Origin of the sequence: Brevibacterium sp. ZH18 (assembly GCF_022748595.1) — a bacterium.
In the GTDB taxonomy this organism is placed as follows: Bacteria; Actinomycetota; Actinomycetes; order Actinomycetales; family Brevibacteriaceae; genus Brevibacterium.
This window is the reverse complement of the sequence record NZ_JALDSX010000020.1, coordinates 1-57671: the sequence shown is the minus strand read 5'-3', so window position 1 is coordinate 57671 and position 57671 is coordinate 1. Positions and strand designations below refer to the sequence as shown.

Below are 57671 nucleotides of genomic sequence, written 5' to 3'. Positions count from 1 at the left end.
TCGCCAAATCACAAGTGCTCACGTTGTATTCAGCGAATACAACGGCCAAGCGGAACTGAATACTCCTGGATACGACAGAACCGCGCCCGGAATCATTCCGGGGCGCGGTTCTGGTGGTGGTCATGGTCGTCAGCTGACGATGTCAACTGCTCCCAGTGTCTTCTTGCCACGGCGGACCAGGATCACTCCCCCACCTGAGGTGGGAAGCACCTCGGCGGCGGTGAGGGTTTGGTCTTCACCGGTGACCTTGACGTTGTTGATGTACGCGCCGCCGTCCTTGATCGCACGACGAGCCTCGCCCTTGGACTTGACGATGCCTGCGGTCACGAACGCGTCGGCCACGGGAAGTCCCTCAGCGAGCTGTGCGGCACTGATTTCACCACGGGGCAGTTCATCGGTGGCTGCACCCAGGGTCGCCGGATCGAGACTCTGCAACTCGCCTCCGCCGAAGAGCGCCGAGGCTGCGGCGATCGCCTGATCGTAGCTGTCCTTGCCGTGGACCAGCGTAGTGACATCCTCGGCCAGCGCCTTCTGTGCCACGCGGGTGTGCGGTGCCGCGGTGAAATCGGCTTCGATCGCTTCGATCTCTTCGAGCGACCGCAGCGAGAACACCTTGAGGTACTTCACGACATCGCGGTCATCGGCATTGAGCCAGAACTGGCTGAATGCGTACGGGCTGGTCAGGCTCGGATCCAACCACACCGTGCCGGACTCGGTCTTGCCGAACTTCGTGCCGTCGGCCTTGGTGATCAGAGGTGTCGCCAATGCGTGCACGCTCTTCTGCTCGACGCGGCGGATGAGATCGACGCCGGAGGTCAGATTGCCCCACTGGTCGGAGCCGCCGGTCTGCAGAGAGCAGCCGTACCGACGGTTGAGTTCGAGGTAGTCGTTGCCCTGAAGCACCTGGTAGGAGAACTCAGTGAAGGAGATTCCGTTCTCGCTGTTGAGGCGCGCGGAAACGGATTCCTTGGCCAGCATCCGGTTGACCGGGAAGTGCTTGCCGACGTCACGGAGGAAGTCGATGGCCGACATCTCGGATGTCCACTCATAGTTGTTGACGATCTGCGCGGCGTTCGGGCCGGAGAAGTCGAGGAACTTCTCGACCTGTGCCCGGATCTTCTCGACCCACTCCTCGACGACCTCCTGCGGGTTGAGGGTGCGCTCCCCAGACATCCGGGGATCGCCGATGAGTCCGGTCGCTCCGCCGACCAGGGCCAGCGGATTGTGCCCGGTCTGCTGCAGACGCGACGCGGTGATGAGCTGGACCAGGTTGCCCATGTGCAGGCTGGGTGCGGTGGGATCGAAACCGACATAATAGGTCAGCGAATCCTCGTTCAGAGCCTTCTTGAGGGTAGCCTCGTCGGTCGAAACCGCGATGAGGCCACGGGCCTTGAGTTCGCTGAAGATGTCGGTCACTGTTGTCCTTTCGAGTCAGAATGACTGCGCCGACCTCGGGTCGAACGCGTCGATTCCTGATTGTGGGTGCCGATTCATGATCGACACCCACAATTCTACGGTCTTCGTTCTCCGGTCAGGAATCCATGTCAGACGCTGCGCGCCGAATCGGCGAACTCGCGCAGTCGGGCCACCTCGGCCTTGGCGTTGTCCAACTGAGCGGCCACAGCTGATCGTGCAGTCCCACCCTTGGAGTTGCGGGAGTCGATCGAGCCGAGGGTGGTGAGCACCTCGCGCACATCCGGAGTCAGATGCTCCGAGATTCCGGCGTAGTCCTCGTCGGTGAGACCCCACAGCTCGACGTCCTTCGACTCGGCCAGCTGCACGCAGGCGCCAGAGAGCTCGTGAGCGACGCGGAATGGCACGCCGTTGCGGACCAGCCATTCGGCGATGTCGGTGGCCAGGGCGAATCCGCGCGGAGCCAGGTACGCCATCCGCTCGGTGTCGAACTTCAGGGTGGCGACCATGCCGGTGAAGGCGGGCAGCAGGAGTTCAAGCGTGTCGGTCGCGTCGAAGACCGGTTCCTTGTCCTCCTGCAGGTCCCGGTTGTAGGCCAGCGGCAGAGCCTTGAGTGTCGAAAGCAGACCGGTCAGGTCACCGATGAGTCGGCCCGACTTGCCGCGGGTGAGCTCGGCGACGTCGGGGTTCTTCTTCTGCGGCATGATCGACGACCCGGTCGAGTAGGCGTCATGGAGGGTGACGAACGAGAACTCCTTCGTCGCCCAGGCGATGACCTCTTCGCTCAGACGCGAGAGGTTGATGCCGATCATCGTCGTCACGAACAGGTATTCGGCGAAGACGTCGCGTGAGGCGGTGCCGTCGATCGAGTTTTCTGCCGAATCGTTGAAGCCGAGGTCAGCGGCCACAGCCTGCGGGTCAAGCCCCAGCGAGGATCCGGCCAGTGCACCTGAGCCGTAGGCCGAGATGCCGGCGCGCTCATCGAAATCGACGAACCGCTGCACGTCGCGCAGCAGCGGCCAGGCGTGAGCCAGGAGATGATGGGCCAGCAGCACAGGCTGCGCGTGCTGGAGGTGTGTGCGCCCGGGCATCGGCGCATCGGGGTGCGCCTCTGCCTGCGCGATGAGAACCTCGACGGCGTCGAGGACGAGGCCGGCGATCTCACGAGCGTGGTCACGCAGGTACATCCGTCCCAGCGTGGCGATCTGGTCGTTGCGGGACCGGCCAGCGCGCAGCTTGCCGCCGAGTTCCGGTCCGGCGATCTCGATGAGTCCGCGCTCGAGTGACGAGTGCACGTCCTCGTCCGACTCGGCCGCGACGTACTCGCCTGTCTCGACACGACGACCAAGCTCGTCAAGCGAGTCGGTCATGCCCTTGAGCTCGTCGTCGTCGAGCAGTCCGGCGTGGTGCAGAACCTTTGCGTGCGCTTTCGAACCGGCGATGTCGTACTGGGCCAAACGCCAGTCGAAGTCCGTCGATTTGCTCAATGCTGCCAGTGCATCGGCCGGGCCGTCCGAGAATCGTCCGCCCCACAGGCTCAGTCGTTCGCTCACAAATCGTCCTTCCCCACCATCGTCGTTCTCACGTCGACGGCTCTCATCCGCCGGTCGGGTTTCGACCGTCGGTTCAGTCGTTCAGTTGTTCAGTTGTTCTGTCGTTCAGTTCTCGCCGGCGCTGCCCGCTGCGTATTCGAGGAACGTCTCGGCCAGGGCCGCTCCCCCGACAGCGGAGACAGCGATGACGAGAACAGTGTCGTCTCCTGCGATTGTGCCAAAGATTCCGGTCATCGAGGAGCGGTCGATCGCCGAGGCCAGATATTGGGCGGCGCCGGGTGGTGTCCGCAGAACCACCATGTTGTCCTGCGCGGACGCGGAGACGAGGAGCTCCTCGAGCAGTCGGGGCAGCTTCGCATCAAGGCTGTCACCGGTGGACTGCTGCAGGCTCCGGTCCCCGCCTTCGCCCGGAACGGCGTACACGGATCCCGAGGTTGATCGGATCTTCACGGCCCCCACCTCGGCGAGGTCACGCGACAGCGTCGCCTGGGTGACGGTGATCCCCATCGTCGCCAGGGCCTCGGCCAGGTCGATCTGGGAATGCACGGACTTGCGGGTGATGAGATCGATGATCTTCTGCTGCCGCGCGGTCTTCGTCAGCGGCGCAGAGTTCGCCGGTGACGTGGTCTTCTCGGTCATCATCGCTCCAGGAGGAATGCCAGCAGTGCCTTCTGCGCGTGCAGACGATTCTCTGCTTCGTCGAAGACCACCGAGGCGGGGCCGTCGATGACCTCGGCCGTGACCTCTTTGCCCCGGTATGCGGGCAGGCAGTGGAGGAAGATCGGGTCGTTGCCCAAGTCCATGAGTTCCTGTGTGACCTGGAACTTCACGAACGGTGACGACTCGTCGTCGCGGCCGTCCGCGTCCTGGCCCATGGACACCCAGGTGTCCGTGACGAGGACATCGGTGCCTTGGGCGGCGGCGACCGGGTCGTCAGTGACCGTGACGGATCCGCCGGTGACACCGGCGAGTTCGTTCGCCTCGGCGATGATCTCCGCGGCCGGCTGGTAGTCGGCCGGTGCTGCGATGCGCACGTGCATGCCGGCGTTGACCCCGCCGAGCACGTACGAGTTGGCCATGTTGTTCGCGCCGTCGCCGTAGTAGGTCATGGTCTGGCCGGCGACGTCGCCGCGGTGTTCGCGGATCGTGAGCAGGTCGGCCAGGATCTGGCAAGGGTGGAAGTCGTCGGAGAGCGAATTCACGACCGGGACGCTAGAGTACTCGGCCATCTCTTCGAGACCGGCCTGCGCGTAGGTGCGCCAGATGATCGCGGAGACCATGCGTGACATCACCTGCGCGGTGTCGGCGATCGACTCCTTGTGCCCGAGCTGCGACTCACCCGGGTTGATGATGAGCGGCTGGCCGCCGAGTGCTGCGATGCCCGCAGCGAAGGAGACCCTGGTGCGGGTCGAGGTCTTGTCGAAGATCACGGCCGCGGTCTGGGGTCCGGCCAGAGGGGTGCGCGAGTACGGTGCGGCCTTGAGTTCGATGGCGAGGTCGAGGACCTCGGCCTGCTCGGCCGGGGTGAGGTCCGTGTCCTTGAGGAAATGCCGTGTCATGGTTCGTCCTTGAGATCGGTATGGCGAGCGCCGGTGACGCTCAATGCTGTTCGGGATGTGGGCGGGGCGGCGTCTTCAGCCGGCGATGAGTGCGGGCAGGGCCGCGATGAAGGGCTTCAGATCCTCTTCCGTGATGATGAGGGGCGGTGCGAGGCGCAGTCGGCCAGGGGCGACCGGGTTGATGATGAACCCTGCTTCGAGTGCGCGTGCTGCCACGGCCTTCGAATCCGGAATCTCACCCGATGCGCCGGCGGTGAGCTCAATCCCCAGCAGCAGGCCCTTGCCCGTGACCGAGGCGACGCCGGGGATCTCGAGGAGTTCAGACTTCAGCCACTCGTGCATCTCGCGCACATGTTCCAGGATGCCCTCGGACTCGATCGTCTCGAACACGGCCAGGGCCGCAGCGCTGGCGATCGGGTTGCCGCCGAAGGTCGTTCCGTGCTGTCCGGCTTCGAGGAGCTTCGTATTCGCATCTCCCACGGTGATCGTGGCACCGATCGGCATGCCACCGCCCAGGCCCTTCGCCGAGGTGATGATGTCCGGGGTCACGCCCTCGCCGATTTCGTCTTCCTGGTGGGCGAACCAGTACCCGGTCCGTCCCATCCCGGACTGCACCTCGTCGAGGACGAGGAGTGCACCGGCGGCAGTGGTGAGTTCGCGTGCCCGACGCAGGTAGCCGGCCGGGTGCTGGCGCACACCCACTTCACCCTGGACGGGTTCAATGAACACGGCCGCACAGGTCTCGTCGATCGCGGCGGCGAGCGCCTCGACATCACCGTAGGGAACGTGGACGACTCCGGGGACTCCGGGAGCAAACGGTTCACGATAGGCCGCCTTGGCTGTCAGGGCGAGGGCTCCCATGGTCCTGCCGTGGAAAGCACCGTCAACGGCGACGATCGTGGGTCGACCGCCCCCGGCTGCGCGCCGGGCCATCTTGAAGGCCGCCTCGTTGGCTTCTGCACCTGAGTTCGACAGGAACACGGCCGAGCCGGTCGGCAGGTCGAGGACTTCGTGGATCTTCATCGCCAGGGCGATCTGGGCAGGAGAGGTGAAGAAGTTCGAGATATGACCCAGCTGCCCGGCCTGGTCGCTGATGGCCTTGACCCACGCCGGATGGCAGTGGCCCAAGGAGTTCACGGCAATGCCGGCGAGCAGGTCAAGGTACTCCTTGCCCGAGGCGTCCCACACGTGTACGCCCTGCCCGCGGACGAGGTCGAGCTGGGGTGAGCCGAAGACCGGTGAGAGGACGCGGGAGAAGTCATCGCGCCAGGTCTGAGCCTGGTCTGTGTTCGCGGTCGGTGTCTCACTCATCGTTCTTCTCCTCCTGTGTTGCCTCGTGCTGAGTTGCCTCGGACTGGGTTGCCTCGGGCTGGGTTGCCTCGTGTGCTTCGCCTTTGTGCCCGTCACCCAGGGGCGCGGGTTCGACGACGGTGTCTTCGACCATGGTGCCGATGCCCTCGGAGGTGAAGACCTCGAGCAGCAGGGAGTGCGCCATGCGGCCGTCGATGATGTGAGCCTGCTTGACCCCGTTCTCGATCGCTTCGAGTGCCGCCGTCATCTTCGGGATCATTCCCGCATCCAGGCTCGGCAGCAGCTCCTTGAGCTTCTTCGGTCCGATGCGGGAGATCAGCGACGAGGTGTCGGGCCAGTTGGCGTAGAGGCCGGGCACGTCGGTGAGCATGATGAGTTTGTGCGCTTTGAGTGCCTTCGCCACTGCGGAGGCGGCGAGGTCGGCGTTGATGTTGAGCGGTTTGCCCGCTTCTCCACCGATCTCCGAGGCGATCGAGCAGATGACGGGCACCCGCCCGGCGTCGAGGAGTTCGGTGAGCACGGTGGTGTTGACTTCGGCGATCTCGCCCACCCGGCCGAGGTCGATGACTTCACCGTCAACCTCGGCGTGGGTCTTATTCGCCAGCAGCAGGTCCGCGTCTTCACCGGAGAGACCGATCGCGGCATTGCCGTTGCGGTTGATGCGGGAGACGATGTCGCGGTTGACCTGACCGGAGAGGACCATGCGGATGACCTCGGCCGCTTCTTCACTCGTGACTCTCTGTCCGGCCTTGAACTCGCTTTGAATACCCAAGCGAGCCAGCATCGATGTGATCTGGGGTCCGCCGCCGTGGACGACGACGGGTCGGATGCCCGCGAAGCGCAGGAACGCGATGTCGTCAGCGAAGGACTGCTGGAGCTCCGGGGAGATCATCGCGTTGCCGCCGTACTTGATGACGATCGTGGCGCCGGCGAAGGTCTTGATCCACGGCAGCGCCTCGGTCAGGGCTTCGGCCTTGACCTGGGCGGCTGCGAGCCGGGCGGCCGTTGACTTCGTGGACATGTCGTGTGGGTTGCTCATGTGGAGTAGGCGCTGTTCTCTTCGACGTAATCGTGGGTGAGGTCCGAGGTCCAGACCGTGGCGGTGGCATCTCCTGCGTGGAGATCGATGACGACGTCGACGTTGCGCCCGAATTCGACCTTCTCCGGGTCCTCATAGGGACCAGAGGCCCGGCACACCTCGGTGCCGTTGATGCTCACGTCGATGGCGGTGGGGTCGAATTCCGCCGAGGTGGTTCCCACCTGCGCAACAACGCGACCCCAGTTCGGGTCCTGACCGAAAATCGCTGCCTTGAACAGGGCCGAACGTGACACGGAGCGGGAGACCTCGACGGCCTCGGCTTCACTGACCGCGCCCTGAGTGGTGATGGCGATGTCGTGGTGGGCGCCTTCGGCATCAACGTGGAGCTGGTGCATGAGGTCGAGGCAGAGTTCGCGCAGCAGGCTCGTGAACTCATCTGTATCGACGGCTGCCTCGTGGGCGCCGGAGGACATGAGGATGACGGTGTCGTTCGTCGACATGCACCCGTCGGTGTCGAGGCGGTCGAAGCTGTTACTTGTCGAGGCCCGCAGAGCCTGGTCGAGCACAGGCTGGTCGACTGTCGCGTCGGTGGTGATGACGACGAGCATGGTGGCCAGGCCCGGGGCGAGCATTCCTGCACCCTTGGCCATGCCGCCGATCGTGTACCCGCTGCTGCCCTCACGGGTGGCGGTCTTGGCCACGGTGTCGGTGGTCATGATCGCCTCGGCGGCGTGCTCGCCTCCGGTCACGGTGTCCTCGGCTGCGGCCACGAGCGGCGGGAGGTTGTCGATGATGGTGTCGCGGAAGTCCTGGCCGCCGACGCCGATGAGTCCGGTCGAGCAGACGAGAATGTCCTCGGGCGCTGTTGCGGTGCCGGCCTCGGTGAGGAGTTCGGCGGTGGTCTGTGCGGTCAGTGTGGTCGTCTCGTATCCGAATTCACCGGTGTAGCAGTTGGCTCCCCCGGAATTCAGCACAACGGCGCTGGCCGTACCCGTGGCCGAGACCTTCTGTGACCACAGGACCGGGTTGGCCTTGCACCGGTTTGAAGTGTAGACGGCGGCGACGGCATTGTCGGGGCCGGTGTTGACCACGAGCGAGAGGTCTTTCTTCCCGCTGGGTTTGAGGCCGGCGATGAGGCCGGCAGCGGTGAAGCCGAGTGGTGCGGTGACGCTCACGGGGCGACTCCTTCCATGGGTAGTGCGGTGGTCTCATCGAGGCCGAGGGCGAGGTGGATCGACTGCAGCGCCTGACCGGCGGTGCCGCGGACCAGGTTGTCCAGTGCCACGACGACGAGGACCTTCTCGGCTCGCTCGTCGATGGTGAACTGGATGTGGGCCATGTTCGAGCCCGTCGTCGACGAGGTCCTGGGCCACTGGCCTTCGGGGAGGACACGGACGAAGGGTTCATCGCCGTAAGCCTGGGCAAAGGCCTCGCCGAGGTGGTTCTTCAGCGCCGCGACGTCGATCGCACCGTCTGCGGTTCGTCGTGCGTTCTCCCCCAGGTCGGCCGTGATGGTCGCCAGGATTCCGCGGGCCATGGGTACGAGCGTCGGAGTGAAGGAGATCCGGGTGGGGCCCTCTGCTGCGTCGGTGCCGAGGATTCTGTTGAGGTTCTGTTCGATCTCGGGCACGTGCCGGTGCGTACCGCCCGTGCCGTACGGGCTCGCATCGCCGAGGACCTCGGCTGCGGTCAGGTGCGGCTTGAGCGCCTTGCCTGCACCGGAGACCCCATTGGCCAGGACTGCGTTAAGACCTTTGGGCGCGACGAGTCCTGCCTGGATGAGTGGTGCCAGACCCAAAGTCACGGCGGTGACGTTGCAGCCGGGGACGGCGATGCGCTTCGTGTCCTTGAGTGCCTCGCGCTGTTTGGTTCCATCGGCGGTGAGGAGTTCGGGCAGACCGTAGGTCCAGGTGCCCTGATGGGCCGAGCCGTAGAACTTCTCCCAGGCGGCCGCGCTGATAAGGCGGTGGTCGGCGGCGAGGTCGACGATGAGTGTCTCGGGGCTCGACTTCGCAAGTCCGGCGGCGATGGCACCGGATTGACCGTGCGGGAGTGCGAGGATGACGACATCGTGGCCGGCGAGCACCTCGGCGGTGGACTCCTTGACAACGAGATCGGAATATTGGGCAAGATGGGGTTGATGTCGGCCGAGCTTCTCACCCACGGAGGAATGTCCGCTCACCGTGGTGACGTTGAGATGAGGGTGAGTGCTCAGCAGCCGGAGGACCTCTCCCCCGGCGTATCCGGTGGCACCGGAGACGGCAACCGTAAGATCATTCATATGTATAACTATACCAGCACATTAAATTATATGCAGGAGGCGTGATGACCCAGGCTATTCAGGCGATGCGAGCAGGTGGACCCGAGGTTCTCGAGTTCAATGAGGTCGATACTCCTCAGCCCGGTCCTGGTGAGGTCCTGGTCAACGTCGAGGCCGCGGGCGTGAACTTCATCGACACGTACCGTCGTTCGGGCACGTACCCGATGAGCTACCCGCACATCGTCGGGTCTGAGGGCACCGGTCACATCGCCGAGGTGGGCGAAGGTGTCGAGAGCTTCTCCGTCGGCGACCGCGTCGCCTGGCACGAGGGCCCGGGCTCGTACGCAACGCAGGTCGTCGTCAAGACCGATAACCTGCTGCGTGTGCCCGAGGGCGTGAGCACCGAGGTCGCTGCCGCGATGCCGCTGCAGGGTCTGACCGCTCAGTACCTGGCCACGAGCTCGCATGAGATCAAGCCTGGCCATACTGCGCTCGTCCACGCTGGTGCCGGCGGCGTCGGCCTGCTGCTGACCCAGATCATCAAGCACCTGGGCGGCAACGTCATCTCGACCGTGAGCACCGAGGAGAAGGCCGAGCTGGCACGCAAGGCCGGGGCCGATGAGGTGTTCCTCTACGGCGAAGGCGTCGACATCACAGCGAAGGTCAAGGAGCTCACCGACGGTGAGGGCGTCGAGGTCACCTACGACGGAGTCGGCAAGACCACCTTCGATGCTTCGCTGGCATCACTCAAGCCGCTGGGCTCAATGGTGCTCTTCGGTGGGGCCTCGGGTCAGGTGCCGCCGTTCGACATTCAGCGCCTGAACTCCTCGGGAGGCATCTTCCTGTCCCGTCCGTCGCTGGCGTGGTTCGTGCGCTCGTCGGAGGAGTTGGCCAAGCGCTCGTCCATGCTCTTCAACGGCATCGAACACGGGTGGCTTAACTTCCGGGTGGGTGCCACGTTTGCGTTGGCTGATGCTGCGGATGCGCATCGCGCTCTTGAGGGGCGTGAGACGACGGGCAAGGTTGTGCTGACAGTGTGATTCATCGGCGGTAGTTGGGGCTCAGGGTTTCTATCAGAAGGTAGAATTCTGGGCCCCAATTTTTGTGCCGCCGGAAGCACATAAGCCGCCCTCTTCCGCACCTCAACTGTCACAGTATTGCTTGGTACCGCCCAGACGACACTGGTCGCTGATACCTTAAAGCCATGTATGAAGTTTCTGTTCGTGACACATTGCGCCAGTTCATGGCCGAACGAGATTGGCAACAGTTCCACACCCCCGAGAATCTCGCGAAGAGCGTTTCAATCGAAGCAGCAGAGCTGCTCGAATGTTTCCAATGGGGAGAAGCCGACCTCGATTCTGCGAAGGACGAGCTGGCAGATGTGCTGACATATTGCATGCTGCTCGCCGACAAATTGGACCTGGATCCCGACACCATCATTTTGGACAAGCTGGCGAAGACTCGCGAGAAGTACCCAGTGGAGAAGGCTCGAGGCACGAGCGTGAAATATGACCAGCTTTAAGGTCGAACGCTTCCCGTTCGACGCCGACCGAGTTAAGGCGTGGGGATCCGGCGATCCCCGTCATCGGAACTGGCCCGTCGTGTACGTCATGAACAATAAGAAGGAAGTCTACGTCGGTGAGTCTCTCAACGTCGAGGGACGGATGCGGCAGCACCTCGAGTCTGACTCAAAACGAAGACTCCAGTCGGTCAGAGTCGTGCTCGATGACACCTTCAACAAATCTGCATGCCTCGATCTTGAATCGTTCCTCATCCGAATGTTCCATGGTGACGGTAGCCGCCAAGTCCTTAACCTCAATGCCGGTATCACCGACGCGGAATACTACGACCGCGAAAATTACAACAAGACATTCCAACAGATCTTCGAGGAGCTCAAGACTCGCGAAGATCTCTTCCAACGATCAATTCCGGAGATCATCAACAGCGATCTCTTCAAGCTCTCTCCCTTCAAGGCGCTGAACCAAGATCAGGCAGCCGCCGTAAATGACATACTCGAGGGCTTCTTTGCCGACCTTGAGCGTGGCGTCGACAACACTGTTGTGGTCGAAGGCAATCCCGGTACCGGTAAGACCGTGATTGCAATCTATATGCTCAAGTTGCTCGAAGACATCCGGCGGCATGATTCGGAAGAACCCCTGGACATCGATTCAATCTTCAGCGACTACTTCACCCCTGGACATGCCGAGCTGCTCGAGACCCTCAGATTCGCAATCGTCGTGCCCCAGCAATCGTTGCGAGAATCAATCGCCAAGGTGTTCAAGCTGACACCCGGACTACACAAAGACATGGTGTTGACACCATTCCAGGTAGGCGAGAGCCCAGAACCGTTCGATCTTCTTGTAGTCGATGAAGCTCATAGGCTCAACCAGCGCGCGAATCAGGCAGCGGGGCCGCTCAATAAGAAGTTCACTGAGATCAACGAAAAGCTCTTCGGCTGGGACGATCCACAGAAGACGCAGTTGGATTGGATCAGGAAGCAGAGTCGACATTCGATCCTCATGCTTGACGTCAACCAGACAGTCCGACCTGCAGATCTACCAGCAACCAAGACGAAGGAAATCGCAGCGCAGGCCAGAACCGCGGGCCGACTCTATCCTCTCCAGACCCAGATGCGGATCTCAGCGGACAAAGATTACGTCGGCTACATCAGGCGTGTGCTCAGTGACAGCCCACCTGCGATTCGCGAAGACTTCGGTGACTACGACCTCCGGTTGTTTACTAATCTCGGGGAGATGAGACGAGAGCTCCAGAAACGCGAAGAGGAATGCGGGCTCGCGCGACTCGTCGCAGGATACGCCTGGCCGTGGAAGTCCAAGAAGGACAGGTCCGCGTTCGACATCGAGCTCGACGGCCAGCAGATGCGCTGGAATTCGACCACGACGGATTGGATCAACTCGCCCAAGTCAGTCGATGAGGTTGGATCGATTCACACTGTGCAAGGGTATGACCTCAACTACGTCGGAGTCATCGTCGGCAATGACCTCCGCTACGATGCGAGTACAGGCGAGCTCGTCTTTGACCGCGCGAACTATCACGATAAGAAAGGCCGCGAGAACAACCCGAAACTAGGGATTACATACTCCGACGAAGATCTGTTGGAGTACGTTAAAAATATCTACAGCGTACTGCTAACCCGCGGAATTCGTGGGACCTATATTTATGTCTGCCACTCGGCTCTGCGCGATCACCTCCAATCGTTCTTCTGACGCGGCATTTGGCTCGCTTCAACGGTAACTCCGCACAGGCGTAGGCCATTAATAACAACACACCCTTAACCCCCATTACAAATCACAACTCAGCCTGCAACCAGCCGGAAAGTGAAATAGCTAGCGCCGAAGCGTCAAACACCTTAGATATCAAAAGACATGCCCTGAAACGACTCTCTAAAACGTCTTGATTCGGAATCTTCGCCTGATTCTTAATTTCATTTCTGTAACTGGCCAAAAGAACCGACGCGACATCGTGGCCATAGGCAAAGGCACGCGGATCTTCGTCATCGCGTCTCGGGTAACTGTCCACCTCGTTTGCAACATCCGGGGAGACAGCCATTTTAATATCAAAGTCATTCGGATTCTTTGATCGACCAAATCCTTTATCAACGTCTGGGCGCGGAAGATCTCTATTAAAATATCGAACGGTAAACAGTTCATTCAAGACAGGCGATAGCTTGGCAACAATCTCCCGCCCCGGAGGCAGCCGATCTCCCAATTCCAGACGATTCAAAACGCCAAGTGCCGCTTCAGTGAAAATGTAACTCTCAAGGGCGGGGAAATCCGTCCACCAAAGATTTGGAAACTGAAAGTTATCTACATGATGCCCGCAGTCCCGATCAGCTATAAACCCAATATCCGCGGACCGAGATTTTGCCTTCTTCGCACCGAACATCACGTAGCTCCGGTTGCCAGGAGTCAAGTCATGAACTTCATTCCAAAATTCATCAAATTCAATAAAATCAGCGGATTCAATTGTTATATTCGTAGAATCGAACTTTCCAAACTTCTGATAAACCCATTCTCTATAAAAAGCCTTATCGGTAGCGCCTTCGACTATTAAGTATTTTCCACCGGTAAGTTCAGCCTCATTCAACAACTCACCGAGCTTGAGCAATGGTTTTTTGGACATCTCACCAAGCCTCTGTTGGACGCATGACGTCGTCCAGATCACCCATGATTTGAACCGAATGGGATGCCATCAAAAACCGCACACCGCTGCCTTCGGTGCATCGTAGCAGCTCGGAAAGCAATTTTCGCTGCCACCGAAGCCCGAGTGAGAGCTCAGGTTCATCGATAATTACGAGAGACCCCGCTTGACGCGCAAGAACAGAATGGCTGAGCAACAACAACAGGTGTTTCTCTCCGCTAGAAAGGCCGTCAGGATCAATTTCCTCCTGGTTGCGCCCCCGCAAACGGATACCTTCACTTATCGAAAAGCGAAGTTCTTTCCTTTCGAGAAATGAATTCACCGAGCTTACAAACGTGTCGATTAATTCTTGTGTATCGACTAACGTGTCTATTTTGTCTCTCATGCTAGACAAATAGGGCTCTATAATGCCATGCAGCGGCCGAAATGTTTGGTGGTTGACCCTAGTTTCGTCGATCATCTGCTTAATGCGACGAACCTGGTTGAATGAAACTAACCCATAAGTCTCATATATTGGAGCTTCTTCAAGTAGTGATTCCACCTGATCCAGCAACGACCTTCTGGCGTCGGCAGCTAGCAATTTTTGCGCATTTCCCTCTAGCACGCGCTTCGTAATTTCTACGTATACACCTTCACCAGCACGTGTAGAATCTTTAGAGACTGTTCTAATATACTGATTCATAAATTCGCGTCCAACCGCATCCAAAGAATCACGCAAACTTTGTCCCGGAATTTGGGGCTTGTCTACGGTCCAGTGCCGATTCTCATTGGGTGAACTTGAACGGTAGGGCGGTGACGACTCGGATGAAGAATGGATGAGACGGTCATCTCCAACAAATACTGCTGGATTAACAATCTCTTCAAGTGTATTCAAGTATTTGTATATGTCATGTCGTCGAGAAGCTCGACGAAATGCTCGCGAGTCAATATCTTCTTGCCTGACAGTTACTTCCACCAAGAGATCATCATCGAACTCCTGCGGAATTTGCAACTGGCAACTGAATAAAGCGTCCGCATCTGACGCTTCACTCAGACTGATCGTTGCACCACTTTCCAACGAAATTTTCATCTCGTCAACGTGTAGGTCTGCGAGCGCTTGCAGGCTTTCAAGTCTTGGCGACAATAGATGGTACACAGTCTTCAAAAAATTTGTCTTGCCCATGCCGTTCTCGGCATAGATCAGAAGCATCCTGTCCTTTAATGGGTGAGAGCCGTCAAACTGCAAACGATAGTTAAATTCACCAAGGACCGTATTGCTCTCAACTGAGACTACCGGCGATTTGATACTTCTGTTCGGCCGCTCTTTCTTCTGCTCCATATGTCAGAGTATATAGGTGACTGCGCTCAAATTCTGGATCATACCAATGCTGAATTCCGTAGTACCTATTGGGGCTCTCCACCATGAAACAGTTGATGACGCAGAATTCGCGATTGCAAACGTGGCGTCATCCGCGGGCACACTCCGAGACCTTCTTCGGAGCTTGAAGGGTGTTGGGCAGACAATAGTTCCACCAGTCAATCGCACAGTGATCTGTTACGGATTGGCACCAACTGTATTTCGCTAGAGTCACACGACTGTCAATTTTCCTCGCTCCTCCACCCGCTCAACCCGTCCAACCAGGAACACGTAAGAGAGCACACCCACGATGGTGATCGCAGCCATGTAAACGAATGCTGGCGCGAAGTCGATGTCGGTGACGAGGAGGCCGATGACGATCGGTGTGGCGATCGAGGAGAGGTTACCGATGAAGTTGAACATGCCTCCGGTCAGGCCAAGTAGCCGCTCCGGAGCCAACGCGGACACCAGCGACCAGGTGATCGAGGCGAACCCGTTGCCGAAGAATGCGATCGACATGAACACGATGACCAGCGCAGTCGAATCCGTGTAGTTCGCGCCGAGCATGAACACTGTCAGCGCCAGGCCTATGATGATCGGCAGCTTGCGGGCAGTGCCCAGCGTCAGCCCCTTCTTGACCATGAGGTCCGAGACCCACCCGGAAAGCAGTACGCCGACCAGGGCGGCGATGAACGGCAGGGACGCCATGAAGCCTGATTCGATATAGTCCATTCCGCGGTAATCAACGAGGTAGGTCGGGAACCAGGTGAGGAAGAACCACAGGGTCGAGGTCAGACAGAACTGGCCGAGGTAGATGCCCCACAGCTTGCGCCTGGAGAGCACCACCTTGACGTCGGACCACTTGAGCTTCGGCTTAGTCTCCTTCGTCGCACCGGATTCAATATCGACCAGTCCCCCACCGGAGGCGATGAGTTCAATCTCGGCCTGGTTGACTCCCGACTTGTCACGCGGCTCGCGATAGACGAACCACCAGATCGACGCCCAGATGATGCCGACGACACCGGTGAGGATGAACACCCAGTGCCATGTGAGCACGGTCTGCAGCCAAGACAGCACGGGGGTGAGCAGCGCCAGGCCAATGAATTGCCCCGAGGTGTAGAAGGCGATGACCCGTCCACGCTCACGCTCCGGGAACCATGCCGTGGCCACCTTATTGTTGATCGGGTATGCCGGAGCTTCGAACCCGCCAACCAAGAGCCGGAGGATGATGAGAGCGACGAACCCACCGGACATACCCATGAACAGTGTGGCCAGGGACCACAGCACGAGGCACGAGGCATAGAGCACCCGCGGCCTCACCCGGTCGACGAGCCACCCGCCGGGCAGCTGCATCGCGGCATAGGTCCACCCGAATGCAGAGAGCAGAAGTCCCTGCTGCCCTGTGGTGAGATCGAATTCCTGGGACAACGCCGGCATCGCGATGGACAGGTTGGCCCGGTCCATGTAGTTGATGACGACGGTGATGAAGAGCAGGAGTGCGATGATGTAGCGCATCCGTGTCGGCCGCGTGGCCGTGTGCTCAGCGAGTTTCGTCATGAGCTGGTGTCTCCGATCTCTGTGGCGGCGCTGTCGACCCGAATCGGGGCACGCAGCAGAAGCAGATAAGCGATCCCCGCGATCACCGCAACAACGGCGCCGACGATGAATGGAATGAGGTAGGAGCCCGTTGTCGTGACCAGCACCCCGGTGAGCCAGGGCGAGAGCGAGCCGGCGAAGTAACCGCCGAAGTTCTGGATGGACCCCAACGATGCGACACGACTTCCGGTCACGACATCAGCGGGAATCGACCAGCCCACGGCACTCAGTGCTCCGCAGAAGAACAGCGCCATGCTCATCGCCGCCAGCTGCAAAGCGAAGTGGCCGGTGGTGACTCCGACGAGAATCGAACAGATGGCGAGCGCCCCACCGTAGACTGCGGCGATCCGCCGTTTGCAGGCAAGAGGCGCCAGATGAGACCGCATCCTCGAGTACTTCGTGGTGAACCATCCGCCGAGGATTCCGCCGATGCCGCCGACTGCGAACGGGATCGCTGTGTACCACCCAAGCGCCTCGTCAGCGACGGAATAGATGTCGCCCAGCATCAGTGGGAGGAACGTCACGAAGATGTTGAGGGTCCACACCACGGCGACGAATCCCAGCACCATCGCCCAGGTCTGTGGCTTGGTGAAGAGTCGCAGCCAGGGGATGTGGCCTGTTGGAGCGTTGTTGTCTTCTTCTCTCGCCCGGATGTGTTCGAGTTCAGCCGCTGAGACCCTACGGTCGTGTTCCGGGGATCGATAGAAGACCCAGAACCCGATCGCCACGATGATGCCGAGCACGCCGAGGATGACGAACATGGCACGCCACCCGAACCCGAGGATGAGGAAGGTGAGAATCGGTGGTGCCACTGCCGGGCCCCATTTGCTTCCCGAGTCGTAGACTCCGACTGCCGCTCCACGTTCCCTTGGCGGGAACCCTTCGGAGACGATCTTCGCCGAGGTGGGTGAGACCGGTGCTTCAAAGACGCCGAGCAGGACGCGTGCGATCATGAAGTGCCATAGGTGGTGGCCGAATGCCATGACTGAGGTCGCCAGCGACCAGAAGCCCAGTGCGATGACGTAAACCGGTTTCACACCAAGGCGATCAGTCAGCCATCCGCCGGGCAGCTGGAAGAACGCGTACGTCAGGGAAAACGCCGTGCCCAGCAGCCCGATGTCGGCAGCGGTCAACCCCAGTTCGTCGATCATATGCGGGGCTGCGATCGACAGCGACGATCGATCCATGTAGTTGATCATCATCGCTGCCAGCAGCCAACCGAGGATCCACCACCGGGCTCGCCCCGGCGAGGCAACACGACGTTGCCTTTTCACTGCAGTCTGTGAGTTCATCCTTGAACGTCCTTCTCTCTTACCGAATCCGCCTGCTCACCATTCCGCGAAGGAGCCGTCGCTGTGACGCCAGATGGGGTTGCGCCAGCGGTGTCCTTCAGCGGCACGTTCGATGACGTACTCCTCATTGACCTCAATGCCCAGCCCAGGCCCGGACGGGATGTCGATCATGCCGTCTTCGTAGTTGAAGACCGTGGGGTCGGTGACATAGTCGAGCAGGTCGTTGCTCGTGTTGTAGTGGATGCCCAGGCTCTGTTCCTGGATGAACGCGTTGTAGCTGCCGGCATCGACCTGCAGGCAGGAGGCGAGCGCGATCGGGCCCAGAGGGCAGTGCAGCGCGAGCGCGACATCGTAGGCTTCGGCCATCATCGCGATCTTGCGCGTCTCTGTGATGCCGCCTGCGTGGGAGACGTCGGGCTGGATGATGTCGACGGCACCGGAGGCGATCACCTCGCGGAAGTCCCAGCGGGAGAACAGTCGCTCCCCCAGTGCTATCGGTGTCGGGGTGTTGGCCATGACGTCACGCAGCGAGCCGAAGTGTTCGGAGAGCACAGGTTCTTCGATGAAGAGGAGTCGGTAGGGTTCGAGTTCCTTGATGAGGACCTTTGCCATCGGCTTGTGCACGCGTCCATGGAAGTCGATGCCGATGCCGAAATCGTCGCCGGTGGCCTCACGTACCGCCTGCACGTTCTCGATAACCTGGTCGACCTTTGTATAGGAGTCGATGAACTGCAGCTCCTCGGTCGCATTCATCTTCACGGCGGTGAACCCGCGGTTCTTCGTCTCCAGTGCTGCCGCAGCTGTGTCGCCGGGACGGTCTCCGCCGATCCATGAGTACGTGCGGATCCGATCCCGGACCTTCCCGCCAAGCAACTGGTGCACCGGCTGTCCGAGTGCCTTGCCCTTGATGTCCCAAAGCGCCTGGTCAATGCCTGAGATGGCACTCATGAGGATCGGTCCACCGCGGTAGAAGCCACCGCGGTACATGATCGTCCACAGGTCCTCGATGTTTGCGGGATCCTTGCCGATGAGCAAATCAGAGAGTTCATCGACCGCGGCTGCCACTGTTGCGGCCCTGCCCTCGATGATCGGCTCGCCCCAGCCGACGATGCCTTCATCCGTTTCGATCTTGAGGAACAGCCACCGAGGCGCCACGGTGTACGTCGTCATCGACGTGATCTTCATTGTTCTGGCCTTTCGTCTGGTGTACGTCGTTCGCGTGTCGTTGTTGGGTTCAGTGGGCCTGGGCCCACGCCGAGGCGATGGCCTGTGCCCGGTCATGCACGTCTTCGGGGCGGTCGCCTCGGCGATAGAGCGAGGAACCGAGGCCCAGGCCGGCAGCACCGGCGTTGCGCCATTCGGCAGCGTTGTCGGCTCCCACTCCCCCGACAGGGAAGAGTTCGGTGCCGGCAGGAAGAACTTCTCTCCAAGCCTTGAGTCCGCTGATTCCGACTGCCGAGGATGGGAAGAGTTTGACCTTGGTGGCTCCTACCTTGATGGCAGCGAATGCCTCGGTCGGGGTCGCGGCTCCCGGGTACGGGGTGAGCCCCATCCCGAGCGCGGTCTGGATGACTTCGGTATCGGTATCGGGTGCGACGATGATGCGGGCACCGGCTCGCTTGCAGTCGCGGACCTGCCGGGCGGTCAGCACAGTGCCGGCGCCGATCTCCACCTCGTTCCCGAATCGACCGACCAACGCGGCGATCGAGGCCAAGGGGTCCGGTGAGTTGAGCGGGACTTCGATGGCGGAGAAGCCAGCAGCGACGATGCCCTCGGCGATGTCGAGGACCTCGTCAGAGCGGACCCCGCGGAGGATGGCGATGAGGCCGGTGGGGACGGTGTCAGTCATTGATGTTCTCCTTGGTCGGCACGAGGCCGGATTGTTCGGCGATGCGGAAGAGTCCGGTGGCCGCAGCCCGAGGGTCCGCACCGGCTGTCTGTCTCCCTTGTCGGCGGAGGGCACGTGAGTATCGCATCGTCAGGTCCGCGGTTCCACAGACGATGACGGGAGCAGAAGGGTCGGCTGTTGTCCTGAGCTGGCTGGCCACCTCGGCACCGATGAGCATTCCCGAAAGGTAGTCGTTGACTTCCTCGGCGCGCAATCGTCCATCGAGGGCCCAGGTACGAGCGGAGAAGATCGAGGAGGTGAGCGCGGCAGGGTCGTCCGCCCCGACGCTCAGTCCCCAATCGAAGACGGCGGGGTGGAAGTCATCGGTGGGTTCGGCCAGACGGCCGAGGATCGACGACGTGGACAGCAGACCGAACATCTCTCCGCTCATCGAGGTGGAGAAGTCAGTCACGTGCTGTCCCTGGCAGCTGACCCATTTGGTGTGCGTTCCGGGAAGGATCACCGTGGTCGCTTCGACCTGCTCTGCATCGAGGAGACCGAGCAGTTGGGTCTCCTCTCCGCGGATGACATCGGGGGCAGTCGCTTCGGTGGGTGTCTTCTGCAGTCCGGGGACGATGTGGAGATCACCGATGGTCAGTTCGACCGACGTCAGGTGCCTGCCCACGACGCTCAGGTCGGTGGGCAGGTCGAGGTATCCCGCTTCGGCGACTCCCTGAGTCGAACCGATCATTCCACACGCCAGGATCGGGAGGGGGCCATTCTCGCTGAGCCAGTCACCAACCGCGGCCTGCGCGATTCGGGAGAAATCGCCTCGGAGGTCGTCGGTATCTGGGCCGACGGCCATGATTCCGTCTGATCCGTTGCGTTCAGCGAGGACCGTCCCGTCGTTGCCGATGAGGAAGGCTCGAAGCGAGCTCGTCCCCCAGTCGAGGCCGATCATCTGCGGGGCCTCGGATGTTGCCAGTTTTGCCATAAGTGCCACTATGGGCAGGTGTTCCATAATACGCCACTGCTGTCCCTATATGTGGGATCAATGTCATACTGTTGTGATGAGTGAGGACGCCGATACCACTGCGAGCAATGCCATCCCCCAGGGCACTCAGACGTTGGCCAGAGGTCTGCAGATCGTCAGTGCCGTCGCCCATGGGTCCACCACGTTGAAGTCCGTCGTCGACGCCACGGGAATCGGTCGATCGAGTGCACATAGGATGATCCAGCTGCTGGTGCACATGGGCTATTTGAGGCATGGTTCACCGGGCAAGTTTCGGCTGGGTTCTACTCTCATCGAGTTCGGCTTCACTGCACTCAACCAGGATCCGCTGCCGGTGGTCGCCCGGGAGAGCCTTGATGCTCTTGCGGAGCGGACCCAGGACACGATTCATCTCTCGGTCGAGGATGGTGAGTCGGTGCTCTACCTCCACAAGATCCCCGGGACCCGCGGTGCTGAGATGCGCTCACGCATCGGCCACAGGATGCCGATGACGCGCACGGGTGTGGGGAAGGCACTGCTGCTGGGTCAGGAAGACCGGTGGGAACGGATGTTCACAGCCGAGAATCCGGGTGCAGACGCCTCGGCGGTGGAGGCGTTCGTTAAACGAATGCACGGGTACACACGCGATGGGGCATCTCTCGACCTGGAGGAGAACGAACCGGGGATCCGGTGTGTGGCGGCTCCTGTTCGAGATGGCAGCGGGGACATTGTCGCCGGCATCTCACTGTCGGCCACGCGACCTTACATGCCGAAGGAACGGATGCAGGCGCTGGTGCCGGTGATGAAGTCTGCGGCGCGGGAGATCTCGGTGAAGCTGGGGTACCGGCAGGGGTAGGAGCAGAGCTGGCCCAGCGCCAACGATTTCTGATCCGGCGGGTAGTGTGTGAGCACTTTCTGAATCAGGCCCGAATGCACTGCTGATTGCTGAGCGAGGTTCTCACCTGAGGTTTTGACAGCAGATAGGCTGTTTGAATGTCACTCGGTCGAGGTTTCTTCGTGCTCTGGAGTGCGAACGCGCTGTCAAATTTGGCCGATGGTCTTGCCTTTGTATCAATGCCACTGCTGGCAGCGTCCATGACCAATGACCCCCGCCTCGTCGCTGGCCTGGCTACTCTCTATGCGCTTGTTCGACTCGTAGTTGCTCTGCCGATCGGAGTCTGGGTCGACCGGATCGATAGGCGCACGCTTATCGTAGTGGCAAATATTCTGCGCGGCATCGCATTGGTGGGACTTGCGCTGACCATCCAGTTCGGGCTTTCTTCACTGGTGTTTCTCTACTCAACGATGGCCATTGTCGCGACATTCGAGAGTCTGGCCGACAATGCGGCCGTCGCCGTTCTCCCCTCGCTCGTCAAAAAGAACCGCTTGGATTCTGCGAATGCGCGGATTTCAGCGGCCCAGCTGATCGCCGACGAGTTCGCCGGCCCGCCGTTGGGCGGAATGCTATTCGCGCTAGCGGCGTCAATACCAGTCTTCGCAATGGGCGGGCTTTGGGCCCTTGCCGGAGTCGTCGCTCTCGCTCTGCCCATCCGCCGTAACGAAGACTCGCCTGACATCGGAATCGACTCCCGACAATCGGTCTTCGCTGAGGCACGCGAGGGCATCGTCTGGCTCAAACGCCACCGAGTCGTCGGCAGCCTGGCACTCATCGGAGCGCTGGCGAGCGTCGGCTACATGCTGCCATTCTCAATCCTCGTGCTATTTGCTCAGGACAATCTTGGCCTGAACGGCAGCGGCTACGGGCTATTGCTCGCCTTCTCCGCCCTCGGAGGACTGCTCGGTTCGTTCCTCGCCCCTCGGCTTCGAAATCGCTTTGGGTACAGGTCGACGATCGCAGCCAGTCTCGGCCTGGGGGCGGTGACTCTCGGCGGTCTTGCCTTCACAACAGACCCGATCATCGCCGGTGTCCTTTTGGCGCTGTATATTCTGCATGCAGTCGTCTGGAACATCTGTTCGCTCTCGCTGCGGCAACGACTCGTCCCGGACAACCTACTCGGACGCGTCAGCGCTGCCGCCCGCGATCTTGGACTATTGGGCCTAGCTATCGGCTCTGCACTCGGAGGAATCCTGGGCACAGTCGATCTGGCGCTGCCAGTGGCCCTAGGCGGTGTGCTGTTCCTTGGCTGCTGCTTCGCTGCCATGGTCACGCTTCGCGGTGAGTTGGTCCCCGATGATCAACGTCCAATTGTGTCCCGCGACTGAGCTCCTTTTCCAACGAAGGGGCGCTCATCGAACTCAGCGAACACCTCGGCGCCCGGCTTGTCCCCTTGGAGTTCCAGCTAATACCCCCGACTACGGAACTGAGAGAATCCCGCCCCTCTCACACAGACCGCATCACACTGTTTCTGCCCCGAGAAACTCACGCATCGCAGGCAGCTCACGACGTGACTGGGAGAGCCCCAAACGATGAGCCGCGGCGAGGCGGCGCAGGTCGCGGGTACCGTTTTCGACCGGCATGCGCTCCGGGGCGAAAACATGGGCCTTGCCTTCCGCCTCGAGGGCGAAGATGCGTTCACGCGTCTCGTTGTATCGCGCCCATCGGGTCAACAGCGCCTCCCCCAGCGCCGGATACCGACGGAACATGCTGCGGTAGACCGCGGGGAAACGCTGCGGCACCTTCCGGTACGAGCGCTCCTGAGTGAGCACGATGACGAACTTCTCGAAGCCCTCACGCTGGGCCTGGCTCAGAGCGATTCCACCGTCTTCGCCCATCGCACCGTCGACATAGACATGACCGTCAAGATGGACTGGCGGCATGAGGGCAGGCATCGTCGAGGACGCACGAACGCGAATCATCAGGTCTTCGATGTGCGGAGTGTCTTTTCGCGACCACACGACCTCGTCACCGGATACCGCATCGAACGCGATGATCCTCATGTCCCCAGTACTTGATTGGAACGACTCCCAGTCAAACGGCAGCGCCTCCTCAGGCCCGCCCGCCTTCTGGTAGATGTATTCCGCGTTGAACATGCCCTGTCCACGAGCGAAGTAGCGCAGACCGCCAAACTGTTCGTCCGCGGCGAAGTCGACGAACGATCGGCGAGCTCGACGGGCGTCACCGGAAAGATAGTTCACCGTGTTCGACGCCCCGGCGCTGATGCCTGCGACCCAGTCGAAATCCAGCCCGGCGTCGAGCAGTGTGACGACCATTCCACTTGTCAACGACGCCCGCATGCCGCCGCCTTCGAAGATGAGGGCTGTGTCGCTGATCCGCGTCGTGCTCGTCGTACCCGTCGTTTCGATCATCTGTCCTACCCGAGCCCTTCCCACATCATCCGCTGGCGCAGAGCCGGGGCCAGCACCAGGGCGGCGATGACACTGCCTACCAGCAGCACCCACGCTCCGAAATACGTGAAGAGCTTGAGTTCAGGCGCCAGGGCCGGGCCGAAGTCCGCGGCCATGAGGATGACGCCGCCGAGGATGAGCGCCGTGGACACGATCACCTGAATGAACTGTTCGACCGTGGATTTCAGAAGGTTTTTGATCATCGAAATGTTCAGCCCACTCGTACCGACATCAAGCGTGCCGTCCTGCAGGTGCCCGGCGATCCGTGACAGCTGCCCGGGCAGCTCCGCCAGCTGCGGAGCCACCGCCGCACCGTAGAGGGCCATCTCGTGACGATCCACGCCCAATCCCCCGACCTCGCGCAGCAGGCTCCGCCCATTCTGCGTCACCAGGGTGAGCAGATTGAGCTCGGGATTGAGCTTCGTGATCGACCCTTCCAGCGTGCTGATCGCACGGAAAGCCGTCGCCACCGAGGCAGGCATCGGGAACCCGAAATCGACGACGAAATCGATGAGCTCCCCGAACAGCGCCGCGGAGGTGGACCCTGGACGCCCATCCCCATACTTCAGCAGAATCTGTCCGATCTCGCGCTGCAGCTCACGCAGATTCACATCGCTGGGAGTCCCGAGGAGATCAAGGATCGCCGCAGTCGCTGCCTGCGAGTTCTGAGAGTCGAAGGCCATGAGCAGCAGAGCAATCGCTCGGCGGTCGCGTTTGTCGATGCGCCCGACAGCACCGAAGTCGACGAGCCCTGCCCGCCCCGCCGGAGAGATCACGATATTGCCCGGGTGAAGATCCGCGTGGAAGATCCCCTTCCCCAGCACCTGCCTGACGACCATGAGGAACAGGTCCTGAGCGATCTCGTCCCGAGCCAGAGCCGACAGCCTCTCCACCACCTCGGTGGCATGCGAGAGGGGAACGCCCTCGATGAGGTCCATGACGATGACGAACTCACCGGAGTACTCCTTGTACACGCGCGGGATGCGCACTTTCGCATCCTCCCCCGAGGCGGAACGTCCGGTTTCGTCGGCCAAGCGCAGAGCCTCGATGTGGGACAGCTCGCCCCGGTAGTCGAGTTCGCCCTGCAGAGAGTCGACGAAGCTGTGCGCCAGCTTGCCGATGCCGACCTTGCCCGCCCATTCGGTCGTGCGCTCGAGCCGCTCGGCCAGGGACAGGACGATGTCGCAATCGGCGCGCACCTGCTTGCGGATCTTCGGGCGCTGGACCTTCACGGCGACGACACGACCGTCCCAGGTCACCGCACGGTGGACTTGTGCCACCGACGCGGCTGCGAAGGGAACCTCATCGAACTGTTCGAACACCTCGGCGACGGGCTTGCCCCACTGCGTCTCAAGCTGATCCCTGACCTCGCTGAACGGGACCGGAGGGACACCGGCTTGGAGAGTGGAGAACTCTTCGACGAATTCGTGCGGGATCATATCGCCGCGGGTCGCGATGAACTGGCCTAACTTGATGAAGGTGACGCCGGCGGAGGCAAGAGCATCACGGGTCGTTGACGCGATCTCGCGCAGGGACACGCGCAGGGTCGGGATCCGCGGTTTGAGGTAGCGGGAGAGGCCGAACTTGATGAGGATTTTCTGGATCTGGGCCAGCCGGTTGAAACGCCGGTACCAGGTGGGGATCTTCGGAGCCGAACGCAAAAGCGAGGTCAGCGAGCCGGTCGGCATGACGAGTTCGACAGCGAGCAGCACAAACATCTGGATGACGATGAACCAGGCGAAGAGGAGCAGGAAGATCATGATTGCCGGAAAGCTCATATCCAGGGTCGGATAGCTCCCGCCCTCGGCGACACCGAGGAGCCTGTAGGCCTGCAGGGTGATCGGCCAGATCGAGAGTCCCATGACCAGGGAGACGACGATATTGCGAGCGGCTCCGGTTCCGGTGAACATCATCCGCCGCACGAGGAAGCCGACGATGACCGCATTGATGAGGCCCAAACCGATGGAATAGAGGATCGTCACCCGTCAGCCCTTCTGTCGTTCGATCAGATGCGCGCTCCGGCTAAGTCGGTGTGCCGACTCAGTTGCGCGCCGTCACCAGCCTAGTTGATCAGACACGTGTGAGATTGAGAATTCGCAGTGCATCGAGGAGGTGGGCTTCCTCAATAGCCGCAAGCGAGATATCATTGGAGCGATATCAAGGGAGGTCATGATGGAACAGATCCTCATTCGAAACTTGCCTGAAGGAACGAAGGCAATCCTGCGCAAACGGGCTGCCGAGCATGACTCAAGCATTGAGGCAGAAGCTCGCGCGATACTCGCTGCGGGACTTGCAGTCGACAAACCCACGCTCGTCGATCTGATCTCCATGAGCGGCGATATCGACGTCGACTTTGAGCCACAACGACTCAACCTGCAGGCACGTACGCCTGAGCTATGAACTTCCTGCTGGACACAAACACGGTCTCTGCACTTCGCATTCGCGGTCGTAACCCCGAAGTCGAGAAGTGGTCCAATTCGGTGCCTCTCAACGCACAGTTCATTTCTGCGCCAAGTGTTGCCGAAATCGAACGCGGAGTGCTGGCGAAGGAGCGCCAGGACTCGCGCCAAGGTCTGGTTCTCCGTGGGTGGTTCGAAGAGCAACTGCTCCCCGGGTTTGCTGGCCGCATTCTGGCTTTCGATCTTTCAACCGCGCGCGTCTTGGGGTCGTTTCGAGTTCCTGAGCACGCGCCACTCGACGACGCACTCATCGCGTCCATCGCGGTGGCCAATAGTATGACGGTCGCTACCCGCAATACGAAACATTTCGAACCCCTTGGTGGCGTTCGGCTGATCAACCCGTGGAACGATCATTGATAGTTCGCTCCTGAGGGCTCTCATGCACAGGCCTCTTTACGGCCGATCAGATCGACATAGGGAGCCTCGGCGGGCGTTCCACCTCGGTCCCAGCCGCACTCACTCCGGCCGGTGCTCGGCCATGACCTTCTCGAAGAGCTGCGTACCGAGCTCGTCGTAGTTCGCGCCCTCTGGGTACCACTGATCGAGGTCAGCGAAGTCGCCCTTGTCCTCATAACCGAGCTCGGTCACGCTCTTCTGCCAGTCTGTCCCCGCGGTCTTCAACGTCGACGGCGCATCGGGAACGCCTGCCTTCTTCGCCGTCTTATCGGAGAGCATCTTGGCATATGTGGCCATCTGTTTCTGCACGTCGTCGTCGAAGGGCTCGACCGATCCGTCGTTGGCCTTCGCTTCTTTCACTGCCTTCGCCTTGGCACCGATGACGACCTCCATCATGGTGGAGAACGTCGTGGACATCGAGTCGAAGATGACCTGCTGGTAGGCCACCGGCAGCTCGGAGTACTTCTTTCCGGCAGTGACCGCACCGGCAGAGCGGGCGATTCCGGCGTCGGCGGCGACTCCGATATGGGGAGCAACCTCGAACGTTCCGGCCTCGACGTTCGGTGCAAGCTGACCGAGATCGCAGTCGACGGTCCCCCGCTGCAGCGCCTCGTACGTCTCCGGGAACGACAGTGACACCGGGGTGGCCCCGAGATCCGTCACCTGTTTGCCGGCAGCGGCCGAACCGACGCGGATCTGTTTGCCCTTCCAATCCTCGGCGGAGCCCATCGGCTTCGAGCACATCGTCGAATACCCACCGGCGGCGAGCATCGGGATGAGCGGAACGAGCTTCTTGTCCCCGAACTCGGCCAGCACCTCGGGCGTCTCCCAGGCTGCTTGGACACCGGCCGCATTCGCCGCCAAGTCACTGGCCACCGGTGACGACGGCAGCGTCGACATCGCCGTACCGAGCGCATCGAAAGCCGGGTATTCCGCCGGGGTGTAAGACGGCAGAGTGAAGGCGAGGTCGACTCGCCCGTCAGCCAGAGCATCATCGACGTCGGCGTAGCTGGCGATGGCCTGGCCCCACACGATGTCGACGGTGATCTTCCCGCCCGAACGTTCCTCGATTGCCTTCTTCACATCAAGCCCGTTGGGCGCGAGGATCGACTTCTCCGACATCGACGACGGCTGGAACTTCAGGGTCACCGGGTCGAGGTCAGCCAGCGCCTTGTCGATCTCATCCTGCGAGGCGTCGTAGGCGAACCCTGCACCGGCGGAGGCCTTCGAATCCGAGCTCGAATCGCCCCCGACCGATCCGGCACACCCGGCCAAGAGCGCCAGCGAGGCGAACATTGCTGCGACCTGCGTGGGGCGGATTGCCGCCGTCGGGATGCGTTTCATGGGACTCCTTTGAACGGCGGCTGTGAGTTCCCTTCGATCATAGGTCTGAATGAGTCCACCCCCACCATGACTCCCCTCACACCGTGCGGAAGCCACTCATCGGCACGGGCGATTGCCTGGTGGGGCCACCTCGGCGAGGCTCAGCCCGACAGTCCCCCGCTGGTGGTCTCGATGAGATCGGGCAGCCATTCGGTCATGCCGGGCACGGCGATCATAAGGACGAGGAAGACCACGACGACGGGCAGGAACCACAACAGCGAGATGAAGATGTCGCGCAGTGTGATGGTGTGCCCGAGGTTGACGTCCTTGGCCTTGACGATGCTGTGGACGATGTAGGGGATGATGCCGACCGGTGGGGTGACCATGCCGAACTCGCCGAGCAAGACGACGAAGACCCCGAACCACAGCGGGCTGACTCCCATCGTCTCCAGCGTCGGCAGGAGGATCGGGATGGTCAGCAGCATCATGGACATGGTGTCGAAGAACATGCCCATGATGATGTAGAGGACGATAAGCACGAGCAGGAAACCCACCGTTGACAGGCCCAGGCCGGTAATGAATCCGGTGAGGATGGGAGCAAGCCCGGTGATGGCCAGCAGGCTGGTCAACATCGTCGCGCCGATCATGATGAAGAAGATCGCCGAGGTGGCCGACACCGTTGCTATGGCCGAGTCCGCGACATTGCGCCACGGATGGTCCTTGCGCTTTTCCCACAGGCACAGCAGAACCGAGCAGAGTGCTGCGGCGGCTCCCGCCTCGGTGGGGGTGAAGATGCCGGAGAACATTCCGCCGAAGAGCACGATGAGGATGATGAGGAAACCCCAGATGCCAGCGAGGGAGCTGAAGCGGTCACCCCAGCTTGTCGTAGGGCGGGTGGGGGCTGGGCTTTGGCCGCGGCCGACGAGTTTCGGGGCGATGATGCCGAGGACAAGGATGAAGGCGGCGAAGCAGACAGCGAGCAGAATGCCGGGCAGGGCACCGGCCATGAGGGCCGGACCAACGGGCACCGAGGCGATTCCGGCGTAGATGACCATGAGGATCGAGGGTGGGATGAGGTTGCCCGTCATGCCCGCGACCATGATGGTCCCGACGGCCATGCGTTTGTCGTAGCCGGCCCTGAGCATCTCGGGGATGCCGGCTCGGCCGAGGGCGTAGGTCATCCCGATGGTCGAACCCGTCACTGCGGAGAGTCCGGCTCCGGCGAAGGTCGTACCGATCCCGATGCCGCCGGGCAGCCAGGAAAACCAGCGGTCGGCGACCCGGTAGACCTTGCCGGAGAGCCCTGATTGAGTGAGGAGCATGCCCATGAAGATGAACATCGGCAGCACGCTCAGCGTCCAGTCCGAGACGGCGCTGAACGGTGCCGTCGAGAGGATGTTCATGGTCGCAGGGATGCCGCTGACTGCGTAGACGCCGATGATCGAGGGCACGGATAAGGCGATGGCCACGGGCACGGAGAGGAACAGAAGGACGAGCATCATGGCGATGCACCAGGCACCCCCGACGGCGGCCGAGGGGCTGGTGAACAGGCCGATGAGGCAGACGGCGACGACACCGAAGCCGATGGTCAGCGCCAGGTAGCCGGGGCGTTTCCGGCGCGCCCCGGAAGGAAAGAGGGAGGCGCTGGTGGTGGTGTCGTTGGCGGGTGAGGCGGCATCCGGGGGCAGGGCCGCGGAGGAGTTGCCGGTATTGGAGATCACTGGTCGTGTCCGTCTGCGACTGTCCTGGAGGTAGTATCTCCGGACTTCTCAGCCGTCGGCCCATCGATGGCGAGGTTGACGTCGGGCTCGCCGGTCATGCGGTCGGCCGCACCGGAACGGGCGATGACGACGGCGTCGAGCACGTAGAGCACGGCCAGCAGCACGAAGACGATGGGGACGAGGAAGTACACCGGCCAGGTGATGATGTCGGAGACGTCGGCGGTCTGGCCGATCGCCATGTTCGCAAGTGCCTTCATGAGACCGAACCAGGCGAAGGCGATCGAGACCAGTGCGCCGAGGATGCAGGCGAAGACTGTGAACACCGAGGCGGTGGCTGGGCGTGCCCGCTCGGTGAGCATGGTGACGGTGATGTGTTCCTTCTGGAGTTGGGCGGCGGGGATGCCCAGGAGTGCCACGATCGGCAGGTACCAGTATTCGACAATCTCGTTGGTGCCATAGATCGGGGCGTCGAGGAGCGAACGTGCGAGTGCGTGGGTGACGATGTGGACCATCATGACGATGACCGCCGCGGCAGTCACCATGGTCAGGTACTTGTTGAGGACTTTCGTGAATGTCAGCATCACCGTTCACCTGCGCCTGTGACTTCGACTTCGACTTCGACTTCGACCGAGCGAAGAGCGTCTAACAGATCCTCGACTTCTGGTGCCGATCGCAGTCCATCCGGGATCATCGCGGTGACTCTGCGTGCCCCTGCCTCGTCGAGGGCGATCTGGTCGATGCCGGCCACTTGGGAGTAGCGGCGGGCGCTGCGCGGAAGGAGTGCGACGCCCAGTCCGTTGGAGACCAGCGACTGGATTGCGCCCGGGTTGTCCGTGATGTGACGTGTGCGTGGTTCGAAACCGGCACGTCGGCAGAGGCGCTCGGTGGTGGAGCGGCAACGCACACAGCCCATGATCCACGGCAGGTCTGCGACATCGCTGAGGTGGGTGATCTGTCCAGCACGGTTCCACCGTTCGGGCACCAAAAGGTCAAGATGGTCGGTGCCGAGGTCGACCGTGTCGTGAGCAGGCAGCCGCGGTGCCTCCTCATCTTCGTGATGGAACAGGAACGCCACGTCGATCTCACCTGCCTCCAGCAGAGCCATGGCTTCGGGCGGTTCTGCCTCGGCAACCTCGTAGGAGTGGTGTTGGACGGATTCGCTGCCCATGCCGGAGGCTGATGCGAGACTTCCCAAGGCTGCCGCCAAGGGACCGACGACGAAACTGGGGAATCCGGCCAGTCGGACATTGCGTCCGCCGAGGCCGAATGCTCTGGCCAGGTCCCCTCGCAGACCTGTCACCGAGGTGGCTATGTCGTTCGCGCGGATGCGTGTGAGTTGGCCAGCGGTGGTGAGGACGATACCGCGAGAGGTGCGTTCGAAGAGTTTGACGCCGAGGTCTTTCTCAAGCGCGTTCATGTGTTGGGACAGTGCTGGCTGTGACCAGCCGAGTTCGCGGGCAGCTGCTCCGATACTGCCGGCCTCGGCGATCGCGCCGAAGATCAGCAGACGTTTCGGTTCGCCGACGTCGAGCGCCTGCTCAAACACATTTGCCATAAGTCCAGGTTATGTCATGGCAGAGGCAGCTGGGCCTACCGGGAATCCTGGGTTCGGACGAGACTGGAGGTCGGTGATTGATTCATGAGGATGAGGAGATGGACTATGCGCAGGATCGGCCTGTTGGGTGGAATGAGCTGGCACTCGAGCATCGAGTACTACACGAAGATCAACATGGCTGTGTCCACGCGACTCGGCGGGCATCACTCTGCGCAGATCCTTCTCGATTCCACGGACTTCGCGGACATTCGTGACCTTCAGATTACCGAGGATTGGGCGGGTGCCGATGCGTCGCTGTCGTCGACAGCGCAGCTGCTCGTCGATGGTGGCGCCGAGGCTGTCGCGATCGCGACGAACCTCATGCACAAGTGCGCACCTGCGATTGAGGCATCCGTCGATGTCCCGCTCATTCACATCGTCGATTCGATTGCCTCCGTCGCCAAAGGTGCAGGGCACACAACGCTGGCGGTCCTCGGTACGAGGGCGACCATGTGCGACGGCTTCTACACCGAGCGGCTCGAGGCGCAGGGCATCGCGACTCTCGTCTCCGACGAAGAGACCTGCCTCGAGGTCGACCAGATCATCTTCGACGAACTCACTCAGGGGGTGTTCACCGATGCCTCGCGTGCCCGCTATATCCAGATCATGAACGATCTCAAGGCCCGAGGCGCAGATGCGGTGGCGCTCTCGTGCACGGAGATCGGTCTGCTGGTCCCGCCGGAGACCGCTCCCCTGCCCGCGATTGATTCGGTTGATGCGCATGTGGCTGCGATTGTGGAGTGGATGATGGCCGAGGAATCAGTTTCGGCGGGGGTCTGAGATTCGGCACCCTCCAGCGTCAGCGACCAGTGGCCTCTCTGTCATATGTCTCATCATCGGTGATATCGCTGCGTGATCGATCAGCCAGTAGCTTCAGCGCGATGAGCGTGATCACAGCCGAGATGAGGATGTAGACCGATACGGCATAGCCGGTGCCGAACTGGTGGATGAGCCAGGTGGCGATGAGTGCCGTAGGTCCGCCTGCGATGATCGATGAGAGCTGGTAGCCAAGTCCGGCCCCGGTGTACCGGAGGTTCGTCGGGAAGCTCTCGGCGATGATTGAGGCCTGCGGGCCGTACTGCATAGCGTGGGGAATGAGTCCCAGGCACAGAGCGGCGAACGCCAGCCAGGAGATGCCACTGTCCAGCAGAGCGAAGTAGATGAAGCCCCAGACTCCCATGATCGCGGCACCCCAGGCATAGATTTTCTTCCGCCCGATCGTGTCGGAGAGATGCCCGAACAGCGGGACCAGCACCAATTCGATAGCAGCGGCGATCAATGTGCCGATGAGGACGAAGTTATAGCTGAAGTTGTGGCCCGGCTCCCCTGAGGTCATATACGACAGGACGAACGCAGTGACCACGTAGAACGGCATCTGTTCTGACATCCGCAGCAGCGCCGAGAGTGTGATCTCTTTCGGGAAGCGCCGCAGCACCTGCAGCAGCGGAGCCGTGCTCGTGTCCTTGGACTTGACCACCTTCGTGAACATCGGGGTCTCGAGGATCTTCAACCGAATGTAGAGACCGATACCCCCAGAACAAGGCTGAGGAGGAACGGAACGCGGAATCCCCAGGAAATGAACGCTTCCTTGCCGAAGATCGCGTTGAACATCGCCATCAGCCCGGTTGAGAGGATGAGGCCGATCGCCACACCCAGCTGCGGCCAGCTGCCCATAAGTCCACGGCGCTTCTGATCGCCCCACTCCATCGAGAGAAGGACAGAACCGCTCCACTCGCCGCCGACGGCGATGCCCTGGAGCACGCGCAGAATAATGAGGATGATTGGAGCTGCGTCACCCCATGACGCGGACCCCGGCAAGAGACCGATCAGTGCCGTGGAAATGCCCATCATCAGCAGAGTGACGATGAGCATAGTCTTCCGGCCGATACGATCACCCCAGTGGCCGAAGATTGCTGCGCCCACAGGCCTGGCCAAGAAACCGACGAAGTAAGTGGCGAAAGCGGCGAGCGTGCCGATGTACGGAGAGACGCCGGGGAAGAACAGGTGTGGGAAGACCAGTGCGGCTGCTGTGCCGTAGAGGAAGTAGTCATACCATTCGATCGTTGTGCCGATGGTGCTGGCCACTGCGGCCCGTCGAACCTGTGTCCTATGTTCAGTTTCAGCCGGTGTGAGATTGTGTGATGCAGTCATGTCGACACGCTTAGTCACGGGAACAATCTGACTTTTTCAATCTACTGCGGCCGCAGTGACTTTGACCCACCGCTCAGAGTTCTCGCAGAGAGTTCTCTGTCAGGTCTCTGAGCGGTCGTTCGATCATCGCAGTCGTGTCTACCGCTGAATCTCGGCGAGGTACTCAGCCGAGCACGAGACGGCGTGCCGACTTCTCCAACCCGGCACCAACCTCGGCGATCAAGGACTCTTCGTCGTCGGCCCCTGCGCGCACATACCTTCCGGTGAACGCATCGAGTGATCCCGAGGCCAACGCCAGCGCCAGGTCGGTGACCTGGGACGGCGTCGTCCAATCGCCCTCGCCACGGAAGTCGTGGACAGGCATGGACTTCGTCATCTCTGTCTCCACGACGCCAGGCGCCATTTCGAAGATCCGCAGCCCCAACTCATGACCGAAGTGCACGACCGAGTCGGCGATGCGGAACAGTGAGGCCTTCGACGCCGAATACACGGCGTAGGCAGGCGTCCCCTGCGCACCCGAGCCGGAGTTGAGGTCGATGATGCGGCTGGGACGACCGGTCACCTCGGCGTTGGTGATGAGAACGGGCGCGAACGCATTGACCATGAGCGCGACCCCGAGGACGTTGGCGTCGACGACACCCTTGATGCTCTCCGGGTCTGCCTCCCACAGCGGGCCCTCGGTCGACTCGATGCGGCCGGCATTGTTGACCAGCACCTGGAGCCGTCGGCCACTCTCAGATTCGAGCGCTGCGACCGCAATGCGCAACGCCGACACCGAGTCGATGTCATCGGCGCGCATCTCCAACCCGGTGACCGCTCCCCCGGTGGCGTCGACGATCTCTGCCGCCGCTGCCTCAGCCTTCGACGCCGAGGTGGCCGTGACGACCACGTGGTAGCCGGCGTTCGCGAATGCCTCGGAGAGATAGCGGCCGATGCCGCGCGCTCCCCCGGTGATGACGGCAATGGACTCGGCCGGTACAGCGGTCGCTTCGCCAGGCGCCGAATCAGTGGGCAGGTTGGTCCCGTAGGGCAGTTTCTCGGTCATGGTCAGACTCCTCTGATGTTCGGTTCGGATGTGACAGGACCCGGCCGGGAAACCGAAGCAACCGACCGGGCCCTCATGCGTTTAATCCTCAGCTGCGGACTTCGGCGCCGTGGCGCTCAGCCGCCAGCTGCGTCGCAGCCTCACGCATCGCCGAGGCGTCACCGGCCTTGAGCGTACGATCCGGTGCCCGGAACGTCAGGCGGAAGGCCAGCGACTTCTTGCCCTCGGGCAGTTGGTCGCCGGTGTAGAGGTCGAAAGTCTCGAGCAGCTCGAGTTCCTCCCCTGCACCTTCGCGCAGAGTCGCGGCCAGCGTCTGAGTCGGCAGATCCGCATCGACGATAAGTGCGACGTCCTGACGCGAGACCGGGTAGGTCGACAGTGCGCCGTCCCAGGTGCGCAGATCGTCCTGGGCCAACAGGGCATCGAAGTCGATTTCGAAGGCCACTGTCCGAGCCGGCAGGCCGAGGTTCTCGCACACCTTCGGGTGGAGCTCACCCGCGTGTCCGAGTTCCTGACCGTCGGCGAGGACGAACCTCGCGGCCCGTCCCGGGTGCCAGGGTGCGATCTGGTCGGCTTCGACGCTGACGTCGATGCCGTTGACCGCAGCGATGCGCCGCACCGTGTCGATGACGTCCGTGGCTTCGGCCTTCCGACCCTTGCCCCAGACGCCGGCAAGTTCGGCATTGCCGGTGATGATGCCCGCGTAGTGGTAGGGCTGGGCCGGAACGGAGGCGTAGATGTCCTCGAGCTCCGCATCGCTCGGGTGGTAGCCGGGCAGATGCCGTGGCCCGGGACCGGCAGGCAGACCCGCCGAGGTGGAGACGAGGCCGGCTTCGAACAGCGCGATGTCCTTGGCTCCGCGGCCGAGGTTGCGCACGACGAGGTCGACGAGCGTCGACAGCAGATTCGTGCGCATCAGCGGCAGATCTTCGGACATCGGATTCGCCAGCCGAATGTGGCTGCGGCGCGCATCGCCTGCATCGAGGCGCAGCTGATCGTCGCGTTTGTCGGACGTGAACGGGTAGGACAGCACCTCGGTGAAACCGTCGGCGGCCAGCAGGTTCGAGACCCGACGGCGCGTGCGCTGCGCCTCGGTGAGTCCGTTGCCTGCACGGGCCGCGGGCTGGATCGAGGGGATCCGGTCATATCCGCCGGTGCGAGCCACTTCCTCGATGAGGTCGACGTCATCGGTGATGTCCGTGCGCCAGCTGGGGACGGTGACCGAGAGCGTCACATTCGAATCAGCATTGCCCGAGGCGGCGGTGTCGGAGCCTGCGGTGACTGCGGCGCCGACACCTTCGAGGAGCTCGGTGATCTCAGAGACCGAGTAGTCCACACCGACGAGCGAGCCGACTCGCTCGACAGGAAGCTCGATGACGGTGGGCTCCGGAGCCTGACCGACCTGAGTGGTCGCCGGGCTCAGCGTTCCCCCGGCGAGCTCGACGAGCAGATCGGCACAGCGGCGTGCTGCCACTGGGCCAAGTTTCGGGTCGACTCCGCGTTCGAAGCGACGCGAGGCCTCGGAGGACAGTTTGTGCCTCCGTGCGGTGCGGGCGATCGAGATCGGGTCGAAGTGTGCGGACTCGATGACGACGTCGGTGGTCTCATCGTTGACTTCGACCGCGGCTCCGCCCATGACACCGGCGAGGCCGATGATCTTGCCGCCCCGGCCACTCGCAGCATCTGAACTATTACGGTCGGTGATGAGGAGGTCTTCGGGATCGAGTTTCCGTTCCACATCGTCGAGCGTTGTGAACTTCTCCCCCGCCTGCGCCCGGCGCACGACGATCTGATCGCCCAGCAGCGAGGTGTCGTAGGCGTGGAGGGGCTGGCCGAGTTCGAGCATGACGTAGTTCGTGACATCAACGATCAGGCTGATGGGGCGCATGCCTGCGGCGATGAGGCGACGCTGCATCCAGAACGGGGTCTGTGCACTCGTGTCCAGGCCGGTCACCTGGACGGCGGTGAACTGGTCGCAGCCGACGTTGCCGTCGATGGGGTTGGAGTCCTCGATCACGACAGGGAAGCCGTCAGCGGTGGGGGCGTTCACCTCGGCGATGGACGGGCTTCCGATGTCGGTGAAGGACTGGCCCTTCATCTGCGCGTACTCGCGGGCGATGCCGCGCATCGACAGCTGGTAGCCGCGATCGGGGGTGACGTTGACGTCGAGGGTGACCTGGTCGAGTCCGAGAAGGGCAATCGCATCGTCACCGGGTTCACCGCTCAGGCCGAGGTTCTTCAACACGATGATGCCATCGTGGTCCTCACCCAGGCCGAGTTCCTTGGCCGAGCAGATCATGCCATCGGACTTGTGTCCGTAGGTTTTGCGGGCAGCGATCTGGAAATCACCGGGCAGGACGGCTCCGGGCAGGCAGGCGACAATGAGGTCGCCGACGACGAAGTTGTGGGCACCGCAGATGATGCCGCGGCTGGGTCGTTCCTCGCCGGGCTGCGGGTCCTTCGGGTCATCGGCATCTTCATTGTGCTCGGGTCCGACGTCGACGCGGCACCAGTTGACGGTCTTACCGTTCGAGTGCTCTTCCTTGACGAGTTCAAGGACACGGCCGACGACGAGGGGGCCGGTGATCTCGGGGCCGAAGAAGTCCTCTTCCTCGAGTCCGATCGACGCAAACTCAGCGGCCAGGGCATGGGGATCCGTATCGGCCGGGAGATCGACGTAGTCGGCCAGCCAGTTCAGTGGGACGCGCATATCAAGCCTTCATTCCGAAACGAGCCGAGAAGCGCACATCGCCCTCGACCATGTCATGCATATCGTTGATTCCTTCGCGCAGCATCAGGGTGCGCTCGATGCCCATGCCGAAAGCGAAGCCCTGGTAGACATCGGGGTCGATGCCCGCTGCTTTGAGCACATTGGGGTGGACCATGCCGCAGCCGCCCCATTCGATCCAGCCGGGGCCGCCGACCTTCTTCGGGAACCAGAAGTCCATTTCCGCGCTCGGTTCGGTGAACGGGAAGAAGCTGGGGCGCAGGCGGGTCTTCGACTCCGGGCCGAACATTTCGCGGGCGAAGCCGTCGAGGGTGCCCTGCAGGTTGGCCATGGTCAGGCCCTTGTCGATGGCGATGCCTTCGATCTGGTGGAAGACCGGGGTATGGGTGGCATCGAGTTCATCGGTGCGGAAGGTCTTGCCCGGGCACACGACGTAGAGCGGGACACCCCGCTGCAGGAGGGAGCGCGACTGGACCGGTGAGGTGTGGGTGCGCAGGACGAGCCCAGCATCGGCAGGGTCGACGAAGAACGTGTCCTGCATCTGCCGGGCTGGATGGTCGGGCCCGAAGTTCAGCGCATCGAAGTTCAGCCATTCGGATTCGATCTCGGGGCCTTCGGCGACCTCCCAGCCGAGGCCGATGAAGTAGTCGGAAGCCTGTTCCTGGATGAGGGACAGCGGATGGCGAGCGCCGAGGCGGTTCCGGTCGGTGGGCAGAGTGACGTCGATGGACTCTTCGATGAGAACGGCTGCGTCGCGCTCGGCCTCGAGCTCGGCCTGACGGGCGTCGAGGGCCTTCTTGACCTGGCCGCGGGACTTGCCGACGATCTTGCCGGCGGCAGCCTTATCGGCCTTGTCGAGACCGCCGATGGCCCGGTTGGCCAGAGCCAACGGGGACTTGTCGCCGGTGTGGTCGATCTTCGCTGTCTTGAGATCGTCGAGAGTGTGTGCGTCCGCGAATGCGCTCAAGGCCGCGTCAACGGCCGCCTTCACGGCCGACTCGTCCAGAGGGTCGAGCTGGTCAGTCATCAAAGTCCTTCGTATGCCGGGTATGCCTGCATTGGTGCCGTACTTCTACCGCGCACAAGTCTATCGCCTGAGAAAGAACCCCTGACCACCCGTCCGGAAGATGTCCTGGGTCGGTCACGATCATCATGTCCACGTCCGGCCGTGGCCCACCGACACCGAGGTGGAGCGACCGCCACCGAGGTGATGCGACCGCGCCCCCGCCCGTGCCCCGAGGTGTGACCTGGGCCATCGAGCTGAGGCAGTGAAAGATGTAGTGTCGAAGCATGACGACTCAGCGAGCTTCCGATGTCATGGTCAAAGCCCTCGAGAACGAAGGGGTTGAGCGCATCTTCGGCATTCCGGGCGAAGAGAACCTCGACTTCATCGATTCGCTGCGCGAATCCTCCATCGATCTGATCCTCACCCGCCACGAGCAGGCGGCCGCATTCATGGCCGCGACCTACGGACGGCTGACCGGCAGACCGGGAGTGTGTCTGACCACGCTCGGGCCCGGTGCGCTCAACCTCGCGACAGGAGCAGCCTATGCCCACCTCGGCGGCATGCCGGTGATCATGATCACCGGGCAGAAGGGGATCCGCACAGCGCAGCAGGCACGCTTCCAGATCGTCAATACGGTCGCCACGATGCGGCCGCTGACGAAGGCCAGCCAGCAGATCACCTCGGCGAGGATGATTCCGACGATGATTCGGGAGGCCTTCCGGATTGCTCAGTCCGAACGGCCGGGGCCGGTTCATCTCGAGTTGCCGGAGGACATCGCCGCGATGCCCGTTGAGCAGTGCGACCTCGTTCGCCCGCACGCCGCCGCACGGGCGATCGCCAGCGACGACGCTGTCGATGCCGCCGCCGAGGTGATCCGCGGGGCCCAGCGCCCGTTGCTTATGCTCGGTGCAGATGCATCCCGATCGGATTGCAGCGCGGCCCTGTCGCGGTTCGTCTCCCGGGTGGGCATCCCCTACTTCACAACGCAGATGGGGAAGGGGTCCGTGTCCGGATCGTCCCATCTCTACTTGGGCACAGCGGCGCTGACCAGCCGCGACTACGTCCACGATGCGATCGAAAAAGCCGATGTCATCGTCACCATCGGACACGACACGACCGAGAAGCCGCCGTTCACCATGGGCGAGGACGGCCCCACCGTCGTCCATGTCGGCTATCGGGCCGCTGTGGTCGAACAGGTGTACTTCCCGCAGGTCGAAACCGTCGGCGACCTGGGACCGAGCCTCGACAAACTCGCAGTGGAGCTTGTCGGACACGTGCGCAACGCGGGAGCACTGCTGCCGATGCGCGAAGGAATCCTGGACAAGGTCGCTGAAGGTTCGACCGATGAGCGGTTCATCCCGCAGCGCATCGTCGCCGAGGTCCGCAAGGTCATGCCGGTCGACGGCATCGTGGCTCTCGACAACGGCATGTACAAGATCTGGTTCGCCCGCAACTACCGCACGACCAGGGCGAACACACTGCTGCTCGACAACGCTTTGGCCACGATGGGTGCCGGACTCCCCTCGGCCATGGCCGCCAAACTGACCTACCCGGAACGCCGCGTCATGGCAGTCTGCGGCGACGGTGGGTTCATGATGAACAGCCAGGAGATGGAGACCGCTGTGCGGCTGGGCCTCGACCTCGTCGTGCTCGTTCTCGAAGACAGCTCCTACGGCATGATCCGCTGGAAGCAGGCCGTCGATGGCATGCCGGACTACGGTCTGACCTTCGGCAACCCCGACTTCGTTGCCTACGCCGAGTCATATGGAGCGTCCGGATATCGGCTCGAGAGCACCGACGAGATGAACGAGGTCCTCGAATCGGCATTCACTGCCGGCGGAGTCCACCTGATCATCGTGCCGGTCGACTACTCGGAGAACAAGCGGGTGCTCATCGACGAACTCGGCGAGCGGTGAGGCTTTAGCTTCGCACTGATCAAATTGAATCAGGACTTCGGGAGCCAAATCCATCCTTCGCGCTTGATGGTTGCCGAGAGGTCCTCTGGTGGAGGTACACACCGGCCGGAGAACGCTTCATAGGCAATGAGTGCCGCAAGTACCGCGTCGAGAGCGTCGTCGTCTTCAATGCATTGATCCTTATGGCCATTCCAGTCCATGTACGCGATTCTCTCGGACAACGCCGCGACAAGTTCTAACCGTGAAGCCGAGTTCTTCGCGCCCTTGTATCCCCGATGCTGCAAAGACCACACTTTCAACGCCGCCGCAGGATAGACCTCGAAGAGTGCACCGGAACCACCCCGCGCGACCCGTATCCCGCTCTCACGCAGATTTGCTTCGATCCCGGCCCATCGCATCGCCGCATAAGCTATTCGTTCAGTCGCAACGCTCAATGGCCAAAGACCGGTTCGCTCGTGGACAGCTACGTCCGTGGCTCTCATCGCCATGCCACGTCGCCATTGCCGATCAGTGGACCGCGGTGGATGAAGCTCATGAGCTGAGTGCGCGGTAATCAACTCGACGAACTGATCCGGCCAGCCGAGCGGCACATCGACGCCAGTCCGTTCAGCAACTGAAATCGCCTCGATGATCGAGGAGTCGTCTGCGCCCACTTTGAGGCGATCAACTACGCACTTTCCGTCGGATTCCGAGAGAAATGCAAGACCAGTGCGACTCGCCTCAGCTGCCAGATCGACGCCAGCGAACAACTTCACAGTCACCCGTCCTCCTTCATCTCTTGCCGGTAGAACTCTGCCTGATTTGTCGTGATCAGAAACAGTGTCGTCGACTCATGGTCGTTCGATGAGTGTCTGGACCGAGTCCACAGTCGTATACGTAGACAACCTATTCGACGGTGATGCCGAGTTCGTGGGCGAAGAGTTCGGCGAACATCATCATCTGTGTCTCATCGATGGTGGCTCCGCGCAGCGAGTGCACGCTGGAGATCTTGTGCGGCTGCAGACCCCGCAGGTCGACATTGCCGAAATTCGAGCTCTCGCACTGAAGAACGCCGACCTTCGATCCGGGAAACGACACCCTGCTGGCTTTGGCCCGGTCGAGGTCGATCTCATCGATGACACAGTCACGGAATTCGACGTCGGAGAGCTTGGCCCCGCGCAAGTTGAGGTAGGAGATCCGGCAGTTGTTGAAAGTCACCTTCTCCCACACGCTGTCATAGAAGACTCCCGCACCGATCCGGGTCCCGGAGATCTCGGAGTGGATGAAGCTTCCCCGCGGCATCGTCCACGTATCGGCACGCGATTCTTCGATCTTCGAACCCGAAAAGCGCACACCGGTGAAGTTCACTGGAGACTCGGCTGCACCGAAGTTGACCCGGGACAGCGAACAGTCCAGGTACGTGGCCTGGGTGGAATCCACCTCGGCGAGGTCGAGATCGGTGAACTCCATGCCCTCGAGGAACTCCTCGGGACCGATATCGCCGAGGTATCCGGGCGTCAGCTGTTTCAAAGTGATCTTCGGCGCGCGTGGAGCTTCAGTCGTCATGGTGCCACCGTATCGGGTGGCGGCAAGTGGCTCGCTCAACGGCTAGTTCGAAACTGTCGTCACCAGCGACGATGAGAACGAAGCAGCAGTGACTCGACACATGGGAGTCAGCCAGGAGTCGCCCTTGTCGGGAATTTCGAACGCGCAGAGCCTGTTCTTTCCAAGCAAGAGGTTCACAGCCAGAGACCGCCAAGCCGAAAGAGGCGCCACCGATGCCGAACGACGAAATCACGAACTCATCACACCCCCTGACCGGCAAAGTCGCCATCGTCACCGGTTCCGGCCGAGGCATCGGGGCAGCGACCGCAACCCACCTGGCGGACTTGGGCGCCGACGTTGTGGTGAACTACCTGAACAATGCGGCCCCAGCAGAAGAGATTCGTGATCGTATCCACAGCATTGGGCGACGGGCAACAGTAGTCGGCGCCGACGCCGGCACCCAAGCAGGCGCCGAGTCCTTGGTTGCCGCAGCTCGCAACGAACTCGGCCGTCTGGACATCTTGGTCAGCAACGCGGGTCCGCTGTTCCGCCCGATCTCTCTGGTCGACATGACCTGGGACGATTTCGGCGGAGTCGTCGAACAGGATCTGCAAGCAGCGTTCCATTCCACCAAGGCTGTGCTGCCGACCATGATCGCCAACAACTCCGGCAGGATCATCTATATCGGCTCAGCCTCAGCGCATAACCCCACCCCAGGTTTGGCCCACCATGGCAGCGCCCGGGCAGGGCTGAGGACGTTCGCCGCATATGTGGCCAAGGAGATGGGACAGCATGGCATCACGTCGAACGTCGTCTCACCGGGCATGGTCCGCACAGATCGGACCGCAAACGCCGGGGACATGACAGAACGCATGGGTGCGATGACACCGGCCGGCCGCATCGCGACGCCAGACGATGTGGCTCGTGCGGTGGGCTTCTTCGCTGCAGATGCAGACGGCTTCTACACCGGCGCGGACTTCCCCGTCGACGGAGGGTTGGCCGCGGGCCGGTAGGCGGCGCAGTTGCTAGGGAGACTCTCAACGAACACGTACTTTGCAGCCTTACATCCGCTGGTTGCGAGCACTTTCGTAGATGCAGACGCTCGCTGCGGTCGCGAGGTTGAGGCTCTCGGCCTTCCCATAGATCGGCACGGCCGCCGAGGCATCGCAGAGCTCGAGGTCGGCATCCTTCATCCCCCACGCCTCATTGCCGAAGACCCAGGCGGTCCGAGCACTGAGGTCGAGGCCGGTGTCCCACGGGTGGTGAAGATCGTGGGCATCCTCGTTGGCGTCGGCAGCCAAGATCTGGAGTCCGCGAGCACGGGCGAGTTCAGTCACCTCGGGCAGACCGACGCCGGTGACCACGGGGATATGGAACAGCGACCCGGCTGTCGACCGGACGGTCTTGTCGTTGTAGATGTCGACGCTTGACGACGTGAGCACGACAGCATCGGCACCGGCAGCATCGGCGAGGCGGATGATCGTGCCCGCATTACCCGGATCACGGACCTGCGAAAGGACGACGATGAGCTGGGAATCCTTGGTGATGACCGAATCGAGCTCGACATCGATGGCCTCACACACGGCCACGACACCTTGTGAGTTCACTGTCGTCGCGAGCTCAGCAAGCACCTCGGCGGTGACGAGGTTCCAGTCGATCCGGGCAGACTTCACGGTCTCGACGAACTCAGGATGCGCCTCGGCGGCCTCCTCCGTGATGAAGAGCTCGACGACCGCTCCGTGCGGATCCACGGTCGAGCCCATCCACTCGGGAACCCCATGGGTGCTCCCATCAAGACCCTGCGTGACATGACGATCCAGGGCCTCGCGCACGGCCTGTGGACCCTCGACGAGGAACTGGCCGGTCGCCTTGCGGTCACGGCGCTTGAGGAGCTTGACCGCGTTCTTGATCCGCTTCGAATGGGGTGAGGAGATGACGCCTGGAAAATTCATGGAATGCGCGAGCCTGCGTTCTGGCTGGAAGGGTGTCTGGCTGGAGGGATGGGGCGGAGAAGTCCGAGAAAGAATCAACGGCCCCGAACCAATGAAGGTCGGGGCCGTTGACTATGTCTGTGCGAGCAGATCAGGCTGCTGCGGTCTTCGCTGCGTTGACGTCAGCAGGAAGAGCTTCCTTGGCGACCTTGACCAGGTGCGCGAAGGTGGCCGAGTCGTTGACTGCGAGCTCAGCGAGCATACGGCGGTCAACCTCGATGGAAGCGGCCTTGAGGCCCTGGATGAAACGGTTGTAGGTCATGCCGTTGGCGCGAGCGCCAGCGTTGATGCGCTGGATCCAGAGGCGACGGAAGTCACCCTTGCGGGCGCGACGGTCACGGTAGCTGTAGACCAGCGAGTGGATGACCTGTTCTTTGGCCTTGCGGTACAGGCGCGAGCGCTGTCCACGGTAGCCCTTTGCCCGGTCGAGGATGACCCGGCGCTTCTTGTGAGCGTTGACCGCTCTCTTAACACGTGCCACGTGTTACTCCTTCGAAAAATAGTTCAACCGGCAAAGCCGGAATCTGGTTCAAGCTGAGGGACCCACGTCAATGGCGTCCCAGGGAATGGAGACCGGAGAGGGTCTCTCACCTGCCCTTGAGCTTGCCCAGAAGCTTGCGGGCCATCTTGCGATCTCCGCCGGTAATGACCTGATCGGCACCGACGCGGCGCTTCTGAGCCGAGGACTTGTGCTCAAACTTGTGCTGGTTATTCACGCCTTCACGCATGATTTTGCCAGTGCCAGTCACGCGCATGCGCTTCTTGGCGCTGCTGTTCGTCTTCTGCTTCGGCATCGTGCCGTTCTCCTTTGCATTTCGTTGACGGTGGGGCCCACCATCAACTACTTCACACGCTGAAGTCGTTGAGACCTCAGCGAATCGGTACATACTTCTTACGCGTCGGGCGTTGCGCTCTTCTCTGCAGCAACCCGATCGCGACGGGACTTCACCTCGGCGACGTTGCCCTTGGCATCCGAAGATGCCTTCCGGGCCTCGGCCTTGGCGTCAGATTTGGACTTATGAGGGGCGATGACCATCACCATGTTGCGTCCGTCGACCCGTGGTGAGGATTCGACGGTGCCCAGTTCCGACACATCTGCGGCCAGGCGGTTAAGCAACTTGATGCCCATCTCAGGGCGCGACTGCTCACGTCCGCGGAACATGATCATGACTTTGACCTTGTCGCCGCCGGCAAGGAAGCGGGTCACATGGCCCTTCTTCGTCTCGTAGTCGTGCTCATCGATCTTGAGACGGAAGCGGATCTCTTTCAGCGCAGTGTTCGCCTGGTTCTTCCGGGCTTCTCTGGCCTTCTGAGCAGATTCGTACTTGAATTTCCCGTAGTCCATGAGTTTGGCCACGGGAGGCTTCGCCTGCGGCGCAACCTCGACTAGGTCGAGATCTGCCTCGCGGGCGAGATCGAGTGCCTTGCGAATGGCAACGATACCGACCTGTTCACCGTTTGGTCCGACCAACCGGACCTCGGGAACCCGAATCCGGTCATTGATGCGCGTCTCGCTGATGTGTTCACTCCTTTTTAGCTCTGATGATGTCGTGGCAACAGAAAAGGCTCCCATTGACACACATGCCAAGGGAGCCTGCACACACGACTGCAACGGTTTTCAGACACCGTCCGAGTTCAAGTGAATACACCTCGATCTGCTGCTTTCATTCCGAGTTCACACTCGGTTTTCTTCAGCTGATCATTGGACCCGATCGTTCTTCACGATCCAGGTGGGAGTCAGACCCCTCTTCGCACCACGACCTAGTGTACTACGCATCATGACTCTTCGCACATCGACGTCGGATGTGCCTCCGAAGGGTCGTTGATATGTCAAGCTTAGCTCATGAGTTCTGAAGATTCTGTACCCGCCGAGGCGGTTGCCGATGTCACGCGTGACATCGCCGAAGTGCCTGCCGTCGAGGTCCTCACGTCCGCTGCCGTCCACCTGATGTCCGCCGCCGCCGTCAAATGCGGCCTGGCCGAGGACTCCCCCGAACAGTCCGCATCCGATCTGCAGGACCTCGATGAGGCCCGCAAGCTGATCACCGCTCTGGCCGGCCTCGTCACGGGTGCCGCCACTGTGATCGGCGATCACCACGCGCGCCCGCTGCGCGACGGACTGCGCAGTCTGCAGCTTGCCTTCCGCGAGGCCTCGACCATTCAGGATGCTCCCGGACAGGGACCCGGCGAGAAGTTCACCGGCCCCGTCCGCTGACGATTCTTTGACGCAGACGGCGTTCATCCGCTGACTGCTTCCCATCACTCATCCACAACGGCTCCCGACCACTGGTCGGGGGCCGTTTCTGCTGTGTCAGTGCCGCGTGAGACTATCTTCGTATGTCCACCGCGGAACTGCCATATGTCAGTGCGAAGGAGTTGCAGGACTACTTCGGCACGACGTTTTACGAGCGTGGACGCAGCTACGCGAACAAGGGAATGGTCGGCGACATCGAATGGGTCGCACAGGAGCTGACTCTGCGTGCTGAAGTCTCCGGGTCCGCCGAGCACGACTATGTCAGCGTCGCCGTTCTCACCCGCAGCGACCCGGCAGGAAAGTCGTTCTCCGTCAGGGCCTCGCACTGCACCTGCCCTGTCGGCGGGGACTGCAAGCACGTGGTGGCGGCACTGATGGCGTCATCCGTTCGCAGGGTGACCCCCTACGGGTCAACGGTGCTTCACGATCCGACTCGTCGACGTTCACCCAGGACTGAGGATCAGCCCCGCACCCGCGGGGACCGTCTGCGCCGTTCCGGCACCGACCGCAGCGGTTCGACGACACGGAATACGATCCAACCTCGGTGGCAGACGATTCTGGCTGGGTTCTCATCCGACCGCGAGGACGCATCGGTTTGGTCCTCGGGACCCACCGGCACTCGGGCCGCTTCTCCCCCGACCCGCCTCGCACTCGGACTGGAGATCACCGCACTGCGACGCACCAGGTACGGAAACTACGTCGCCGAACCGCTCGAACGCTCGCAGTTCTCCGGTCATTCCGAGATCGTCGTGACGATGAGACCGCTCATGGAAGGGGCCCGCGGCAACTGGATCAGGGGCAACGTCTCCTGGGGAAGCGTCGCTAACAATGTCGGCACTCGGATGTTCGCACGTGGGCAGGCGGACTGGTTCGCTCAGATCAGCGGTCTGTCGCTCTCCAGTCCGCAGCGTCAGAGCCTGGACGAGGATTCTGTCGTCCTCGACTGGTTCTCCTCCCCGCTGCTGTGGACACTGCTCGAACAGGGCGCCGCACTTGGCATCGAACTCGTCGGCATCAACAGAGGGCTGACCATTCACCGCGGTGTCGAAGGCACGACGGACTGTGATGTCATCTCTGTTCCCGGCGGCATCGAAGCCCGCAATCGCATTTCAATCGACGACGCGACCTACGATTGGGGCTTCTCCGGACCGATCGAGGACCATGGTTTCTACGGCGTCTCCACGACCGGCGGATACTCACTGACCTTGGCACCGGCGGCAACGACCACTGACCCGCTGATCGCTGATCTGCTGCGCAGGTGGGAGCCGGTCACGATCTCTGCCGACCAGGCCGACACCTTCTTCACCGACTTCTATCCCCGACTCGCCTTCGCCACGACCGTCATATCCTCCGACGACTCGGTGACGTTCCCTGTGCTGGTGCCCCCGGAACTGCACCTGTCTGTCGTCTATGAAGACGGCGGCTCACAGCTGACGTGGACCTGGAAGTATAACCATTCGGAGCGCACCCTGCCGGTCCGAGGTTCTTTCGACGATGACCACGACCGCAGCGTCGAACACGAGGATGCGGTTCTCGACGGGCTCAGATCAGCAGTCAGGTCCACTTCGCTGCCGTTGACTCTGCCGAATCAGATCGCCGAGGCTGGCAGCGCCGACCTCGACGAACTGCAGACGGCCGTCTTCGTCGACAGGCTCCTCCCTGCCCTCGGCGACGTCGAACACCTTCTCATCGATGAGACCGGTGAACGACCGGACTATCGGGAGCTGACCGAAGCACCCTTGGTGAGGATGACGACTGTCGAGACCGAGGACAACGACTGGTTCGATATTCGCTTCCACATCACGATCAATGGGCAGCTGGTCCGCTTCGCCGACCTGTTCCTGGCCTTGGCACAGGGGGCAGAGGTGATGATGCTGCCCGACGGATCCTACTTCTCACTCGATGCACCTGCCTTCGACAAGATCCGGCAGATGCTCGCCGAATCGGACGTCATCGCAGAGTGGGAGCCGGAGTCACCTCGACTCTCTCGCTATCACATGGACCTCTGGGCCGAATTCGACGACCTTGCCGACGAATCGGAAGCAGCCGATTCGTGGAGGCGCTCGGTCGAATCGCTCAGCCACCTCGGCGAGATCCCGGCTCTCGATGTTCCTTCCTCCGTCAATGCGACGCTGCGGCCGTATCAACTCGACGGCTTCCGGTGGCTGGCGGCACTCTGGGAGAGCGGGCTCGGAGGCGTCCTGGCCGACGATATGGGACTGGGTAAGACTTTGCAGGCGCTGAGCCTGTTCGCCCACATCAAGGATGCGGCTCCGGACTCCGGCCCCGTTCTCGTCGTCGCTCCGACTTCGGTGATGTCGACGTGGAGGGAAGAGGCCGAGAAGTTCGCTCCTGGACTCAGGGTCGCCACGATCACCGCCACGGAGAAGAAGCGCAGGACTTCCCTGTCTACGGAGATCGAGAACGCCGATGTCGTCATCACGTCCTACGCGATACTCCGCCTCGATGTCGCTGCCTTCAAAGACATCGATTGGGAGGCGTTCGTCCTCGACGAGGCGCAGTTCGTGAAGAACCGCACCGCCAAGGTCCACGCTGCCGCGAAGTCGATTCGTGCGCGCTTCCGTCTGGCCATCACCGGCACCCCGATGGAGAATTCGCTCACCGACCTGTGGTCGCTGTACTCGATCACGTCGACGGGACTGCTGCCGGGCATCGAGAAGTTCCGACGCGAAGTCGTCGCACCCATCGAGTCCGGCGCCAGCCCCGAAGGCATGGCACTGCTGCGCCGGCGGATCCGGCCATTCATGATGCGGCGCAACAAAGAGCTCGTCGCCGCCGATCTGCCACCGAAACAGGAGCAGGTGCTCACGGTCGAGCTCAGTTCCAAACACCGGAAGCTCTACGACACGATCTTGGCGAAGGAGAGGAAGAAGCTTCTTGGGCTCATCAACGACATGGACCGGAATCGGTTTGCGATCTTCCGTTCACTGACACTGTTGCGAATGCTCGCCATTGATCCCTACCTCATCGACAAGGAATACGAAGCCGTCGGTTCGAGCAAACTCAGTGCGCTCTTCTCTCATCTCGATGACATCGTCGCCGAGGGGCATCGGACCATCATCTTCAGCCAGTTCACCTCATTCCTCACCCGGGTCGGCGAACAGCTCGAGCATCGTGGCATCACCTACTGCTACCTCGACGGGTCCACACGCAATCGCAGCGCCGTCATCGACGAATTCCGCAACGGTGATGCACCCGTCTTCCTCATCAGTCTCAAAGCCGGCGGATTCGGACTGACTCTCACAGAAGCTGACTACGTCTTCCTGCTCGATCCTTGGTGGAATCCGGCAGTCGAGGCGCAAGCCGTTGATCGCGCCCATCGGATCGGGCAGACGAAGAACGTCATGGTCTATCGGCTGGTCTCGGAAGGCACGATCGAGGAGAAGGTGCTGGCGCTGCAGGAGAAGAAGGCCCAGCTTTTCGACTCACTGGTCAATGAGGGCGATGGATTCTCCGCGACGATCACCGTCGATGACATCCGCGGTCTCCTCGACGGCTGAGTAGTCTCCTCGATGTCTGACAGCGTTCACTCCGTCAGAGTCGTCACCAGCCCCTGCATCAGCTCGTCCTCGACCGAATCGAACCCTGGGCCGAACTGACCGAACCGCAGCGCGTTGATGAGACCGATGACGGCGACCCACACAGCGACGGTTCGCATGATCACTGGGTCGTCATGTGACACCCCTAACTCTTCCAGGCCCACTCGTAACGGTTCCAATGCTTCAGCGGGAACCGGTGACGGAGAGGGGCTCGCAGGAAGTTCGGCCACGAGGCCCGCTAGAGTCACCATGATCCGTGTCCCCGGCACTACGGTGGCCTCTCTCGGCGCCTGATAGTTCGGGATCGGCGTTCCGTAGATCAGTGCCCATCGGTTCGGGTACTGCCGCGACCACTCGAGCATCGTCGCCCCGATAGTGAAGACCGAACGCTGCGGAACCAAGTCGCGATCGACGGCATCGGCGACAGAGGTGAATGCATCGCTGATGAGAATCGTCAGCAGCTCGTCGCGGCTTCGGACATAGCGATAGACCGCGCTCGAGACGATGCCGAGCTCACGGGCGATCGCCCGCAGGGAGATTCCGTCGATGCCGCCAGAGTCGAGCATCCGGTTGCCGATTCGGATGATCTCGGCTTCGGTCTCCGTTCTGGCCCGCTGACGCGGTGTCTGGTTCGCCATGCTCCTACCCTACTGAGCAAGAACACTGATAACAACAGTGAGCACTGCTCTTGTTTTCATGGTCGGGCTGATCTAGGCTGAATTCCAGAGAGCACCGCTCTCCATTTCTCGGAAAGCATCAATCTTCAGTGCCCATCCCTTGGAAATCGGCATCGTCGATGACACTCATTCAGTCATACAGAGATCCGGCCATCCGGATATCTGGCCGTCCGCTATCCGCTATCCAACTGAGAAATCCTTACTTCTTCAGGAAGATCATCATGAAATCAGCACTCGTCATCGGACACGGGCAGATCGGCACAGAGATCGCCACTCAGCTCTCAGCTGCGGGGATCCGCACACGGATCGCCAGCAGAACAGCACCCCATCCCCCAGTACTCAATACGGCGACCCGAGGATCACTGATTCCGTCTGGCGCGGAGTCCGCTTCACTCTTGCCAACCAGTCGAACTGGCATCGAGAGTATCCAAGCTGACGCGACCGATCGCAGACAGCTTCTCGCCGCGGCTGCGGGCGTCGACGCGATCTTCGCCTGCGCTCATGCGCCCTACGACAGCCGACAGTGGGCGACGATCCTCCCACGAATGGATGCAACGATCTTGGATGTCGCCGAAGAACTCAATATCCCTGTGGTGTTCCCCGAATCGGTCTATGCCTTCGCCCGCCTCAGCGGCCCAATCACAGAATCCTCGCCGTTCGCACCGGCCGATGCCAAGGGACGAATCCGGCAGGGTCTCATCGAGGCGCGAGCCGTCCACGGTGCCAGAGCCATCAGTGTCGCGGCCGGCGATCTCATCGGCAGAACCGCGGCGCCGGATACGTCCGTGATCAAGATGTGCATCACCGACCCGATCCAGGCCGGGCGCAGGGCGCTCGTCCCGGCACGTGTCAACGTGCAGCACGGGATCACGGTCATCTCCGATCTCGCCCGCGCAATGATCCACGCAGCCACGCTCGACTTCACACAAACGGAGGCCCATCGGCTCTTATTGGCGCCCGCGACCAATCCGACGCCAGCGGAGATCGCCCGATACACCTATGAGCAGGTCGGTTCTCCCGCCAAGCGGGCGATCTCCCTGCCGTGGTTGAGCACTCGGCTGGCTGGCGTGTTCAATCGCTCCATGTTCGAACTCTCCGAGCTCAAGCCCCTCTGGTACGAGCCCAGCATCATTGAGCCGGGAGCCTTCGCAGCCACGATCGGCACCACCACCTGGCAAGCAGGTGTCAACGAAATGCTGGCGTGAAATGTGCGGCCGGCAGCTCAGGCAACCGACTGGATCCTGATGGCCAGGGAGTCGATTCTCGCCACGAGGTCTTCGTCGGCGGCGACGGCTTCTTGGAATCGCTGAACCTCAGCGGCAGGCACTTGGGTTTCCACACCGAGTGTGATGGCCAGTTCCGGACCACCGACATGAACGTTCGCACTGCCCGGGCTCACGCCGAGCTTCGCCAACCAGGGAAACGACTCTCCGATGCTGACGAGACGCTGTCCCACCTCGGCGTCGGCCCAGGACGGAGTCCAATCCATCCCTCGAACGAAAGCGAACATCGCGGGGCGACGCAGCAGAAACGACGTCTCAGCGCCGGGATCGAGGACGACAAGCTGGGACTCGGCTTCGATCGCGCCGAGGACCAGGCGCTCTGCTTCGATCGGCACCGGGCGGGCATCGCGGTGCCATGCAGTCAGCGGCGGAATCGAGCAGAAGCCGGGAGTGCACTCACGGCCGTCCTCGGCCTGGAGGCGGACCATCGCCATCTCCGAGGAGTTGTCGACCATCAGTCCGTTCTCTCCGACCTCCTGATCAACAGCCATCGGCACGATCGGGGCGTAGAGGCGAGCCCCAGCCAAGGCAACGAGAACTTCGCGATGGAAGTTCGCGTCCAACGGGGACCCTGCCACCTGATTCAGAGCTTCGAGCAGCCCAGCATCAGCCAAACCGGAATCGCCTGAGAACGGGTTGGGCTTGAGCTCACGGCCCGACCAGGTCTGCCCGGCCGAATCGGTGGACTCCGCGGCGTCAGCATGGTGACCCGAGTCGGTCGGAGCCGTTCGGTCGCCGGCAGGGCCTGGGTCAGAGGATTCGGTGGACAACGATTACTTCCCTGCGACCTCGAGTGCTTCTTCCAAGGTGAACTTTCCGGCGTACAGGGCCTTGCCCACGATTGCCGAGTCGACCCCGAACGGCACCAGCTCGCGCAGATTCTTCAGATCCTCGAGGCTGGAGACTCCGCCTGAGGCCACGATCGGCTTCTCAGTCTTCTCAGCAAGGGACTTCAGCAGCTCGACGTTGGGTCCCTGCAGAGTACCGTCCTTGCGCACGTCGGTGACGACGTAGCGTGCACATCCGGCGGCTTCGAGGGTGGCGAGCACTTCGTAGAGGTCTCCCCCGTCCTTGGTCCATCCGCGAGCCGCCAAGGTGGTCCCACGAACATCGAGCCCGATGGCCACCTGGTCGCCGAAGCGAGAGATCATGTCGGCAGTCCACTCAGGGTTCTCCAGTGCGGCAGTACCGATGTTGACGCGCTCGGCGCCGGTGTCGAGGGCGCGCTCGAGGCTCTCCGTGTCCCTGATTCCGCCTGAGAGCTCGACCTTGATGCCGACAGCCTTGACGACCTGATTGAGCAGCTCAGAGTTCGAACCCCGACCGAATGCGGCATCGAGGTCGACCAGGTGGATCCACTCAGCGCCCCTGCTTTCGAAGTCCTGGGCGGCATCGATGGGCGAGCCGTAGTCGGTCTCGGTGCCGGCTTCTCCCTGGACGAGGCGGACGGCTTTGCCGTCGGCGACATCAACCGCGGGAAGGAGAACGAGCTTGCTGGGGGTTTGAGTCATTGTGACCTTTCTCAAGAGATACGTGGGACTGCTCGGTGCAGCGAAGCGACCGGGGTGGACTCTGCCTCGCTACAGCCTGGTATCCGACGGGTGCCCGCCGGGGCTGGGAAACGAACTGATCCAATTGCGCAGGAGACGAGCCCCTGCGTCTGCCGACTTCTCCGGGTGGAACTGTGCCGCCCAGGTCGTTCCGTCTTCGACAGCCGCGATGAACGGCTCTCCGTGGACAGCCGTGGTGACCAGCGCATCCTTCGGGGCATCGGTGGCCGCATAGGAATGGACGAAGTAGAAGCGCTCATCGCCGATTCCGGAGAACATCAACGAATCCGACGGTGCCGAGACCTGCGACCAGCCCATATGCGGGACGACGGGAGCGTTCAACGCAGTGACTTTGCCGGGCCACAGTCCGATCCCTGCCGTCTTCACGCCATGTTCTTCGCCTTCGGTGAAGAAGACCTGCAGACCGACGCAGATTCCGAGCAGGGGGCGACCCTGCTGATGCCGAGACCGGATCAGTTCGATTCCGTCTACGCGCTCCAGGCCGGCCATGACTGCCGAATAGGCACCGACTCCGGGCACGAGGAGCCCGTCCGCGGCATCGATGACACTATGATCAGCCGTCAGCACGACCTCGGCGCCGGCGGCTTCAGCTGCTCGGACGGCCGAGCGGACGTTGCCTGCTCCGTAGTCGAGGACTGCAATCGTGCTCATCGTTTCGCTCCCTTGGTGAGGACACTGTAGATACGCCATAGGGAGAAGGCGAGAACGATGGCGCCGAAGACTGCGACTGCCCAGGCCATCGAGTTGCCGCCCAGTCCAAGGGTCAACCCGAAGGCCGTGATCAGACCGGCGAGGACAGCCACGACGATCCACAACAGTGCGGTCCTGGCAACCGCTGCACGGCCCGGGGTCATCGTCGCAGCACTCGCCTGAAGTTTGGTCATCGACGACGTGGGAATATTGCCCTCGACCTCTTCCGCGGGCACGATTTCGAGCAGCAGCTTCTCGAGCACGTCCGGCAGGTTCTTCAGTGCCAGACCGGCCGGCACATCGGATTCCCGGGACCCGTGCCGATAGTGGCCGGCGTCGATCTGTACGTCACTGCGGACGAGCAGGAGCACTTCATGCTTGCCCGCGAGCTTGGAGATCGATGCGGCAGCCTCGTTGCCTGCTTCAACACCGGTGTCAGCGAGGACGATTCCCGTGAAATCGCCGATGGGCACGATCGTGCCTTTGATGTTCGACAGCACGCATGCGGCGGCCAGCTGTTGGGCCTGGCCGAACGGCGTGACGACGACGGTTGTGCTCACAGGACTCCCTTGGTGCTCGGCACAGCTGAGTTGCGGCCATCGAACTCGACGGCTTCACGCAGTGCCCGGGCGAATGCTTTGAACTGGGCTTCGACGATGTGGTGCGGGTCCCGGCCACGCAGCAGATCGAGGTGGACGGTCAGCCCCGCATGGAATGCGATCGACTCCAAGGAGTGCGATGTCATCGACCCGGTGAAGTGCCCACCGATGAGGTGGTACTGCTGCCCCTCGGGCTCACCTTCATGGACGAAGTAGGGACGACCCGAAATGTCGACGACGCAGCGTGCCAGAGACTCGTCCAACGGCACTGCGGCGAGCCCGTAGCGACGAATGCCCTTCTTATCGCCCAGCGCTTCACTCAGGGCCTGGCCCAACACGATCGAGGTGTCTTCGACGGTGTGGTGAACGTCGATGTGCGTATCGCCTTCGGCACGGATCTCCATGTCGATGAGCGAGTGCTTCGACAAAGCAGTGAGCATGTGATCGAAGAAAGGCACACTAGTGGAAATGTCAGCCTGACCCGTTCCGTCGAGGTTGACGGAAACGGATACGGAGGATTCCGAGGTCGTGCGAGAGCGTTGGGCCTGCCTCATGAATTGCCTTTCATTACTGTGGGTTCTGCCGATGGATACTCATTGTCCCCGGAACGGGGTTCGAATTCTGTATCGATCCGTCAGCCACGATCCTACTGTGGAGGTCTCACCGTGGCGATGCCGGGTGCAGATCAGCGCCGCATTATGGACCGGTCCGCAGGGCACTGATCTCGCCGAGCTTCGAATCGATGACACCTCCTTGAACCGGAACGCAGTGCTGCGGACTCGATTCCCTGTGCCACGCCGTCAGCGCACGTCGTCGGCTCTGGTCGTCTGCTCGAGTCGTCAGCTCGGTTCGCCAGCTCGGGTCGTCAGCTCTGGCCGTCTGCTCTGGTCGTCAGCTCACGTCGTCTGTTCGGGCCCCGGTGAACACGGGACGTGCCGTCGGATCGTAAGACTCAGCTCGACGACAGCAGGAGCTCGGGGCGCGCTGCAAGGATCTCGTCGATCGCGGTGAGGAACGCTGCTGTCTCCGCTTCCGTGCCCGCATTGACCCGAGCATGGTGGGCGATGCCGATGTCACGGATGAGGATGCCCCGGTCGAGGAGCTCCTGCCACAGATCCTGGGGCGAAGAGATATTGCCGAATAGGACGAAGTTCGAATCACTCAGATACACCGTGAAGCCGACTTCACTCAGATGAGCGGAGATCAGATCACGTGAGTCGATGAGTCGATCGACATTGTCCAGAAGCACGTCTGCGTGTTCGAGCGCTGTGCACGCGAGCACCTGGGTGATTTCGGAGAGATGGTAGGGCAGGCGCACCAGGCGCAGCACGTCGATGAGCTCCGGAGCGGCGATCGCATAGCCCAGCCGCAGACCGGCACAGGCGAACGCCTTGCTCATCGTCCGGGACACGACCAGCCGCGGGCGTCCATCGAGAAGAGTCATGGCCGAGGGCTTCGCCGGACGCGAGAATTCCGCATATGCCTCATCGACGATGACGATGCCCGAGCAGGTGTCGTAGGCAGCTTCGATGACATCGAGACCGATCGAGGTTCCGGTGGGGTTGTTCGGAGTGCACAGGAACACGATGTCCGGATCGACGCGGGCAACTTCCTCAGCCACCGCATCAGCGTCGAGAGTGAAATCTTCGTTGCGTTCAGAGGTGCGCCATTCGGCACCGGTCCCGGTTGCGATGAGCGGGTGCATCGAGTAGCTCGGGGTGAAGCCGAGGACGGTCCGACCGGGTCCGCCGAAGGCCTGGACGATATGGGAGAGGACTTCGTTCGACCCGTTCGCAGCCCAGATCATCTCAGGGCTGAGGTCGACCGGAGCACCGGCCCGGTCGTTGACACCATTGAGATAGGTGACGAGATGGGCCCGGAGCTCCTCGAACTCACGGTCGGGGTAGCGGTTGAGACCGGCAAAGTGACCGTCAACGGCTGAGCGCATACTCTCAACGACGACATCCGGGATCGGATACGCGTTCTCATTGACGTTCAGCTGCACCGGCACATCCAAATGAGGAGCACCGTAGGGCTTGAGGCCGACTAGATCCGAACGTACTGGCAAAGACTCGATATTTCCCACGCGCTCAGTCTAGCGTCGGGGCACATCCAGGCTCTGACCCGGGTGCACCACAGGCGACGACAGGTGGTTGATGTCCACGATGTCGGAGACGACATCGCGGGTGTCCCGGTCGAGACCGAGGTTCGCAGCCACGGCCCACAGCGACTCTCCTTCACCGACGACCACGGCATCTGCTTCGATACCGACGGTTTCCGTGTCGGCCACAGCGGCGGCCGAGAACGACTGTGTGGCGACGAAGAGCGCTCCGCCGACGATGACGAACGCGAACACCAGAGTCCGGAGCAGGCGCAGTGCACGGCGGCCACGAGTGGTGAAACGCAGTTCCTGGTTCTGTGCAGACATCGCATTACCTCTTTCATTCGTACGATTCCACCCGTAATAGGTAGAACGTCTGTTCTATTCAACATGCCAATCGAACATATGTCCAGTCCAACTCGAACATTTATGCGACAATGGGAGAGAACCAGCGTTGTTGATCGACTGATAGAACCATCTCAGGCGGCACTGACACGAGAATTCTCAACGCGGGAATCCAGCGGCAGTGCCGGAGGGAATAGAACGAAGGGGAACGAGCAATGGTTCAGAACAAACGAGGCAGAGGACGTCCTCGCAATGAGGACGTTGCCAGTGAGATCGCAGCTGCTCGCAGCGATGACGAAGACGTCTCGATCCCAGATGGCTCTACTGGAGAGGGCGATTTCCGCCTGACCCCGCGGCAGCGTCTGGTCCTCGAGACCATCGAACGCGCGGTCGTCGCCAACGGCTACCCGCCGAGCATGCGCGAGATCGGCAAGGCCGCTGGACTCGCTTCACTTTCCAGCGTCGCGCACCAGCTCTCCCAGCTCGAACGCCTCGGATACGTCCGTCGCGACCCGAAGCGGCCGCGCGCCATCGAAGTGGTCAACCCGTTCGAAGAGGAAGAGGCCGAGCGCGCGAAGTACGAGCAGCTGTCCAACAACACTGTTCAGGTTCCTGTGGTCGGGCGCATCGCGGCCGGCGGACCGATCCTCGCTGAGCAGGAAGTCGACGATGTCTTCTCCCTGCCGACCCAGGTCGTCGGCTCCGGAGAGATGTTCCTGCTCAAGGTCGTCGGTGACTCGATGATCGAAGCAGCCATCTGCCACGATGACTGGGTGGTCGTGCGCAAGCAGCACACGGCTGACAACGGCCAGATCGTGGCCGCACTCCTCGATGGTGAAGCCACCGTGAAGACACTCAAGCGCAAGGCCGGCCAGCAGTGGCTGATGCCGCAGAATGAGGCCTACGAACCCATCGACGGCACCTACGCTCAGATCATGGGCCTCGTCGTCGCAGTGCTCCGCCGCCTCTGATCCAGCTCCGCCGCCTCTGATCCAGCCCCACCGCAGTATGCAGCTCCGCCGCAGTACCCAGCCCCACAGCAGTTCCCCGCTCCTCAGTCTGAATGCAGTGTGCCCACGATCGTTGTCGATC

54 protein-coding genes are annotated in these 57671 nt (G+C 61.8%); 14 read left to right on the top strand and 40 right to left on the bottom strand.

Features of this window, described 5'->3' with window-relative positions:
* Positions 1-129: 129 nt before the first annotated feature.
* From tyrS to argC, 8 genes are all read right to left on the bottom strand, one after another.
* Positions 130-1416: a tyrosine--tRNA ligase gene (tyrS, locus tag MPN20_RS09410; protein ID WP_242781476.1), complete on the bottom strand. Its 1287-nt coding sequence runs from the start codon at positions 1414-1416 to the stop codon at positions 130-132.
* 128 nt (positions 1417-1544) lie between these two features.
* Complete coding sequence (gene argH, locus MPN20_RS09405; protein WP_242781474.1) at positions 1545-2966, bottom strand: argininosuccinate lyase; 1422 nt, start codon at positions 2964-2966, stop codon at positions 1545-1547.
* A 105-nt stretch (positions 2967-3071) separates the two neighbouring features.
* Positions 3072-3605, bottom strand: coding sequence for an arginine repressor (locus MPN20_RS09400; RefSeq protein WP_242781472.1), 534 nt, complete (start codon positions 3603-3605; stop codon positions 3072-3074).
* Complete coding sequence (gene argF, locus MPN20_RS09395; RefSeq protein ID WP_242781470.1) at positions 3605-4525, bottom strand: ornithine carbamoyltransferase; 921 nt, start codon at positions 4523-4525, stop codon at positions 3605-3607. The genes MPN20_RS09400 and argF overlap by 1 nt, the downstream gene beginning before the upstream one ends.
* Positions 4526-4600: 75 nt before the next feature.
* Positions 4601-5836 (bottom strand): acetylornithine transaminase, encoded by a 1236-nt coding sequence (locus tag MPN20_RS09390; protein ID WP_242781466.1) that lies wholly within the window; start codon positions 5834-5836, stop codon positions 4601-4603.
* On the bottom strand, positions 5829-6875 hold the full coding sequence (gene argB / locus MPN20_RS09385) for an acetylglutamate kinase (protein WP_242781464.1): 1047 nt from the start codon (positions 6873-6875) through the stop codon (positions 5829-5831). Before argB ends, MPN20_RS09390 begins: the two co-directional genes overlap by 8 nt.
* Entirely contained in the window at positions 6872-8050 is a 1179-nt protein-coding gene (gene argJ, locus MPN20_RS09380) for a bifunctional glutamate N-acetyltransferase/amino-acid acetyltransferase ArgJ (protein ID WP_242781462.1), read from the bottom strand. Before argJ ends, argB begins: the two co-directional genes overlap by 4 nt.
* Entirely contained in the window at positions 8047-9156 is a 1110-nt protein-coding gene (gene argC, locus MPN20_RS09375) for an N-acetyl-gamma-glutamyl-phosphate reductase (RefSeq protein ID WP_242781461.1), read from the bottom strand. The genes argJ and argC overlap by 4 nt, the downstream gene beginning before the upstream one ends.
* 44 nt (positions 9157-9200) lie before the next feature.
* Here argC and MPN20_RS09370 point away from each other — a divergent pair, with 44 nt between their 5' ends.
* The 3 genes from MPN20_RS09370 (at position 9201) to MPN20_RS09360 (ending at position 12362) form a co-directional block, all read left to right on the top strand.
* Positions 9201-10175: a quinone oxidoreductase gene (locus MPN20_RS09370; protein WP_242781459.1), complete on the top strand. Its 975-nt coding sequence runs from the start codon at positions 9201-9203 to the stop codon at positions 10173-10175.
* 164 nt (positions 10176-10339) lie between these two features.
* The gene (locus MPN20_RS09365) at positions 10340-10657 is read left to right on the top strand and encodes a nucleotide pyrophosphohydrolase (RefSeq protein ID WP_242781458.1); all 318 of its coding nucleotides are present in this window, start codon (positions 10340-10342) and stop codon (positions 10655-10657) included.
* The gene (locus tag MPN20_RS09360) at positions 10644-12362 is read left to right on the top strand and encodes a DUF2075 domain-containing protein (protein WP_242781456.1); all 1719 of its coding nucleotides are present in this window, start codon (positions 10644-10646) and stop codon (positions 12360-12362) included. Before MPN20_RS09365 ends, MPN20_RS09360 begins: the two co-directional genes overlap by 14 nt.
* An 82-nt stretch (positions 12363-12444) precedes the next feature.
* Here MPN20_RS09360 and MPN20_RS09355 read toward each other — a convergent pair whose 3' ends face one another.
* The 7 genes from MPN20_RS09355 to MPN20_RS09325 all read right to left on the bottom strand — a co-directional run bounded on the left by MPN20_RS09355 (position 12445) and on the right by MPN20_RS09325 (position 20342).
* Positions 12445-13278 carry a hypothetical protein gene (locus MPN20_RS09355; protein WP_242781454.1) on the bottom strand — a complete coding sequence of 278 codons (834 nt, stop codon included), beginning with the start codon at positions 13276-13278 and terminating at the stop codon, positions 12445-12447.
* A gap of 1 nt (position 13279) precedes the next feature.
* On the bottom strand, positions 13280-14614 hold the full coding sequence (locus MPN20_RS09350; protein WP_242781452.1) for an AAA family ATPase: 1335 nt from the start codon (positions 14612-14614) through the stop codon (positions 13280-13282).
* A gap of 249 nt (positions 14615-14863) precedes the next feature.
* On the bottom strand, positions 14864-16189 hold the full coding sequence (locus tag MPN20_RS09345; RefSeq protein ID WP_242781450.1) for an MFS transporter: 1326 nt from the start codon (positions 16187-16189) through the stop codon (positions 14864-14866).
* Positions 16186-17520, bottom strand: a complete 1335-nt coding sequence (locus MPN20_RS09340) for an MFS transporter (protein WP_242781448.1) — start codon at positions 17518-17520, stop codon at positions 16186-16188. Before MPN20_RS09340 ends, MPN20_RS09345 begins: the two co-directional genes overlap by 4 nt.
* Before the next feature lie 36 nt (positions 17521-17556).
* Positions 17557-18801: a galactonate dehydratase gene (dgoD, locus tag MPN20_RS09335; RefSeq protein ID WP_278189786.1), complete on the bottom strand. Its 1245-nt coding sequence runs from the start codon at positions 18799-18801 to the stop codon at positions 17557-17559.
* A complete protein-coding gene (locus MPN20_RS09330; RefSeq protein WP_242781444.1) occupies positions 18755-19369 on the bottom strand; it encodes a 2-dehydro-3-deoxy-6-phosphogalactonate aldolase in 615 nt (204 codons plus the stop codon). The genes dgoD and MPN20_RS09330 overlap by 47 nt, the downstream gene beginning before the upstream one ends.
* A complete protein-coding gene (locus tag MPN20_RS09325; protein ID WP_242781442.1) occupies positions 19362-20342 on the bottom strand; it encodes a 2-dehydro-3-deoxygalactonokinase in 981 nt (326 codons plus the stop codon). The genes MPN20_RS09330 and MPN20_RS09325 overlap by 8 nt, the downstream gene beginning before the upstream one ends.
* A 76-nt stretch (positions 20343-20418) precedes the next feature.
* Here MPN20_RS09325 and MPN20_RS09320 point away from each other — a divergent pair, with 76 nt between their 5' ends.
* Positions 20419-21195 (top strand): IclR family transcriptional regulator, encoded by a 777-nt coding sequence (locus tag MPN20_RS09320; RefSeq protein WP_242781440.1) that lies wholly within the window; start codon positions 20419-20421, stop codon positions 21193-21195.
* A 137-nt stretch (positions 21196-21332) separates the two neighbouring features.
* Positions 21333-22562 carry an MFS transporter gene (locus MPN20_RS09315; RefSeq protein ID WP_242781438.1) on the top strand — a complete coding sequence of 410 codons (1230 nt, stop codon included), beginning with the start codon at positions 21333-21335 and terminating at the stop codon, positions 22560-22562.
* Between the two features lie 132 nt (positions 22563-22694).
* On the opposite strand, the gene MPN20_RS09310 is transcribed toward MPN20_RS09315, so the two are convergent.
* Positions 22695-23606, bottom strand: coding sequence for a patatin family protein (locus tag MPN20_RS09310; RefSeq protein ID WP_242781437.1), 912 nt, complete (start codon positions 23604-23606; stop codon positions 22695-22697).
* Positions 23607-23611: 5 nt separating this feature from the next.
* Positions 23612-25627, bottom strand: a complete 2016-nt coding sequence (locus MPN20_RS09305) for an AarF/UbiB family protein (protein ID WP_242781436.1) — start codon at positions 25625-25627, stop codon at positions 23612-23614.
* A 187-nt stretch (positions 25628-25814) separates the two neighbouring features.
* Between MPN20_RS09305 and MPN20_RS09300 the strand changes: the two genes are divergently transcribed.
* Both MPN20_RS09300 and MPN20_RS09295 read left to right on the top strand, forming a co-directional pair.
* Positions 25815-26045: a hypothetical protein gene (locus MPN20_RS09300; RefSeq protein ID WP_242781435.1), complete on the top strand. Its 231-nt coding sequence runs from the start codon at positions 25815-25817 to the stop codon at positions 26043-26045.
* Positions 26042-26461, top strand: a complete 420-nt coding sequence (locus MPN20_RS09295; protein ID WP_242781434.1) for a type II toxin-antitoxin system VapC family toxin — start codon at positions 26042-26044, stop codon at positions 26459-26461. Before MPN20_RS09300 ends, MPN20_RS09295 begins: the two co-directional genes overlap by 4 nt.
* Before the next feature lie 99 nt (positions 26462-26560).
* On the opposite strand, the gene dctP is transcribed toward MPN20_RS09295, so the two are convergent.
* The 4 genes from dctP to MPN20_RS09275 form a co-directional block, all read right to left on the bottom strand.
* Positions 26561-27844 carry a TRAP transporter substrate-binding protein DctP gene (dctP, locus tag MPN20_RS09290; protein ID WP_242781433.1) on the bottom strand — a complete coding sequence of 428 codons (1284 nt, stop codon included), beginning with the start codon at positions 27842-27844 and terminating at the stop codon, positions 26561-26563.
* 140 nt (positions 27845-27984) lie between these two features.
* Positions 27985-29544 carry a TRAP transporter large permease gene (locus tag MPN20_RS09285; RefSeq protein ID WP_242781432.1) on the bottom strand — a complete coding sequence of 520 codons (1560 nt, stop codon included), beginning with the start codon at positions 29542-29544 and terminating at the stop codon, positions 27985-27987.
* Positions 29541-30125 carry a TRAP transporter small permease gene (locus MPN20_RS09280; protein WP_242781431.1) on the bottom strand — a complete coding sequence of 195 codons (585 nt, stop codon included), beginning with the start codon at positions 30123-30125 and terminating at the stop codon, positions 29541-29543. The genes MPN20_RS09285 and MPN20_RS09280 overlap by 4 nt, the downstream gene beginning before the upstream one ends.
* A complete protein-coding gene (locus MPN20_RS09275) occupies positions 30125-31099 on the bottom strand; it encodes a LysR family transcriptional regulator (protein ID WP_242781430.1) in 975 nt (324 codons plus the stop codon). Before MPN20_RS09275 ends, MPN20_RS09280 begins: the two co-directional genes overlap by 1 nt.
* Before the next feature lie 105 nt (positions 31100-31204).
* Here MPN20_RS09275 and MPN20_RS09270 point away from each other — a divergent pair, with 105 nt between their 5' ends.
* On the top strand, positions 31205-31918 hold the full coding sequence (locus MPN20_RS09270; RefSeq protein WP_242781428.1) for an amino acid racemase: 714 nt from the start codon (positions 31205-31207) through the stop codon (positions 31916-31918).
* A 19-nt stretch (positions 31919-31937) separates the two neighbouring features.
* Here the strand turns inward: MPN20_RS09270 and MPN20_RS09265 are convergent, their stop codons facing one another.
* From MPN20_RS09265 to pheS, 5 genes are all read right to left on the bottom strand, one after another.
* A complete protein-coding gene (locus MPN20_RS09265) occupies positions 31938-32648 on the bottom strand; it encodes an MFS transporter (protein WP_242781426.1) in 711 nt (236 codons plus the stop codon).
* Positions 32645-33289: an MFS transporter gene (locus tag MPN20_RS09260; RefSeq protein WP_242781424.1), complete on the bottom strand. Its 645-nt coding sequence runs from the start codon at positions 33287-33289 to the stop codon at positions 32645-32647. The genes MPN20_RS09265 and MPN20_RS09260 overlap by 4 nt, the downstream gene beginning before the upstream one ends.
* 163 nt (positions 33290-33452) lie before the next feature.
* Positions 33453-34334, bottom strand: coding sequence for an SDR family oxidoreductase (locus MPN20_RS09255; protein ID WP_242781422.1), 882 nt, complete (start codon positions 34332-34334; stop codon positions 33453-33455).
* An 88-nt stretch (positions 34335-34422) separates the two neighbouring features.
* A complete protein-coding gene (pheT, locus tag MPN20_RS09250; protein WP_242781421.1) occupies positions 34423-37044 on the bottom strand; it encodes a phenylalanine--tRNA ligase subunit beta in 2622 nt (873 codons plus the stop codon).
* A gap of 1 nt (position 37045) precedes the next feature.
* Complete coding sequence (gene pheS / locus MPN20_RS09245) at positions 37046-38089, bottom strand: phenylalanine--tRNA ligase subunit alpha (RefSeq protein ID WP_242781420.1); 1044 nt, start codon at positions 38087-38089, stop codon at positions 37046-37048.
* Positions 38090-38352: 263 nt separating this feature from the next.
* Here pheS and MPN20_RS09240 point away from each other — a divergent pair, with 263 nt between their 5' ends.
* Positions 38353-39984 carry an acetolactate synthase large subunit gene (locus tag MPN20_RS09240; protein ID WP_242781419.1) on the top strand — a complete coding sequence of 544 codons (1632 nt, stop codon included), beginning with the start codon at positions 38353-38355 and terminating at the stop codon, positions 39982-39984.
* 29 nt (positions 39985-40013) lie between these two features.
* Here MPN20_RS09240 and MPN20_RS09235 read toward each other — a convergent pair whose 3' ends face one another.
* Together MPN20_RS09235 and MPN20_RS09230 are read right to left on the bottom strand one after the other, a co-directional pair.
* Positions 40014-40745, bottom strand: coding sequence for a DUF429 domain-containing protein (locus MPN20_RS09235; RefSeq protein ID WP_242781418.1), 732 nt, complete (start codon positions 40743-40745; stop codon positions 40014-40016).
* Positions 40746-40869: 124 nt separating this feature from the next.
* Positions 40870-41529, bottom strand: coding sequence for a pentapeptide repeat-containing protein (locus MPN20_RS09230; RefSeq protein WP_242781417.1), 660 nt, complete (start codon positions 41527-41529; stop codon positions 40870-40872).
* Positions 41530-41741: 212 nt separating this feature from the next.
* On the opposite strand from MPN20_RS09230, the gene MPN20_RS09225 reads away from it, so the two are divergent.
* Positions 41742-42521, top strand: coding sequence for an SDR family oxidoreductase (locus MPN20_RS09225; protein ID WP_242781416.1), 780 nt, complete (start codon positions 41742-41744; stop codon positions 42519-42521).
* 48 nt (positions 42522-42569) lie between these two features.
* Here the strand turns inward: MPN20_RS09225 and MPN20_RS09220 are convergent, their stop codons facing one another.
* From MPN20_RS09220 to infC, 4 genes are all read right to left on the bottom strand, one after another.
* Positions 42570-43460 (bottom strand): RNA methyltransferase, encoded by an 891-nt coding sequence (locus MPN20_RS09220; protein ID WP_242781413.1) that lies wholly within the window; start codon positions 43458-43460, stop codon positions 42570-42572.
* 130 nt (positions 43461-43590) lie between these two features.
* On the bottom strand, positions 43591-43980 hold the full coding sequence (rplT, locus tag MPN20_RS09215) for a 50S ribosomal protein L20 (protein WP_242781412.1): 390 nt from the start codon (positions 43978-43980) through the stop codon (positions 43591-43593).
* A gap of 106 nt (positions 43981-44086) precedes the next feature.
* Positions 44087-44293, bottom strand: a complete 207-nt coding sequence (gene rpmI / locus MPN20_RS09210; protein WP_242781411.1) for a 50S ribosomal protein L35 — start codon at positions 44291-44293, stop codon at positions 44087-44089.
* A gap of 98 nt (positions 44294-44391) precedes the next feature.
* Complete coding sequence (gene infC / locus MPN20_RS09205) at positions 44392-45072, bottom strand: translation initiation factor IF-3 (RefSeq protein ID WP_242781410.1); 681 nt, start codon at positions 45070-45072, stop codon at positions 44392-44394.
* A 270-nt stretch (positions 45073-45342) separates the two neighbouring features.
* On the opposite strand from infC, the gene MPN20_RS09200 reads away from it, so the two are divergent.
* Positions 45343-45714, top strand: a complete 372-nt coding sequence (locus tag MPN20_RS09200) for a DUF1844 domain-containing protein (protein WP_242781409.1) — start codon at positions 45343-45345, stop codon at positions 45712-45714.
* A 122-nt stretch (positions 45715-45836) separates the two neighbouring features.
* Positions 45837-49274, top strand: a complete 3438-nt coding sequence (locus MPN20_RS09195) for a DEAD/DEAH box helicase (RefSeq protein ID WP_242781408.1) — start codon at positions 45837-45839, stop codon at positions 49272-49274.
* 26 nt (positions 49275-49300) lie between these two features.
* Here the strand turns inward: MPN20_RS09195 and MPN20_RS09190 are convergent, their stop codons facing one another.
* Positions 49301-49951 (bottom strand): TetR/AcrR family transcriptional regulator, encoded by a 651-nt coding sequence (locus MPN20_RS09190; protein ID WP_242781406.1) that lies wholly within the window; start codon positions 49949-49951, stop codon positions 49301-49303.
* Positions 49952-50211: 260 nt separating this feature from the next.
* On the opposite strand from MPN20_RS09190, the gene MPN20_RS09185 reads away from it, so the two are divergent.
* Positions 50212-51195 carry an NAD-dependent epimerase/dehydratase family protein gene (locus tag MPN20_RS09185; RefSeq protein ID WP_242781404.1) on the top strand — a complete coding sequence of 328 codons (984 nt, stop codon included), beginning with the start codon at positions 50212-50214 and terminating at the stop codon, positions 51193-51195.
* Between the two features lie 17 nt (positions 51196-51212).
* Here MPN20_RS09185 and MPN20_RS09180 read toward each other — a convergent pair whose 3' ends face one another.
* The 7 genes from MPN20_RS09180 to MPN20_RS09150 form a co-directional block, all read right to left on the bottom strand.
* A complete protein-coding gene (locus tag MPN20_RS09180; protein ID WP_242781403.1) occupies positions 51213-52043 on the bottom strand; it encodes an SseB family protein in 831 nt (276 codons plus the stop codon).
* 3 nt (positions 52044-52046) lie between these two features.
* Positions 52047-52784, bottom strand: coding sequence for a bifunctional 1-(5-phosphoribosyl)-5-((5-phosphoribosylamino)methylideneamino)imidazole-4-carboxamide isomerase/phosphoribosylanthranilate isomerase PriA (gene priA, locus MPN20_RS09175; protein WP_242781402.1), 738 nt, complete (start codon positions 52782-52784; stop codon positions 52047-52049).
* 69 nt (positions 52785-52853) lie between these two features.
* The gene (hisH, locus tag MPN20_RS09170; RefSeq protein ID WP_242781400.1) at positions 52854-53495 is read right to left on the bottom strand and encodes an imidazole glycerol phosphate synthase subunit HisH; all 642 of its coding nucleotides are present in this window, start codon (positions 53493-53495) and stop codon (positions 52854-52856) included.
* On the bottom strand, positions 53492-54094 hold the full coding sequence (locus tag MPN20_RS09165) for a hypothetical protein (RefSeq protein WP_242781398.1): 603 nt from the start codon (positions 54092-54094) through the stop codon (positions 53492-53494). Before MPN20_RS09165 ends, hisH begins: the two co-directional genes overlap by 4 nt.
* Positions 54091-54687 (bottom strand): imidazoleglycerol-phosphate dehydratase HisB, encoded by a 597-nt coding sequence (gene hisB / locus MPN20_RS09160; protein ID WP_242781396.1) that lies wholly within the window; start codon positions 54685-54687, stop codon positions 54091-54093. Before hisB ends, MPN20_RS09165 begins: the two co-directional genes overlap by 4 nt.
* 398 nt (positions 54688-55085) lie before the next feature.
* Entirely contained in the window at positions 55086-56219 is a 1134-nt protein-coding gene (locus tag MPN20_RS09155; RefSeq protein WP_242781395.1) for a histidinol-phosphate transaminase, read from the bottom strand.
* 9 nt (positions 56220-56228) lie between these two features.
* The gene (locus MPN20_RS09150; protein ID WP_242781394.1) at positions 56229-56561 is read right to left on the bottom strand and encodes a LysM peptidoglycan-binding domain-containing protein; all 333 of its coding nucleotides are present in this window, start codon (positions 56559-56561) and stop codon (positions 56229-56231) included.
* 233 nt (positions 56562-56794) lie between these two features.
* Here MPN20_RS09150 and lexA point away from each other — a divergent pair, with 233 nt between their 5' ends.
* A complete protein-coding gene (gene lexA, locus MPN20_RS09145) occupies positions 56795-57550 on the top strand; it encodes a transcriptional repressor LexA (protein WP_242781391.1) in 756 nt (251 codons plus the stop codon).
* Positions 57551-57671: the final 121 nt, after the last annotated feature.

Excerpts from the sequence above, each read along its gene's own strand:
- MPN20_RS09185 (WP_242781404.1), top strand. The coding sequence starts at position 50,212 with ATGAAATCAGCACTCGTCATCGGACACGGGCAGATCGGCACAGAGATC.
- MPN20_RS09240 (WP_242781419.1), top strand. The coding sequence starts at position 38,353 with ATGACGACTCAGCGAGCTTCCGATGTCATGGTCAAAGCCCTCGAGAAC.
- MPN20_RS09365 (WP_242781458.1), top strand. The coding sequence starts at position 10,340 with ATGTATGAAGTTTCTGTTCGTGACACATTGCGCCAGTTCATGGCCGAA.
- MPN20_RS09315 (WP_242781438.1), top strand. The coding sequence starts at position 21,333 with ATGTCACTCGGTCGAGGTTTCTTCGTGCTCTGGAGTGCGAACGCGCTG.
- argF (WP_242781470.1), bottom strand. The coding sequence starts at position 4,525 with ATGACACGGCATTTCCTCAAGGACACGGACCTCACCCCGGCCGAGCAG.
- MPN20_RS09295 (WP_242781434.1), top strand. The coding sequence starts at position 26,042 with ATGAACTTCCTGCTGGACACAAACACGGTCTCTGCACTTCGCATTCGC.
- MPN20_RS09275 (WP_242781430.1), bottom strand. The coding sequence starts at position 31,099 with ATGGCAAATGTGTTTGAGCAGGCGCTCGACGTCGGCGAACCGAAACGT.
- MPN20_RS09220 (WP_242781413.1), bottom strand. The coding sequence starts at position 43,460 with ATGAATTTTCCAGGCGTCATCTCCTCACCCCATTCGAAGCGGATCAAG.
- MPN20_RS09400 (WP_242781472.1), bottom strand. The coding sequence starts at position 3,605 with ATGACCGAGAAGACCACGTCACCGGCGAACTCTGCGCCGCTGACGAAG.
- infC (WP_242781410.1), bottom strand. The coding sequence starts at position 45,072 with ATGGGAGCCTTTTCTGTTGCCACGACATCATCAGAGCTAAAAAGGAGT.
- MPN20_RS09345 (WP_242781450.1), bottom strand. The coding sequence starts at position 16,189 with ATGACGAAACTCGCTGAGCACACGGCCACGCGGCCGACACGGATGCGC.
- MPN20_RS09390 (WP_242781466.1), bottom strand. The coding sequence starts at position 5,836 with ATGAGTGAGACACCGACCGCGAACACAGACCAGGCTCAGACCTGGCGC.
- priA (WP_242781402.1), bottom strand. The coding sequence starts at position 52,784 with ATGACTCAAACCCCCAGCAAGCTCGTTCTCCTTCCCGCGGTTGATGTC.
- MPN20_RS09320 (WP_242781440.1), top strand. The coding sequence starts at position 20,419 with ATGAGTGAGGACGCCGATACCACTGCGAGCAATGCCATCCCCCAGGGC.
- MPN20_RS09225 (WP_242781416.1), top strand. The coding sequence starts at position 41,742 with ATGCCGAACGACGAAATCACGAACTCATCACACCCCCTGACCGGCAAA.
- MPN20_RS09200 (WP_242781409.1), top strand. The coding sequence starts at position 45,343 with ATGAGTTCTGAAGATTCTGTACCCGCCGAGGCGGTTGCCGATGTCACG.
- pheT (WP_242781421.1), bottom strand. The coding sequence starts at position 37,044 with ATGCGCGTCCCACTGAACTGGCTGGCCGACTACGTCGATCTCCCGGCC.
- MPN20_RS09310 (WP_242781437.1), bottom strand. The coding sequence starts at position 23,606 with ATGATCGAAACGACGGGTACGACGAGCACGACGCGGATCAGCGACACA.
- hisB (WP_242781396.1), bottom strand. The coding sequence starts at position 54,687 with ATGAGGCAGGCCCAACGCTCTCGCACGACCTCGGAATCCTCCGTATCC.
- MPN20_RS09190 (WP_242781406.1), bottom strand. The coding sequence starts at position 49,951 with ATGGCGAACCAGACACCGCGTCAGCGGGCCAGAACGGAGACCGAAGCC.
- MPN20_RS09340 (WP_242781448.1), bottom strand. The coding sequence starts at position 17,520 with ATGAACTCACAGACTGCAGTGAAAAGGCAACGTCGTGTTGCCTCGCCG.
- dctP (WP_242781433.1), bottom strand. The coding sequence starts at position 27,844 with ATGAAACGCATCCCGACGGCGGCAATCCGCCCCACGCAGGTCGCAGCA.
- argC (WP_242781461.1), bottom strand. The coding sequence starts at position 9,156 with ATGAATGATCTTACGGTTGCCGTCTCCGGTGCCACCGGATACGCCGGG.
- MPN20_RS09350 (WP_242781452.1), bottom strand. The coding sequence starts at position 14,614 with ATGGAGCAGAAGAAAGAGCGGCCGAACAGAAGTATCAAATCGCCGGTA.
- dgoD (WP_278189786.1), bottom strand. The coding sequence starts at position 18,801 with ATGACCGGGCACAGGCCATCGCCTCGGCGTGGGCCCAGGCCCACTGAA.
- MPN20_RS09370 (WP_242781459.1), top strand. The coding sequence starts at position 9,201 with ATGACCCAGGCTATTCAGGCGATGCGAGCAGGTGGACCCGAGGTTCTC.
- pheS (WP_242781420.1), bottom strand. The coding sequence starts at position 38,089 with ATGACTGACCAGCTCGACCCTCTGGACGAGTCGGCCGTGAAGGCGGCC.
- MPN20_RS09355 (WP_242781454.1), bottom strand. The coding sequence starts at position 13,278 with ATGTCCAAAAAACCATTGCTCAAGCTCGGTGAGTTGTTGAATGAGGCT.
- hisH (WP_242781400.1), bottom strand. The coding sequence starts at position 53,495 with ATGAGCACGATTGCAGTCCTCGACTACGGAGCAGGCAACGTCCGCTCG.
- MPN20_RS09280 (WP_242781431.1), bottom strand. The coding sequence starts at position 30,125 with ATGCTGACATTCACGAAAGTCCTCAACAAGTACCTGACCATGGTGACT.
- MPN20_RS09230 (WP_242781417.1), bottom strand. The coding sequence starts at position 41,529 with ATGACGACTGAAGCTCCACGCGCGCCGAAGATCACTTTGAAACAGCTG.
- argB (WP_242781464.1), bottom strand. The coding sequence starts at position 6,875 with ATGAGCAACCCACACGACATGTCCACGAAGTCAACGGCCGCCCGGCTC.
- MPN20_RS09150 (WP_242781394.1), bottom strand. The coding sequence starts at position 56,561 with ATGTCTGCACAGAACCAGGAACTGCGTTTCACCACTCGTGGCCGCCGT.
- rpmI (WP_242781411.1), bottom strand. The coding sequence starts at position 44,293 with ATGCCGAAGCAGAAGACGAACAGCAGCGCCAAGAAGCGCATGCGCGTG.
- MPN20_RS09325 (WP_242781442.1), bottom strand. The coding sequence starts at position 20,342 with ATGGCAAAACTGGCAACATCCGAGGCCCCGCAGATGATCGGCCTCGAC.
- MPN20_RS09255 (WP_242781422.1), bottom strand. The coding sequence starts at position 34,334 with ATGACCGAGAAACTGCCCTACGGGACCAACCTGCCCACTGATTCGGCG.
- MPN20_RS09360 (WP_242781456.1), top strand. The coding sequence starts at position 10,644 with ATGACCAGCTTTAAGGTCGAACGCTTCCCGTTCGACGCCGACCGAGTT.
- MPN20_RS09270 (WP_242781428.1), top strand. The coding sequence starts at position 31,205 with ATGCGCAGGATCGGCCTGTTGGGTGGAATGAGCTGGCACTCGAGCATC.
- MPN20_RS09260 (WP_242781424.1), bottom strand. The coding sequence starts at position 33,289 with ATGACTGCATCACACAATCTCACACCGGCTGAAACTGAACATAGGACA.
- MPN20_RS09195 (WP_242781408.1), top strand. The coding sequence starts at position 45,837 with ATGTCCACCGCGGAACTGCCATATGTCAGTGCGAAGGAGTTGCAGGAC.
- MPN20_RS09300 (WP_242781435.1), top strand. The coding sequence starts at position 25,815 with ATGATGGAACAGATCCTCATTCGAAACTTGCCTGAAGGAACGAAGGCA.
- lexA (WP_242781391.1), top strand. The coding sequence starts at position 56,795 with ATGGTTCAGAACAAACGAGGCAGAGGACGTCCTCGCAATGAGGACGTT.
- MPN20_RS09330 (WP_242781444.1), bottom strand. The coding sequence starts at position 19,369 with ATGACTGACACCGTCCCCACCGGCCTCATCGCCATCCTCCGCGGGGTC.